Below are 55,411 nucleotides of genomic sequence, written 5' to 3' on the forward strand. Positions count from 1 at the left end.
GCAGTTGTTGGTTGTTATTCGCAAGCAACTCGACTAGGCTGGAGAAGTTATCCTCTCGGCCGCCGTGGCAACTTGTATAACTTAGCACACCCGCTGGCCTTGTCAAATCCGGCCTTTCCGCCATGTCCTCGCGCTCTAAGGCGCTCCGACGTTGTCCCGTGAAGGACTGCCCGATCCGAGACCGTGGTCTCTCGCCGGGCGGCGAAGTGGCTGGACCCGAGGGGTCCTGCGATGGCTTTACATCCGTCGCGAGGACGTGCTCCGAGGAGCTGTCTTCGGTGGGATGGTCTCGATTGAGGCCGGGACGTAGGAACTGCACTCCGTGAGGAGGCCCGTTCTTCCGTTTCCCTGCGGCCTTTGTGACGACTCGGAATAAGTTACGCAGCGATCATCCCCGTGTCAAACGACGAGTCGGAATCGAGCATCCCGGGCGTGTCGCGGGGAGGTCCCCCTCCCCAGGCGCGGATCGCGCAGTCTCTCCACCGTTCACTCCTGCCGCCCCCTCCGCGTCCGACCGGATCGGGAGAATGAGCGCATGGATCCCGACTCCCCCGCCACCGGCTCCGCGCCTCCCGTTCTCCGCACCGTCGACCAGGCTGTCGCGCTCGTGGTCGACGCCGCGGTGGGCCATCGGCTGCTCGTCGTCGGCGTGACCGGTGCACCCGGTGCGGGCAAGTCGACTCTCGCCGCCGAGCTGCGAGGACGGATTCCGGGGGCGCTCGTCCTGGGACTCGACGGGTACCACCTGTCCCAGGCCCGCCTGCGCGAGCTGGGCCGGCGGGAGCGCATGGGGGCTCCCGACACCTTCGACACCGCGGGCTTCGTGGCCGCGCTCCGACGCCTCCGTCGCGCAGAGCGCGGAGACGTGCTGAGGGTCGCGTCGTTCGACCGGTCCATCGAGGAGGCGATCCCCGAGGGCGCGGTCCTCCCGATCTCCGACGCGACCGTCGTCCTCGTCGAGGGCAACTACCTGCTGCTCGAGGAGGAGGGCTGGGGAGAGGTCGCTCCTCTCCTCGACCTCGCGCTGCACCTGCGCATCGATCCCGAGGTCAGGCGTCGTCGCCTCGCCGCTCGGCACCTCCGCTTCGGCAAGACCCTCGACGATGCGCTGGCGTGGAGCGCCGGACCGGACGAGCGCAACGCCGAGCGGATCGAGGCGGCCGCCGACCGAGCCGACGCGATCCTCCACCCGGCACCGGAGAGGCCCCTGCGGGTGCTCCATCTCTCGGACACCCATCTGCTCGGGGATCCGAGTGCCCGGTACGACCGCGTGATCGACACCCGAGAGAGTCTCGCCGCCGTGCTCCGGGCCCACTCCGCGGTGCCCGACCTCGACGCCGTGATCGTCTCGGGTGATCTGAGCGACGACGGCTCCCCCGAGTCCTATGCGGCACTCCGCGCGATGCTCTCGGACTGGTGTGCCGACCGGGAGGCGACTCTCATCCTCGCGCTCGGCAATCACGACGTCCGCGAGGGGTTCGGATCGACCGGCGCTCTGAACACCGAGACCGAGGTGCGCGGCGTCCGGATCCTCGCACTCGACTCCTCCGTTCCGGGCGGACCGTCATGGGGGCTGCTGACCGAGGCGACCCTCGCCTGGCTGCGGGAGCGCCTCCGCGCGGACCCTCTCCGACCGACCGTGCTCGTCCTGCACCACCCGCCGATCGAGGCGGTCACTCCCCTGCACCGACGGATGGGGCTCGCGAACCCCCACGATCTCTGGGAGGCGGTCGCCGGCGCGCGGATCCTCGCCGTGCTATCGGGTCACTGGCACCACGCCTTCATCGACACGACGACTCCGGCGCCGGTCGTCGTCGCCCCCGGAGCCGCGAACCGCACCGACGTCCTCGCCGGGCCGGCGCACGAGAGGTCGGTGGCCGCCTCCGGAGCATCGATCGTCGAGGTGCTGTCGCACGGAGTCCGGGTGACGAGCACCGAGATCGACGCACCGCACCGGGGGACCGAGCTCTTCGACGTCAGCGGAGAGGTGCTGGCCGACTGGCGGCGACGGCTCGGCTTCCCCGGATGAGGGCGGTGCGGCATTATTAGTCAGTAGGCTGACTAATTCCACGCCCCGCCCCGAGGAGAACCATGTCCCCCCTCGCACTGCTCGTCCGCTCCCGGCGTCGCGCCTGGATCACCGTCCTCGCAGCGGTCGTCGCCGTCGGAGCCCTCTTCGCCCTGCTGCCCTCCGGTGGCGAGTCCGGCTTCCCGCAGTCGGGGCTGCCCGACTCGGCTCCGTCGGCGAAGGTCGCCGCGCTCCTCGAGGAGTTCCCCTCGGCCGATGCGACGGCGGGGGTCGTCCTCTGGAACCGCGACAGCGGCCTCACCGACGACGACACCGCGGCCATCGGCGAGCGCGCGGCCGAGCTCGCGACGCTGTCGACGACTCCGGAGGCGGTCCGACCGCAGTTCAGCGACGACGGTCGGGCCGCACTCGTCGCCGTCCCTCTGTCGGCGTCCGACGTCGAGGCCGACGTCGAGGCCGACGTCGAGTCGATCGCCGACCGGCTGCGAGCGGCGGGCTCCGCCGACCTCCCGGCCGGCCTCGACAGCTACCTGACCGGAGCGGTCGGGTTCCAGGCCGACATCTCGAACGCCTTCGCGGGCGCCGACGTCCGCCTGCTGCTCGTCACCGTGATCGTCGTGGCGGTCCTGCTCATCGCGACCTACCGCAGCCCGATCCTCTGGATCGTCCCCCTCGCGGTGGTCGGCGTCGCCGACGGACTCGCCCGGATCGTCGTCTCCGCCCTGGCCGAGGCGGTCGGCGTGTCGATCGACGCGTCCGTGAGCGGCATCCTCTCGGTGCTCGTCTTCGGCGCAGGGACGAACTACGCCCTGCTGCTGGTCGCCCGCTACCGGGAGGAGCTGCTCCACGAGGAGGACCGGCACCGCGCGATGGCGACCGCCGTCCGCAGCGCCGGCCCGGCGATCGCGGCAAGCGGAGGGACGGTCGCGCTCAGCCTGCTCACCCTGCTGCTCGCCGAGCTCGCCGGCAACCGCGCACTCGGCTTCGCGTGCGCCGTCGGCGTGGTGATCGCGATCGTGTTCGCGCTCGTCGTGCTCCCCAGTGCCCTGGTGCTCTGCGGGCGCGGACTCTTCTGGCCGTTCGTGCCGAGACCGCAGGGCGACGCCTCCGTCGGACGCACTCGGGAGGACGGGCTGTGGACCCGGCTCGGCCGGGCGGTGGCACGACGTCCGGGTCGCGTGGCGATCGTCGCCACCCTCGGTGTCGCACTGCTCTCGCTCGGACTCGTCGGCGCGAAGGTCGGGCTCTCGCAGACCGACCAGCTGCTCGGCGACCCCGAGTCGGTGCGCGCCCAGGTCGTGATCGACGAGTCCTTCGATGCCGGCCTCACCGCGCAGACCACTGTGCTGGCACCCGACGACGCCGTCGCCGAGGCGACCGCCCTCGCCGAGGACACCCCCGGGGTCGAGTCGGTCCGGCCCGGCGAGAGCGCGAACGGACTGACCTCGGTGAGCCTCGTCCTCGCCTCCGAACCCGAGAGCGCCGAGAGCTTCGCGACCATCACCGCCCTGCGGGCGGCCTACGCCGACGCGACCGGCCCGGTCTCGGAGACCCTCGTCGGCGGCAGCGACGCCACGGCGCTCGACACGCAGTCGGCGTCGGAGCGCGACCAGGGCCTGATCATCCCGATCATCCTGGCGATCGTGTTCCTGATCCTCGCGCTGCTGCTGCGCTCGCTCGTCGCACCGGTGCTGCTCATCGCGAGCGTGCTGGCGACGTTCTTCGCGAGTCTCGGAGCCGCGAACCTGCTCTTCCGCGGGCTGCTCGGATTCCCCGCGTTCGACGCGAACGTGGTGCTGTTCGCCTTCCTGTTCCTGGTGGCGCTGGGAGTCGACTACAACATCTTCCTCGTGACCCGGGCCCGCGAGGAGCGCTCCGCGCACGGCACCCGCGAGGGGATGGTGCGCGCGCTGTCGTCGACCGGCGGGGTCATCACGAGCGCGGGCATCCTGCTCGCGGCGGTGTTCGCCGTGCTCGGCGTGCTGCCGGTCGTGGCTCTCACGCAGATCGGCGTGATCGTCTGCATCGGCGTGCTGCTCGACACGCTGGTCGTGCGCACGGTCCTGGTGCCGGCACTCGTCTTCCTCACCGGCGACGCGTTCTGGTGGCCGAGCGCGCGAAGGGCCTCTCGGCACGCGGCGAGCGCCTGACCGGCCCACCGCCGCGAGGGCGGAGGGAAGCGGACGGTGCGGGGCCGCACGCGACAGCCCGCACCGTCCGCTGATCGTGGTCCGCGGACGCGGAGGTCAGGTCGAGGGCAGCGCCACCGCGCCGGTCGCCACCGCGTGCTCGCGCGACACCCGCGGGCGGGCGGGCTGCGCGTCGGTGTAGCGGCCGACCCGGTTCGGGATCACCGCGGTCGTCGTGACGTAGGAGCCCCACATCGGGGAGGGGACGTACTCTGAGGGTCGTTCGATGGACATGTCTCTTCTTTCACGGGAGGGGTTCGTCGGACTCGCGCGGTGCCGGGGTCCAGCCCGGCACCGCGCACTCTGTGCGTCGGTCGACGACTCGCGGTCGGCGACCCGAGGTCATCGGCTCGGGATCAGGCCCCGATGCCGACCTCTTCGGGCGAGACGTCGGCGCCGGGAGCGGACGGCTCGAGTGCCTCGGCGACGCGCTGCGCCAGCGAGCTGTCGACGTTCGCCCAGTACTGGAGCACGCGCTGACGCAGCTCGGGACGGGTCACCTTCGAGACGTGACCGGCGATGTTCGAGACCAGACGGGCCTTCGCGGCGTCGTCGAGGACCTCGCGGTAGAGGGTCCCGGCCTGACCGAAGTCGTCGTCCTCGGGGTGGAGGGTCGCCGCGGCGCGCGTGAGCTCGCCGTCGCTCTCCCAGCCCGTCGACTCCGCGGCGCGCGCGGGATCGGCGTGCGCGCCTCCGGTGGTGTTGGGCGCGTAGACCGGGAGCTCGGCCTTCTGGAAGTCGAACCGCATGGGCCCGTCCTTCGAGTAGGAGTGCACCGGCGACTTCGGCGCGTTGACCGGCAGCTGGGCGTGGTTCGCCCCCACGCGGTAGCGGTGCGCGTCGGCGTAGCTGAAGATGCGGGCGAGCAGCATCTTGTCGGGGCTCGCCGCGATGCCGGGCACGAAGTTCGACGGCGCGAACGCGGCCTGCTCGATCTGCGCGAAGTAGTTCTCGGGGTTGCGGTCGAGGATCATCGAGCCGACCTCGATCAGCGGGTAGTCCGCGTGCGGCCAGACCTTGGTGAGGTCGAACGGGTTGAACCGGTAGCTCTTCGCGTCCTCGTACGGCATGACCTGGACGGAGAGGGTCCACGAGGGGAAGTCGCCGCGGTCGATCGCCGAGGACAGGTCGCGGATGTGGAAGTCGGCATCCTCTCCGGCGATCTGGTCGGCCTGCTCCTGGCTGAGGATCTCGATGCCCTGGTCGGTCTTGAAGTGGTACTTGACCCAGAAGCGCTCACCGGCCGCGTTGATCCACTGGTAGGTGTGCGAGCCGAAGCCGTCCATGTGGCGCCACGAGCTCGGGAGACCGCGGTCGCCCATGAGCCAGGTGACCTGGTGGGCCGACTCGGGCGAGAGGGTCCAGAAGTCCCACTGCATGTCGTGGTCGCGCAGGTGCGAGCCGGGGAGGCGCTTCTGCGAGCGGATGAAGTCGGGGAACTTGATGCCGTCGCGGAGGAAGAAGACGGGGGTGTTGTTGCCGACGAGGTCGTAGTTTCCCTCGCTCGTGTAGAACTTCAGCGCGAAGCCGCGCGGGTCGCGCCAGGTGTCGGGCGAGCCCTGCTCGCCGGCGACGGTGGAGAAGCGCGCGAGCATCTCGGTCTCGACCCCGGGCTGGAAGAGCGCGGCGCGGGTGTACGCGCTGACGTCGCCGGTGGTGACGAAGCGACCGAACGCTCCGCCGCCCTTGGCGTGGACGACCCGCTCGGGGATGCGCTCGCGGTTGAACTGCGCGAGCTTCTCGAGGAGGTAGTGGTCGTGGAGCGCGAGGGGGCCGTCGGCTCCGACGCTCAGCGAGTGCTCGTCGCTGGCGACCGGTGCTCCGGAGTTGGTCGTCGTGAATCGTTCCTCGGTCATGGTCCTCCTGTCGGCGGCGGGCCGGGGCCCGTCGCTGCGGTGTTGGGCGATCGGTGTCAGTTCTGCGCTGCCGCGAGGCAGTCGGGGCAGGTGCCCCAGAACGTGACGTCGGCGGTGTCGATGGCGAAGCCGTTCGAGGACGCCGGGTGCAGGCACGGAGCCTGACCGACGACGCAGTCGACGTCGCCCACGGCGCCGCAGACGCGGCAGACGACGTGGTGGTGGTTGTCGCCGACGCGCAGCTCGAACCGGCGGGGGTGACCCTCCGGCTCGATCCGGCGGGTGAGGCCGGCCTCGGTGAAGGCCGAGAGGACCCCGTACACCGCCTGGGCGGAGGTGTCGCGGAGCTCGACGCGCACTCGGGCGAGGACGCCGTCGACGTCGGAGTGCGGGTGCCCCTCGAGGGCCCGCAGGACGGCCCGCCGGGTGGCGGTGGCCTTGAGCCCTGAGGCTCGGAGGCGCTCGTCCTGTGTCGTCATACCGGTCACGCTAGCGGAGTTGTGTTGATTGAGTCAAAACAACTGCGGCGTTTCTCAGAGGACGCGGGGCGGAGTGCCGGGGCGGGTGCGGTCCGCGGGAGGGGGGCGCGATCAGGCGACGGGGCCCTCGACCAGGGTGACCTGGGCCGAGTGCGAGGCGCCGGCGGAGTCGGTCCAGGTGAGGGTCACCGACTCGCCGGGCTCGCGCTGAGCGAGGTCGGCCGAGAGCGCGTCGGCCGAGGCGATCGCCGTGCCGTCCACCGCGGTGATGACGTCGCCCGCTGCGAGTCCCGCCCGGGCTGCGGGGCCGTCGGTGACGACTCCCGAGACCACGGCACCGGCGGCAGCCGAGACCGCCGAGCGGTAGGGCGAGGTCGAGGCGGTCGACGAGAGCGCGACTCCGAGGAAAGCGGGGTAGCCGATCTCTACCGTGGCGGTGTCGGCCCCGGCCTCGATCGTGGCGACGATGTCGAGCGCCGTCGAGATCGGGATGGCGAAGCCGGTGATGTCGGCGGATCCGCTCGAGGCGGCGGTGCTGATCCCGACCACTTCGCCCTCGGAGTCGACGAGCGGCCCGCCCGAGTCGCCCGAGACGATGTCGGCGTCGACCTGGATCAGCCCGGAGAGGGTCTCGCCCGAGATCCCGGCCTCGGACTGCGTGGTGATGGTCTGCGCGAGCGCCGTCACGGCACCGGACGCGGCGACCAGGTTGCCGGTCCCCTCCGCGTTGCCGACCGCGGTGACCGCGTCGCCGACGGCGACCCCGTCGGTGTCGAGCGTGGCGGGAGTGAGACCGGAGGCGTCCTCGAGCTGGAGGACGGCGATGTCGTCGGTCTTGTCGGTCCCGACGACGCGGGCCGTGTAGGTCTCGCCGGTCGACTCGACGGTGACCTGGATGCTGGTCGCGCCCTCGACGACGTGGTTGTTGGTGAGGATCGTGCCGTCGGAGGTGAGGATGATGCCGGTTCCTGCCGAGGTCGCGCTCTCGTAGGTGAGGTCGGAGGTGATCGTGACGACGCCGGCGGTCTGGGCAGCGGTCGCGGCGACGGCGTCGGTCGCGGTGCCGGAGCTCCCGGTGGCGGAGCCCGTGCCGCCGGAGTAGGGCGAGAGCGTCGTGCCGCCGGAGTAGGGCGAGAGCGTGGTCCCGCCGCCGAACCCGCCGCGCGAGCCGCCGGGGTAGACAGTGGTGCTCGCGCTGGAGGTGGAGGAGGCGGCGACCTCGGTGCTGCCGGCGTACGAGACGCCGCCCGCGGTGAGGCCGATCAGGACCGCGAGACCGGCTCCGCCGGCGATGAGTGCGCGGCGGCGTCGGCGGCGGTCGTCGGTGCGCAGGGCCAGGCGCTCGTCGAGGGCGGTCTGTTCGGCTGCGGTGTGGTCGGAGTGGGCGGTGGGCTCGTCGCCCTGGTGCTGCTCGTTCATGATGTCGTCCTCGTGGCCGGGGCCGCCCCGTTCGGCGACCTGGGTCCATTCGACGACCGCGCGCATCGCGGCGGCTGGACGAATCCTATGGGCGGCTTATGAAGGTGGGGGAGGCGTTGACCGGGCGTGGCCGCCCCCGTTGATCGAGTAGCCCGCGAAGCGGGCGTATCGAGATCCACCAGCGTCGGACGGGCGGATCTGAGGAACGGTCTGCTGAAGCTGGTGGGTCTCGATACGCCCCTGCGGGGCTACTCGACCAGCAGGCGGGGGAGGGGATCGATCGATCAGCAGGAGTCGGCAGGAAATAGTTGTGGCTACAACTGAGTTGGGTCTAGCGTGAACGAGATGACCGCCACCGCACCCGACCTGCTCGCGCCCGACACCACGATGGGCGCGGTCACCCTCCGCGTCGCCGACCTCGACGGGATGATCGCCTACTACCGCGACGCCGTCACCCTCGACCTGCTCTCGCACGACGGACCGGTCGCGGTGCTCGGTCGCGGCGGTGTCGCCTCCGTGATCCTGCAGCACGCACCGGAGCTCCGGCACGCCGGGCCGCGCAGCGCGGGGCTGTTCCACACGGCGATCCTCTTCGAGTCGGAGGCGGCGCTCGCCGCAGCGGTCTACAGCGTCGCGACCCGGCACCCCGGCTCGTTCACCGGCAGCTCCGACCACCTCGTGAGCAAGGCCTTCTACTTCGACGACCCGGAGCACAACGGCGTCGAGCTGTACTGGGACCGCGACCGCACGCAGTGGTCGTGGACCCACGGCCGGATCGAGATGTCGACGCTGTTCCTCGACCCGAACGAGTTCCTCCGGGAGCACCTGATGGACGAGACGATCGTGCAGCCGCGGCTGGGCGGCGCCTCCGTCGGGCACGTGCACCTGAGCGTGGGCGACGTCGCGACCGCGAAGGAGTTCTACGTCGACCGGCTCGGCTTCGAGACGACGATCGCCCACGGCGGGCAGGCGCTCTTCGTGTCGGCGGGCGGCTACCACCACCACATGGCCATGAACACCTGGAACTCGCTCGGCGCCGGTCGACGCCAGCTCGCGCTCGGCCTCGGGCAGGTGGAGATCGTGGTGCCGGGGGCCGACGATCTCGGCGCCCTCGGCGAGCGACTCCGTCACGCGCGGGTCGCGACGCAGGACGACGGGCGGACGCTGGCGTTCGAGGACCCGTGGTCGAACGCGATCCGGGTGACGCCGGCGAGCTGAGGCGCGCGCCCGCTCCGCGGGATTCCGCGGCGGGTACGATGGGGGCGCGGAATTCGCACTCCCCCGAGACTCCGGAGTACACGGTGCCCACGATCGTCGTTGAAGTCATGCCCAAGGCCGAGCTGCTCGATCCGCAGGGGAAGGCCGTCGCCGGAGCGCTCTCGCGGCTCGGGCACTCGGCGGTGACGGGCGTGCGCGTGGGCAAGCGCTTCGAGATCACGGTCGACGAGGTCACCGACGAGGTGCGCGCGACGGTCGAGGCGATCGCCGACGACATGCTGTCGAACTCGGTCATCGAGGACGTCGTCGGCATCCACTACCCGGCGGCCGTCTGATGCGCATCGGCGTCATCACGTTCCCGGGCTCGCTCGACGACCGCGACGCCCAGCGCGCGGTCCGCTTCGCGGGGGCCGAGGCCGTCGCCCTCTGGCACGGCGACCACGACCTCGACGGGGTCGACGCGATCGTGCTGCCCGGCGGCTTCTCGTACGGCGACTACCTGCGCTGCGGAGCCATCGCCTCCCACTCCCCGATCATGCGCGAGGTCATCGACGCGGCGAACGCCGGGATGCCGGTGCTCGGCATCTGCAACGGCTTCCAGATGCTGACCGAGGCGCACCTGCTGCCCGGCGGCCTGATCCGCAACGACGTCGGCTCGTTCGTCTGCCGCGACCAGCGCCTCCGCGTCGAGAACGCGTCGACGGTGTGGACCGGCGAGTTCGAGGCCGGCCAGGAGATCACGATCCCGCTGAAGAACGGCGAGGGCGGCTACATCGCGTCGGCCGAGACGATCGCCGAGCTCGAGGGCGAGGGTCGCGTGGTGTTCCGCTACCTCGGCAAGAACCCCAACGGCTCGATGAACGACATCGCCGGGATCAGCAGCGCCCGCGGCAACGTCGTCGGCCTGATGCCGCACCCCGAGCACGCGGTCGAGGCGGGCTTCGGCCCCGACACTCCCGCCGCGATGCGCTCGGGCGTGGACGGCCTGGCGTTCTTCACGTCGGCCGTGAACGCGCTGCTGCAGACGGCGTAGACGCGGTTGGGGCGCATCACCGTCGCCGGCCCGCTGGTCGAGTAGCCGCCGCAGGCGGCGTATCGAGACCCACCACGTCAGAACGGGTGCCTGCACACCTCGGCTTCTGACGCTGATGGATCGCGATACGCCCGCTGCGCGGGCTACTCGATCAGCAGGCGGACGGACGCGCCTCCAGGTCGAACCGCGGTCGAGGCCTACGGGCCCGTCATCACCTCGGGCTCCGCGGCCATCGTGATCGTGGGGATCGAGGCGGTGATCACGGTGCCGTCGGAGCGGCGGGTGCCCTCGATGTCGGACGTGGTCGGCGCGCCGATCAGGCGCGGGCCCTGGTGGCCGAGTCCGACGCGGACCGGGTTGCCGGCCTCGACGTGCACGCGCTCGTCGCGGACGGTGATCGAGGCGGCGTCGCCGGTCTCGACGGTCAGGAGCACCGACTCCTGCGTCACCTCGACCCGTACGCGGGTGCCGTGCAGCGTGATGCGGAAGGTCAGGCGGTCCCAGTCGTCGGGGAGGCGCGGGTCGAGCGTGATGCGCCCGCCGTGGTCGCGCATCCCGCCGAAGCCGTAGACCAGCGCGCTCCACACGCCGCCGGTCGACGCGACGTGGATGCCGTCGGCCGTGTTGCGGTGGAGGTCGGCGAGGTCGACGAACAGCGCCGACAGGAAGTAGTGCCGCGACAGCTCGTTGTAGCCGACCTCGGCCGCGATGATCGACTGCACGACCGCCGAGAGGGTCGAGTCGCCCGTGGTCAGCGCGTCGTAGTACTCGAAGTCGGCGCGCTTCTGCTCGGCGGTGAACTCGTTGCCCTGCAGCAGCAGCGCGAGCACGACGTCGGCCTGCTTGAGCACCTGGAAGCGGTAGATCACCAGCGGGTGGAAGTGCAGCAGCAGCGGGCGCTTGCTCGCGGGCGTGTTCTCGAGGTCCCAGAGCTCCTTCTCGAGGAACGCGGCGTCCTGCGGGTGGATGCCGGCCCGGTCGTCGAAGGGGATGTGCATCTTGTCGGCCGCGCGGGCCCACTCGATGACCTCGTCCTCGACGACGTGGAGGCGCGCGACCATCCGCTCGTAGGCGGCCGGCTCGACCGCCTTCAGCAGCTCGACGGCGCGCGCCGCGGCACGGAGGTTCGAGCGGGCCATCACGTTCGTGTAGAGGTTGTCGTTGACGACGGTCGTGTACTCGTCGGGGCCGGTCACCCCGTGGATGTGGAAGTGGTCGTCGCCGTTGCTGCGCCAGAAGCCCAGGTCGGCCCACATCCGCGCGGTCTCGACGAGGATGTCGATCGCTCCGCGGGCGAGGAAGTCGTCGTCGCCGGTCGCCGCCACGTACTGCATCAGCGCATACGAGATGTCGGCGTCGATGTGGTACTGCGCGGTCCCGGCGGCGTAGTACGCCGACGACTCCTGACCGTTGATCGTGCGCCAGGGGAACAGCGCGCCGCGCTGGTTGAGCTCGGCCGCGCGGGAGCGGGCGGAGTCGAGCATGTTCTGCCGGAAGCGCAGCGCGTTCCGAGCGACGAGCGGCGCGGTGTAGCTGAGGAACGGGAGGACGTAGACCTCGGTGTCCCAGAAGTAGTGCCCGCCGTATCCGGAGCCCGAGACGCCCTTCGCCGCGACGCCGCCGCCGTCGGTCCGCGCGGTCGACTGCGCGAGCTGGAAGAGGTTCCAGCGGGTGGCCTGCTGGATCGCGGGCTGGCCGTCGATCTGCACGTCGGAGCGCTGCCAGAAGTCGTCGAGCCACTCGCGCTGCTTCGCGAACTGCTCCTCCACCGGCGTCTCGCGGGCGCGGTCGAGGGTGCGGTCGCAGCGGTCGGCGAGCTCGCGCACGGGCACGCCGCGGGAGGTGTGATAGGTCAGCGTCTTGACGAGCCGGACCGGCACTCCAGCCTTCGCCTTGACGCGGTAGACGTGCTTGGCGAGGTCGTCGTCGATCTGGGAGGTCTGGTCCCACTCGTTCTCGGTCTCGAGCACGTGCTCGGCACCGCAGGCGATGGTCATCCCGGAGTTGGTGGTGCGGTAGCCGAGCAGGTAGCGGGTGCCGTTGACCCGCTTGAGGCGCGGCTGGAGCACGCGCTCCTCGAAGGACTCGGCCTTGCGCGGGTCGAAGCCGGCGCCCTCGCTGCCGGAGGGCGCGTGGTACTCGTCGATGCCGTCCTGGCGGTTGAGGATCTGGCTCGAGATGAGGACGGACGCGTCGTCGTCGATCATCTCGACCTCGTAGTCGAGGATCGCGAGGTGCCGGTCGGTGAACGACACGAGGCGGCGCGCGCGGATGAGCACCCGCTTGCCCGACGGAGTCCGCCACTCGATCTCGCGGGTGAGGACGCCGTTCGCGAAGTCGAGGCGGCGCGTGTAGGCGAGGACGTCGGCCTCGCTCAGCACGAACGGCTCGTCGTCGACGTAGAGGCGGAGGATCTTGGCGTCGGGGACGTTCACGATGGTCTGGCCGACGCGGGCGAAGCCGAACGCCTCCTCGGCGTGCCGGATGGGCCAGGTCTCGTGGAACCCGTTGATGAAGGTGCCGTAGGCGTAGCCGTCGCGACCCTCCTCGACATTGCCGCGGAGGCCGAGGTAGCCGTTGCCGGTGGCGAAGAGCGTCTCGGTGCGGCCTTGGAGCTCGGTCGCGAACTCGGTCTCGACGAGGGCCCACTCGTCGACCGGGAAGCGGTTGCGGTCGAGCGGGTCGGAGGTGATGGGGTTCATGCGGCGTCCTCGGGGGCGGGGGCAGAGGGGAGGAAGGGGAGCAGCTCGGCGAGGTCGTCGACGACGATGTCGGCGCCGTGGGCGAGCAGGGTCTCGCGACCGACGCCGCGGTCGACTCCGACGACGAGGCCGAAGGCGCCCGCGCGGCCTGCGGCGACTCCGGAGTGGGCGTCCTCGACGACGACGCACTCGGCGGCGGTGAGCCCGAGGAGCTCGGCGGCGTAGAGGTAGGTGTCGGGGGCGGGCTTGCCCGCGATCCCCCGGTCGGCGGCGAGCAGGCCGTCGACGACCACCTCGAAGCGGTCGCGGAGGCCGGCGGCCTCGAGCACGGGCACGCCGTTGCGGGAGGAGGTGACCACGGCCACCTCGACGCCCGCGGCGATCGCGGCGTCGAGGAACGCGAGCGAGCCGGGGTACGGGGAGACGCCCTCCTCGTCGAGCGTGGCGTTGAACGCCGCGTTCTTGCGGTTGCCGAGACCGCAGACCGTCTCGAGTGCGGGGTCGTCGCTGGGCGAGCCCTCGGGCAGGGTGATCCCTCGGGAGGCGAGCAGCGCGCGGACGCCGTCGTAGCGCGGACGCCCGTCGATGTACTGGAAGTAGTCGGCGTCGCTGTAGCCGCGCTCGATGCCCTTCGACTCGAGGTACGGCGTGAACAGGCGCGCCCAAGCGTGCATGTGCACATCGGCGGTCGGGGTGAGAACGCCGTCGAGATCGAACAGGAGCGCCTTCAACCCGCGCAGGGCGGAGGCGTCGGGGCGCGGCGGGGAAGCAGTCACGGCGGGGAGGCTCTCGGATCGGGGCTCGATGCGGCGGGATCCGCCGGTGACGGCCGTCCGCCGAGGACTGGAAGGTATCGTATCGGCCCCGCGGGCGCCTCCTGGAACCGTTTACACGTCTGACATCTGCGCGCCGTCGAGGGCGGCATCGCGCGCCATGGGCGGCGACGGAGCCGCAGCGGCGTCAGGCGCTCTTCGTGTACTCGAGCGAGCCGTCCGAACCGGCCTCTGACGCGAGCTGCGAGACGCGGGCGGGACTGATGTGCAGGGCGGCCGCGGCGGCCTCGACGGTGTAGCCGCCGCCGCGGAGGGCCCGAACGGCCTCGCGACGGAGGTCGCCGGCGTGCCGGAGCGCGGCGCGAGCCTCCTCTTCGGCGCGGGCGCCCTCGTTCCACTTCGCGAGGATCTCGGCGGGTGCCTCGATGGTGACCCGCACATCCACCTCGTCGACTCCGACGTCGAGGAACACCGCCGCCAGTTCGCGCGCCGCTGCCGGTATGCCTCTGGTCGAGACCGCACCCCCTGTCGCGACCAGGTCGACTCCGTTGGGCGCCGTCGACCTGAGCTCGGGGATCTCGATCGTCCACCACCCGCCGCTGTCCCGGTAGGCGCGCGCAGTGAGGACGCGGGGCTCGCTCGTCATGCTCGATTCCATTCGCTCGGGGTGTCGTCGAAGACCGACTGCAGCTGCCGGACCACGCCCGGCGAGACCTGGCCCCTGTGCTGCACGAGGGTGAAGGTCGTACCGCCTCCGGCCGGGCTCCATGTCTCGTGGCTGCCCCTCTGGCGAGTGCGCTCCCAGCCACGGGAGCGGAGGAACCTCGTGACGTCGCGGTACTTCTGCGGCCTGGTCATCAGGCTATTCCAGCCCTCCCTTCACCTCAAGTGTCAGGGTGGGCTTCAATCTGGTGAGGATCCGGCTGTTCCACTCCTGGGGAGGAGACTCTGCGCTCTGAGGGCGATGCAGCGATACCGCGGCGCGCGACCGAGGACCGCGGTCACCGGCGTCCGTGGCTCACAACTGAGGCTGAGGCAGGGGAAACGCTGGATTCTCGAGGATCTCGGCCGTTCAGCCTTGCTTGCGAGGGTCCGGAGCCAGCCGGTGGCGGCCGAGGGGCAGCATCAGCGGCGTGCCGGAGGTGGGGTCGGTGATGATGCGGCTGTCGAGGCCGAAGACGGCGAGCACGGTCTCCTCTGTGAGCACCTCGGCCGGAGTTCCGGAGGCGTGCACCGCGCCGCCCGCGAGCGCCACGAGGTGGTCGGCGTAGCGGGCCGCGAGGTTGAGGTCGTGCAGGACCATCACGATGGTCGTGCCGCGGGTGCGGTTGAGGTCGACGAGGAGGTCGAGCACCTCGATCTGGTGGCTGACGTCGAGGAACGTCGTCGGCTCGTCGAGCAGCAGCAGATCGGTCTCCTGGGCGAGGGCCATCGCGATCCACACGCGCTGGCGCTGGCCGCCCGAGAGCTCGTCGACCGCGCGGTCGGCGAGGGAGGCGGTGTCGGTCGCGTCGAGCGCGGTGGCGACGGCCTCGTCGTCGTGGGCGCTCCAGCGGCTGAGCAGGCCCTGGTGCGGGTGGCGGCCTCGACCGACGAGGTCGGCGACGGTGATCCCCTCCGGCGCGATCGGCGACTGCGGCAGGAGGCCGAGGGTGCGGGCGAGCTGCTTCGCAGGCGTCCGGTGCACAGCTCTGCCGTCGAGCAGCACGGTTCCGGCGCGCGGGGCCAGCAGCCGCGACATCGAGCGGAGGAGGGTCGACTTGCCGCAGGCGTTCGCGCCGACGATCGCGGTGATGCGGCCGGGCGGCACGACCAGGTCGAGGCCGGTGACGACGGTGCGATCGCCGTAGCCGAGGGACAGGTCCTCGACGACGAGGGTGTGGTCTGCGGTCACAGTGAGCCTCCCGACCGGTTGCTCCGGACGATCAAGTAGATGAGGTAGGGGGCGCCGAGGACGCCGGTGACGACTCCGACGGGATAGCGGATGTCGAGGGCGAACTGCCCGACGAAGTCGGCGACGAGGACCAGCAGCGCGCCGACCAGGGCCGAGGGGACGAGGAGGGAGGCGCCGGGGCCGACGAGGCGCGCGGCGATCGGACCGGCGAGGAAGGCCACGAAGGCGATCGGCCCGGCGGCGGCGGTCGCGAAGGCGATCAGGCCGACGGCGGCGACGATCACGACCAGGCGGGTCGCGTTCACGCGGATCCCCAGGGCGGAGGCGGTGTCGTCGCCGAGCTGCGTCGCGACCAGGTCGCGCGAGCGCGAGAGCAGCACCGGAGTGAGGACGACCACCGCGATCAGAACCGGCACGACCTGGCCCCAGCTCGCTCCGTTGAGGCTGCCGGTGAGCCAGCGGGTGGCCTCCTGCAGATCCCACGCGGCGGCCTGGGTGAGGACGTAGGCGGTGAGGCTGTCGAGCATCGCGGCGACGCCGATGCCGATCAGGATGAGCCGGGTGCCGGCGACCCCGCTGCGGTAGGCGAGGGCGTAGACGATCAGGGCGACGACGAGGCCCGCGGTGATGGCGAGGATCGAGACCTGCGTGGACCCGAGCGACAGGGTGACGATGGCGAAGGCCGCCGCCGCGCTCGCTCCCGCGCTGATGCCGATGATGTCGGGGCTCGCGAGCGGGTTCCGGAGCATGGTCTGGAAGCTCACGCCGCCGAGCCCGAAGCAGAGGCCGACGAGGACGGCGAGGACCGCGCGCGGGAGGCGGAGGCGGCCGACGGTGAAGGTCGCGCCGGGCACCTGCTCTCCGGCGATCACGCGGAGGACCTCGGCCGGCGTGTAGACGGTCTGGCCGACGAGCAGCGAGACGGCGAACGCGGCGACGATCAGGAGCGCGAGGACGAGCACGACGACGCGGCGGCGGGCGCCCCGGCGACGGCGGCCGGCCGCGACGGCCAGGGCGGTCGGGCCGGGGACGGGTGCCGTCACAGCTCGCGCACCTTCTGCCGGCGGACGATCGCGATGAAGACCGGCGCCCCGATGAGCGCGGTGATGATGCCGACGTCGATCTCGCTCGGCCGCGCGACGAGGCGGCCGATGATGTCGGCGCCGACGAGCAGCACTGCACCGGTGACCGCCGAGAACGGCAGCAGCCAGCGGTGGTCGACCCCGACGAGGAGGCGGCACGCGTGCGGCACGACGAGTCCGACGAAGCCGATCGGTCCGGTGACCGCAGTGGTCGCTCCGCAGAGGACGACGGCGCCGAGGGCCGCGGCACCGCGCGCCACCGCCACGCGCTCGCCGAGGCCCGCGGCGAGCTCGTCGCCCAGAGCGAGGGTGTTCAGGCTCTTGGCCGAGAGGACGCAGAGCGCGAGGCCGGCGACCAGGAACGGCAGGACCTGGCCGATGCTCGCGTAGCTGCCGCCGCCGACTCCGCCGATCTGCCACGAGCGGATGCCGCCGGCGAGATCGGCGCGCGGCAGGACGATCGCGCTGATCAGCGAGACGAGGGCGGCCGAGGTGGCGGCTCCGGCGAGCGCGAGCTTGAGCGGAGTCGCTCCCCCGCGGCCCAGCGAGCCGACGGTGTAGACGAACAGCGCGGCGAGCGCGGCCCCCGTGATGGCGACCCAGATGTAGCCGGTCGCGGTGTCCAGCCCGAAGAAGACGATGCCGGTGACGACCGCGAGCGAGGCGCCCGTGTTGACGCCCAGGATCCCGGGGTCGGCGAGCGGATTGCGGGTGACGCCCTGCATGAGGACGCCGGCGACCCCGAGCGCCGCGCCGGCGATCGCGGCGAGGAGAGTGCGCGGGAGGCGCTTGGCGACCGCGGCCTGCTCGAATCCGTCGGTGGAGCCTCCGAGAGCCGCGACCACGTCGCTCCACGACACCTCGCGCGAGCCGACCGTCACCGACAGCACCGCGACGGCCGCCAGCACGACGAGCGCGACGAGCAGCCAGAGGGCGCGCCGACGTCGCGGACGTCGCACGGCGGCGACGCCCGCGGCGGGCGGGGCGGTGACGGTCACGCGGAGACTGGCGCTACTCCGCCTTGTCCGCGGCCTCGGCGAGGAGCTCGAGGTAGTCGTCGAGCACCCACGAGATCGACAGCGGAGTCGGGTTGGCGGCGGTGCCGAGCGGGGTGGAGGGCAGGCGCACGATCGCGTCGTCCGCCACGGCCGGGATCTGCGAGAGCAGCGGGTCGCCCTTCAGCGCGTTCACGAGCTCGTCGTCGCCGTAGGTGACGATCACGTCGACGTCGCTGAACGCGTCGGCCTGCTCGGCGCTCTGGGTGAGCGAGAACTTGTCGGTGGCGTCGGATGCGGTCGCGATGCTCTCGGGAGTGGTCAGGCCGAGGTCGGCGAAGAACGCCGGGCGGGTGTCGTGGGTCGTGTAGAAGCTGACCTGGCTGAGGTCGGTCGGGTCGACGTGGGTGAGGAACATCGCGGAGGTGTCGGCGAGCTGCGGGTACGCGGCGACCTTCTCCTCGATCTCGGTCTCGAGGTCGGAGATGAGCGCGGCGCCCTCGTCGGCCTTGCCCATCGCCTCGCTGTTCAGCGTGATCATGTCGCGCCAGGAGGTGCCCCAGGCGGTCTCGGGGTAGGCCACGACGGGAGCGATCTCGCTCAGGGTGTCGTAGTCCTCCTGGGTCAGGCCGGAGTAGGCGGCGAGGATGACGTCGGGCTGCGTGTCGGCGACGGCCTCGAAGTCGATGCCGTCGGTCTCGTCGAAGAGGACGGGGGTCTCGCCGCCGAGCTCGTCGAGCTTCTCGGTGACCCACGGGAGGAGCCCGTCGCCGTCGTCGTCGCCGAAGTTGGCGGCGGCCATGCCGACCGGGACCACTCCCAGCGCGAGGGGGACCTCGTGATTGGCCCAGTTGACGGTCGCGACCCGCTCGGGCTCGGCCTCGATGGTCGTCGTGCCGAGCGCGTGCTCGATCGTGATCGGGGTGAAGCCGCTCGAGGCCTCCTCCGACCCGGTCGCGGCGGAGGAGCAGCCGGCGAGGCCGACGGTGAGCAGAGCAGTGGCGAGCAGCGCGAGCGGCTTCGTGGCGCGGGGCATCGTTCCCTTTCGGAAGGCGGTTCGTGGGGTGCCCGCGACCCTTGGGAGGGGTGAGCACTAAGGACAGCCTAACCAAAGAATGTGCGGGTTCTCAGCCGGGGTCGGTCGTTGCGAGCGGATCTGCGTGCACAACCGAGGTTCAATCCGGGCCTGGGGCGTCCCTGGCAGGAGACGCGGCCTCTCCGCCTCGGTTGCGCACATCGGCGCCTCGGGCTCAGGTTGAGACGAGCTTCTCGACGGTGCGGAGGTTGCGCGTCGTCGTCGTCGAGCGGTACGCCGCGCGGGCGAGCACCTTCGCGGCGGGGGTGTCGGTCGAGGAGCCGCGGGGGCAGCGCCAGTAGACGACTCCGTCGCCGCGGGCGAGCAGCTCGATCGCGGGGTCGGTCTCGCCGATCGCGGCCTCGAGCGCATCGAGGGCCGCGTCGTCGGAGCCGAAGACGACGTAGGGGTGCGCCTCGTCGTCGATGCGCGGGAACGGGTAGGCGCGCGCGGCCGCGGCGAGCGCCTCCTGAGTGAGGAGCACGATCCAGGCGTCGTAGCCGAAGCGCTCGCCGAGGGCCGCCTCGAGCACGGGCTTGAGGTCGTCGCGGTCGGAGTCGAACGCGACGTTGCCGCTCGCGAGGACCGTGCGGACCCGCTCCACCCCGAGCGCGGCGACGGTCTCGGCGAGCTCCGCGCTCCGGACGGTGCGTCCGTTGACGTTCACTCCGCGCAGCAGTGCGACGAATCGGGTCATGCGGCCGACGGTAGCGTGGCCGCATGGCGCACGGAAGACGACGGAGCGACGGGCTCGAGGACGACATCCTGCGCGCGAGCACGCGGGGACCGGGGGCGCGCACCCGGGCCGAGGTCGCGCCCGCGTCGGGGCGGCACCTGGTGCTGCCGGCCCACTCGGGGACGGTGCTCGACGTCGACGTCGAGGCGCTGATCCGGATCGCCGCCGCTGCCGATCTGGTCATCGCGCTGGAGCGGCGACCGGGCGACTTCGCCGTGGCCGCGACTCCGCTGCTCTCGTGGTGGTCGTCGATCGAGACGATCCCGACCGAGGAGGAGGAGCGGCGGCTCGACGCGGAGATGCTGACGGCGGTCGCGCTCGGCCCGGGCCCTGGGACCGACGTGGACTCGCAGCTGCGGGCACTGGCGGCCGGCGGCGGCCTCGATGCGCTCGCCTCCGCGCTGGCCCTGCTCGCGCGGGTGCCGGATCCGCCGGCGGCGTTCCAGGACGCGGACGGGTTCCTGCGGGTGATGACGCCCGAGGAGCCGTTCGAGCGGCGGCTGGCGGCGGTGCCGCTCGAGACGCTGCCGGTGGAGCGGGCGCTGCTGCTGCTCCGGGACTGCGCGTTCACGGCGACGCTGCCGCGGCGGCGCGCGGCGGTGGCGGAGGCGTCGGCGCGGGTGGTCGCGGCGGCTCCCGAGGCGACGGCGCGGGTGGGCGAGCTGGCGGACGCGGTGGAGGCGGCGCTCGATCGGCGGTGGTCGGCGGTCTGACGGACCTCGGGCTCGTGGGAAGGCGTTGGGCTCGTGGGAACCGGCGGATTCGACGAGCCGAACCGGGATCTTCGAGCCGGAGGCGATCGGGGCTGCCGGGCGGTCGGGGCGGGCGGCCGATTCCGGCGCGGAACGGCGACCGGCGCGCCCGGTCAATAGGCTGGACGGATGTCCCTCCCCGGTCTCGACTTCCGACGCTTCCCCGCCGCCCTCTCCGCCGACGGCGGTCCCGACACCGCCACGGCGTCCTGGGGCGTCGCGATCAACGCGGGGTTCCACGAGAAGGAGTACACGCCGGAGCAGTGGCGCGACTGGGCCGAGCACATGGTCGCCGACCGCCGCGTGCTGACCGCGGTGCTCGACTCCGCCGCCCCCGAGGGACTCGACGGCGCGGGCGTCCCCGTCGCGACGTACGCCGGCTTCCCCGGCTCGCTGCAGGTCGGGCGCGGGCGCGAGATCGCCGCGCACCTCGTCTCGCAGGTGACGGTGCGGGCGACGCACCGACGCCGCGGCATCCTCCGCGCGATGATCACGGAGGATCTCCAGCTCGCCCAGGAGAGCGGCGCCGCCGTCGCCGTGCTCACCGCCAGCGAGGCCTCGATCTACCGCCGCTTCGGCTTCGGCCGCTCGGCGTTCACCCGCTCGGTGCGCGTCGACACCGGACCTCGGTTCGGCCTGCAGGTCGAGCCCGCCGGCCGCGTCGAGGTCGTCGCGACGACCTGGCTGCAGTCGCGGGTCGAGGAGGTGTTCACCCGGTTCCACGCGCGGACGCCCGGGTCGCTCACCCGCCAGTCGCGCTACGCCGCGAACGCCGTCGGCACCGAGCCGGGCGCGACCGATCCGGCACGCGACGTCCGCTCGGCCGTGCACCTCGCCGCCGACGGGACCCTCGACGGCTACGTCACCTACCGCGCCACCGGTCCGGACGAGGACGACCGCGTCCTCGAGATCGTGGACTTCGTCGCGGGCGGCGACGACGCCTACCTCGGACTCTGGGGCTTCCTCGGAGCTGTCGACCTCGCCTCCTCCGTCACCTGGGACATGGCGCCCGGCGACGACCCGCTCGCGTGGGCGCTGCGCGACCCGCGCGTGGTGTCGGTGACCGGGGTCTCCGACCTCATCTGGACGCGGGTGCTCGACGTCGCCGCCGCGTTCGGCGCGCGCCCGTGGACGACCGACGGCACTCTGGTCGTCGCGGTGCGCGACGCGCTCGGACTGGTCGAGGGCTCCTACCGGATCGCGGTCGAGAACGGCGAGGGTCGCATCGAGCGCACCGACGAGAGCGCGACCGTCGAGCTCGACGTCGCCGACCTCGGGTCGCTGCTGCTCGGGTCGGTGCGGCCGTCGACGCTGGCGCGCGCGGGCACGGTCGACATCGCCGACGGGGAGCGCGAGCGAGTCGACCGCTTCTTCGCGCCGATCGCGGAGCCGTACTGCATCTCGTTCTTCTGAGCCGGTTCGCGGCCGCGACTCGCAGGCTCCTCCGGGCCTCCCCGCATCCGTCGTCGGTCATGCTGGAGGACCCCCGCCCGCCGAGACCGTGAGGAGCCCCGCATGGGTGCATCCGTGATCGTCGACGTCCTCGTCGTGCTCAGCCTGGTCGGCGCGCTCGTCGACGGACTCCGCCGCGGGCTGTTGCGCACGGTCGGCGGGCTCGCGGGCATCGTCGCCGGCGCCGTCGCCGCCTCCTTCGCCGTGCCGGCCGTCTCGTCGTGGGCCGCGGGCAGCGAGTGGCGCCTCCTCGCCGTCATCGGCACGGCGGTCCTGTGCCTGGGCGTCGGCTACGCGATCGGAGCGGCGCTCGGCGCGGTGATCGGGCGCGGCGCCGACAAGGTGAAGCTCGGGCTGCTCGACCGCCTGGCGGGAGGCGTCGCGGGCGTCGCGATCACCGGCCTCGTCTGGATCGCGATCACCTCCGCCGTCTCGCTCCTCGGGATCCCGTTCGTCACCACCTCCGTCGCCGGGTCCACCGTCATCCGGACGATCGACGACCTGACCCCGGATCCGGTCCGCGGGTTCCTCGCCCAGCTGCAGTCGACCGTGGTCGACCAGGGCACGTCGTGGATCGTCGAGGCGATCGACGCACCGACGCAGGCGCCGAGCATCCCCGACGTCGCGACCGACGACGCGGAGGTGGCGACCGCCGTCGCGTCCGTCGTGCGCGTCTCCGGCACGGCCTGGGCGTGCGACGTGGGAGTGACGGGCAGCGGATTCGTGGTGGCCGACGACCGCGTCGTCACCAACGCGCACGTGGTCGCCGGGGTGTCGGAGCCCGTGGTCGAGGCGCCCGGGGAGCCGCCGCGGACCGGCCGGGTGGTCTACGTCGACGCGGTCGCCGACCTCGCGGTCATCGCGGTCGACCGCCTCGACGCGACTCCGCTCGCCCTCGACGACGCGGTCGCGGCGGGCGACGACGCGGTCGTGGCCGGCTACCCGTTCGGCGGGCCGCTGACGCTCGGCTCCGCCGAGATCTCCTCCGACGCGATCGTCTCGCTGATGGTCGACGGCACGCCGACCCTCCGCGAGGTGCTGACGCTGGCCGCAGTGGTGAACCAGGGCAACTCGGGCGGACCGCTGCTCTCGCTCGACGGCACGGTGTCGGGAGTGGTGTTCGGCAAGGCGGCGTCGGTCGACAACGTCGGCTACGCGATCCCGCTCTCGGTGCTCGCGCCGGTCGCGTCGCAGGCCGCGGGACTGTCGGCGTCGGTCGATCCCGGAGCGTGCACCTCGTCCTGAGGGCCGAGGCGTCAGGGCGCGCCGAGCACGAGCGTCAGCCGGTCGAGCTGCACCACCACCGGATCGGTCTCCAGGTAGGCCTCGACCTCCGGGACGACGGGGAACCGCGCCGACCGCTGGATCGCGATCGCGACGATCCCCTCCGCCTCCGGATCGGTCGTGACGCGGTCGAGGATGTACGGCGCGTAGACGCCCGACGACATCCCCTGCACCAGGATCAGCCCCTCGTCGAGCCCGCGCTCGCGCAGCGCGTCGGAGACCCGCGCGATCCCGGTCGGCCGCTCATGGGCGATCCCGGCCGACGTCGCCGCGGCGATCACGACGGAGGCGGCGAGCAGCAGGGCGCCGAGCGGTCGCGCGAAGGGCACGACCAGCCCGCCGCGCAGCGCCTCCGCGATGCCGACGCCCGCCAGCGCGCAGAGCAGCCACGCCCACGCCTCGTAGTAGTGCGGGAGGGCGACCGAGCTGATCAGCAGGTGGAAGACCAGGAGGAGCGCGGTGGCGCCGCCGAGGTAGAGGACGAGGGCGCGCTGTCGCGGCGCGAACAGGGCGAGGAGGCAGCCGATCACCAGGACGGCGAGCGCGAACGGTCCGATGCCCGCAGCCGTGAACCACAGGTTCGCCCACCACGGCGGGAACTGGTACGCCCGGCCCGCGACGTCGATCAGGTGCCCTCCGGCGTTGTGCTCCGACTGGAAGTCGAGCAGGTAGCGGATCGCCTCGACAGGATGCACGGGCAGGTAGAGGAGCAGCCCCGCGACCAGGAAGGCGGCGGAGAACGCGACGAACCCGCGCACCGCGCGGCGGCGACTCCCGACCATGATCAGCGGCAGGAGGAAGACCGGCGCCAGCACGACGGTCGTCAGCTTCGACGTCGCCGAGAGCGCGAAGAGCACGCCGGCGAGGGCGATCAGCCAGCCCCGGTCGCGCTCCTCCGATGTGCCGCGCCGCGCCCAGGCCCACGCGGCCGCCATCGCCGCCACCGCGAACAGCACCATGAACGGCTCGAGCAGGGCGAGCCGGTCGATGCGGGTCGTGCCGTCGGGCGTGGTCCGCGGGAAGAGGAGGAACAGGCCGGCGGGGACCAGCGCGAGGACGGAGCCCAGCTCGCGCTTCAGCCAGGACCAGAGGATCACGCCGGTGAGGAACGCGGCGGCGCCCGCGGCGATCCGTCCGGCGAGGAGCCCCTCGCCCAGGAGGAGCTGCGCGGCGCCGAGCAGGTACTTGGCGGTCGGCGGGTGCTCGAGGTTCGCGCTCACGTCGCCGTGCAGGTAGTCCCAGCCGGCGGTGAGGTAGACGGGCTCGTCCGAGGAGACGTTCGCGGCGCCGAGGCTGCCGAAGCACTGGTAGAGACCCCAGACGAGGATGCCGATCAGCGCCACCCGCCTCGATGCCACCCGTCCCGCTGCCGCCCGCTCCACCCGCCCGAGCCTAGGCGGGCGGCACCCTCGGGGGCGCCTCCGACGGCCGGTAGGATCGTCGGGCATCCCGCCCCCCTCTCCTGGAGCTCTCGAGCCATGGCACACAGCGTCCCCGACACCACTGCGAACGCCGAGGCGACGCCCGAGCGCGAGCAGCCGTACGCCGCCCTGGGGCTGAAGCCCGACGAGTACGCGAGCATCCGCGAGATCCTCGGCCGGCGCCCCACGAGCGGCGAGCTGGCGATGTACTCGGTGATGTGGAGCGAGCACTGCTCGTACAAGTCGTCGAAGATGTACCTCCGCCAGTTCGGGCAGAAGGTCTCGCCCGCCATGAAGAAGAACCTCATGGTCGGCATGGGCGAGAACGCCGGAGTCGTCGACGTCGGCGAGGGCTGGGCCGTCACCTTCAAGATCGAGAGCCACAACCACCCGAGCTACATCGAGCCGTTCCAGGGCGCGGCGACCGGAGTGGGCGGCATCGTCCGCGACATCATCTCGATGGGCGCGCGGCCCGTCGCCGTCATGGACGCGCTGCGCTTCGGCCACATCGACGACCCCGACACGGCCCGCGTCGTGCACGGCGTGGTCGCCGGCATCTCGTTCTACGCCAACTGCCTCGGCCTGCCCAACATCGGCGGCGAGACCTACTTCGACTCCGTCTACCAGGGCAACCCGCTCGTCAACGCGCTCGCGGTCGGCGTCCTCCGCCACGAGGACCTGCACCTCGCGAACGCCCGCGGCGTCGGCAACAAGGTCGTGCTCTTCGGGGCGCGCACCGGGGGCGACGGGATCGGCGGCGCGTCGATCCTCGCCTCCGACAGCTTCGCCGACGGCGGCCCGACCAAGCGCCCGGCCGTCCAGGTCGGCGACCCGTTCGCCGAGAAGGTGCTCATCGAGTGCTGCCTCGAGCTCTTCGCGAAGGACCTGGTCGAGGGCATCCAGGACCTGGGCGCCGCGGGCATCTCGTGCGCCACCTCCGAGCTGGCCTCGAACGGCGACGGCGGCATGTTCGTCGAGCTCGACTCGGTGCTGCTGCGCGACCCCTCGCTCACCGCCGAGGAGATCCTGATGTCGGAGTCGCAGGAGCGGATGATGGCGGTCGTCCGCCCCGACAAGCTCGACGCGTTCCTCGAGGTCGTCGGCAAGTGGGACGTCGAGACCAGCGTGCTCGGCGAGGTCACCGACTCCGGCCGCCTGATCATCCACTGGCACGGCGAGGAGATCGTCAACGTCGACCCGCGCACCGTCGCGGTCGACGGCCCGGTCTACGAGCGCCCCCTCGAGTACCCGGCGTGGCTCGACGCGCTGCAGGCCGACTCCTCCTCGCGTCTGCCCCGCTCGAGCGACGGCGAGGCCCTGCGCGCAGAGACCCTCGCACTGCTCGGCTCGGCGAACCTCGCCGACAAGAGCTGGATCACCTCGCAGTACGACCGCTACGTGCTCGGCAACACGGCGCTGAGCTACCCCGACGACGGAGGCATGGTCCGCGTCGACGAGGAGTCGGGGCTCGGCTTCGCGGTCGCCACCGACGCGAACGGGCGCTGGTGCCAGCTCGACCCGGCGCAGGGCGCTCGCCTGGCTCTCGCGGAGGCGTTCCGCAACGTCGCCGTGACCGGGGCGACCCCAGTCGCCGTGTCGGACTGCCTCAACTTCGGCAGCCCCGAGAACCCCGAGGTGATGTGGCAGTTCCGCGAGGCCGTGGGCGCTCTCGCCGACGCGTGCCTCGAGCTCGAGATCCCCGTCACCGGCGGCAACGTCTCGTTCTACAACCAGACCGGCGACGTGCCGATCTTCCCGACGCCGGTCGTGGGCGTGCTCGGCGTGATCGACGACGTCGCGCGCCGCATCCCCTCGGGCTGGCAGGACGAGGGCGACAACGTCTACCTGCTCGGCGTCACCCGCGACGAGCTCGACGGCTCCGCGTGGGCCGGCACCGTGCACGACCACCTGGGCGGCCTGCCTCCGCAGCTCGACCTCGGCGACGAGAAGGCCCTGGCCGAGCTGATCTCGGCGGGCGCGCGGGAGTCGCTGATCGCCTCCGCCCACGACCTCGCCGACGGCGGACTCGTCGTCGCCCTGGCCGAGTCCGCGCTGCGCTTCGGCGTGGGCGTGCGCATCTGGCTCGACGAGCTGATGGAGCGCGACGGCGTCGACGCGACCGCCGCCCTCTTCTCGGAGTCGACCGGCCGCGTGCTCGTGTCGGTGCCGCGCGAGGACGACGTGAAGTTCCGCGGACTCTGCGAGGGCCGGGGCTACCCGGTGCTCCGGATCGGCGTGACCGACGCGGAGAGCCCCGTGGTCGAGGTGCAGGGCCTGTTCACGCTCCCCCTCGACGAGCTGCGCGCCGTGAACGGCGCCGTGCTGCCCGCGCACTTCGCCTAGGCGGCCGCCTGGAGCGTTCCATCCGCCAGGAGTTGTCGTACTCGGCCTCCCAGCACGACAACTCCTGGAGTCTCGATCGACCCCGGCCCGCGGCGCTCCTCCGCGTGCCCGCTCGCATGCACGCTGGTCTGAATCGTTCCACCCTCCAGAAGTTGCGGTAGTCGCGCTCGACTACCGCAACTTCTGGCGAGTGGGCGGGACTCGGTTTCCGTTATTACGGAATGTTTGCAATAGTCGAGGCGTGACCGAACCTCCGCGTGACCTCGCCGCCGAGCTCGACGAGCTCCGGGAGCGGATCGACCGACTCGAGAGCGCGGGTGCCGTCGCCGCACAGCGCGACGCCTCCGCGGAGAGCACCGACCCCCTGTGGGCCCTCACCGCCCTCAAGCAGCGGCTGCCCTCCCCCGGCGGCGTCGTCTTCGCCGGCGCGGTCGGCACCCCCGAGGGCCCGGTCGAATGGCAGTACGGCCTCACGACCGACGCCTTCTTCGAGCGCGACTGGGGATCGAGCCCCGGCCCGACGGCGCTGGCCGCGCTCGGCAGCCCGGTGCGCCTGCGCTTCCTGCAGGCGATCGCCGGCGGAGTCGAGACCGTCGCCCAGCTCGCCGAGAGCGAGGGCGCCGGCACCACCGGTCAGATCTACCACCACGTCAACCAGCTCGTCGCGGCCGGCTGGCTCCAGGCGCGCGGGCGGGGCCGCTACGGCATCCCGCCCGAGCGCCTCGTGCCGCTGCTCGTGATCCTGCTCGCCTCGGGAGGCCCTCGATGAACCGTCTGAAGATCGCCGCCGGCGCCGCCGCACTCGCCGTCCTCGCCGCCGGCTTGCTGCTGCGCCCGACCGTTCCGGCCCTCTCGGCCGAGCGCACCGGCGATGCCGAGATCGCCGACTGGCTGCACGAGAACGTCGAGCGCGGCGCCCGCGACCAGCTCGTCGCCGCCGTCGTCACCCCCGACGGCGTCCGCTTCGCCGGTCTCGGCGCCGACGAGAGCACCGAGGTCGAGATCGGATCCGTGACCAAGACCATGACGGCCCTCCTGCTCGCGCAGAGCGCCGCGAACGGCACCGTCTCGCTCGAGGACCCGGCCGCGGACCACGCCGAGCTCGGCGGCTTCCCCGGCACCCTCGAGGAGCTCGCGAGCCACCGCTCCGGGCTCCCCCGGCTCTCGTCCGACCTGCGCGACACCGCCGTGACCCTGCTCGCCCAGCTGCGCGGCAGCGATCCGTACGCCTCGTACTCGGCCGAGGACGCCCTGCGCCACGCGGCCGCGGCTCCGCTCGGCGAGCCCGAGGTCGCCTACTCCAACCTCGGCGCCGCCGTCCTCGGGCAGGCCGTCGCCCGAGCGGAGGGGGTCGAGTACGCCGACCTGCTGCGCGAGCGCGTGTTCACGCCGCTCGGGATGGACGCCAGCTCGATCCCGACGACCGCCGACGCCCTGGCGCCCGACGCGCCGACCGGCTACTCCGAGTCGGGCCGCCCGGTCGACGCGTGGACCCTCGAGGGGTACGCGCCGGCGGGAGGCGTGCGCTCGACCGCCGCGGACATGGCGCGGTACGCCGAGGCGCTGCTGACCGACGACCCGGCGCTCGGAGTCCCGGCCGCCGAGGTGCTCGATCCGCGGTTCGACGCGGGTGGGAGCGGCCGGGTCGGGCTCGCCTGGTTCACCTCCGACGCGGTCGGCGGCGGCTCGGCGACCTGGCACAACGGAGGCACGGCCGGCTACTCGACGATGCTCGCGATGGACCGCGAGCGCGGAGTCGCCGTCTTCGTCAACGGCAACACCGCGAGCTCGGTCGACGGGCTCGGGATGCGACTGCTCGACCACGTCCTGGAGGAGGACTCGTGATCACCATCGCCAGCGTCATCGCCCTGATCATCGCGGCGTACACGGCCGTCCGCTTCGCGCTGGGGGTCGTCCCCCTCCGCGCGAAGCTCCTCGACCGCGACCGGCTCCGGGTGCTGACCCGCGGCGTCGAGGCGGTCGTGGTCCTGCTGCTCGTGCGCGTGTTCGCCGACTGGACGCTCCTGAGCATCGTCCCCTGGCTCGCGCTGGTGCTCGTGACGGCAGTGGGCGCGGCCGGCGCGGTCCTGCGCTGGGGGTCGCTGCCCTGGCTCGAGGACCCGGCCCGGCGCCGCAGTCGCGCGATCGGCTTCGCCGGCACGCTCGCCCTGTCGGCCGCGTTCGTCGGCGTCGTCGGCCTCTGAGCGCCGGCTCCGCGCCGCTGGACCGTTCCACTCCGCAGAAGTTGCGGTAGTCGAGCTCGACTACCGCAACTTTCGAGGAGTGGGAGGCGATCGAAGCGGCCGGCGAGGTCGAGACGAGACGGGCGAGCCCGAACGCCGGTCAGTCCTGGGCGGGCAGCGGCTCGGGCTCGGGGTTCTCGAGCACGCGCCCGTTCTGCGTGCCGACGCTCGTCACGGTCGACGGGCTGAGGTTGAGGGTGTCGCCGCCGTACAGGCTGTCGATCGAGACGCCGTCGCGGCGCACCGAGTTGAGCGCGTCGAGGTACTCGGGGCTGACGCAGAACCGGTCGGCGATGCTCTCGCTGATGTCGCCGGCGGCGACCAGGTAGGAGGCGGGCGTGCCGTCGGCCGCCGTCGTCACCTCTCCGGTCGCGCCGGTGCGCGGGCCGCGGTCGCGGACCAGCTCGATGTCGAGGCCGCCGACCGTGCCCGCCTCGGCGGCGTCGACGTAGCCGACCTCGCACTCGCCGGTGGCGGGGACCGGCTGGGTCGTGCTGACGACCGGCTCGGGCGTGGCGGTGACGCTCGGGACCGGCCGCGGGCCCGCCTCCGCCTCGCCCGACCCCGTCTCTGCGGGGGCGGCGGGCGCCGCCTCGGACGACGACGGGGTCGCCGCGTCCGACGTCGCCGCGGTCTCGGGCGCCGAGGTGCAGCCCGCCAGCAGCAGCACCGACGCGAGGGCGATCACGGCGCGCGGGGGGAACGTCCTGGTGGTCACCCCGCGACTCTAGCCCGGGGCGGAGGCGCCGATCGGGCACCCCGCCGCGCGCCCATTCACCTCCGCCGCCGCTGAATCCCATCGCGCCTCCGTGTTGGACACCCGCCACGCGGAGGCGTTGGCTGGGGTCATGCAGTACACCCACCTCGGCCGCACCGGCCTGTCCGTCTCCCGCGCCGTCCTCGGCACCATGAACTTCGGCCCCGAGACCACCGAGCCCGACTCGTTCGCGATCATGGACCGCGCGCACGAGCTCGGCGTCAACTTCTTCGACACGGCGAACGTCTACGGCGGCGAGGGCGCGCGCGGCGCGACAGAGGAGATCGTCGGCCGCTGGTTCGCGCAGGGCGGCGAGCGCCGCGAGCGCACGGTGCTGGCGACCAAGTTCTTCGGCGACATGGAGCAGTACGCGGCGCCCGGATCCGAGCGCGGCCGCGACTCCTGGCCCAACGGCGGCCGCCTCTCGGCTCTGAACCTCCGCCGCGCCCTCGACGACAGCCTCCGCCGCCTGCAGACCGACCACATCGACCTGTACCAGTTCCACCACGTCGACCGCTCGACCCCGTGGGACGAGATCTGGCAGGCGATGGAGGTCGCCGTGCAGCAGGGCAAGGTCCTCTACGTCGGCTCGAGCAACTTCGCCGGCTGGCACATCGCCCAGGCGCAGGAGGCGGCGAAGGCCCGCCACTTCACCGGCCTCGCCTCGGAGCAGTCGATCTACAACCTCACCGTGCGCGACATCGAGCGCGAGGTTCTGCCCGCGGCGCTGCACTACGGCCTCGGCGTCATCCCCTGGTCGCCGCTGCAGGGCGGCCTGCTCGGCGGCGTGCTCGAGAAGACGGAGGCGGGCGGGCGGCGCACCTCGGCCCGCGGACTCGAGGCGATCGAGAAGCACCGCCCCGCCCTCGAGCAGTACGAGGCCTTCGCCCGCGAGCGCGGCATCGCGCCCGGTGAGCTCGCGCTCGCCTGGCTGCTGCACCAGCCCGGCGTCACCGGACCGATCACGGGTCCGCGCACGATGGCGCAGCTCGAGAGCGCGGTCGCCGCGGTCGACATCACCCTCGACTCCGACGACCTCGCCCGCCTCGACGAGATCTTCCCCGGGCACCGCACGGCGCCCGAGGACTACGCGTGGTGACGGGCTCCGCCTTCGTCTCTCGCTGATCGGTCAGCTCGTAGCGGCCCCCTTCTCGCTGATCGAGCCCGCAGCCCGCGCAGCGGGCGTATCGAGATCCACGTCCGTCAGAAGGCCGGGTCGGAAGGCCTCTCTGCTGACGGACGCGGGTCTCGATACGCCGCCTCCGGCGGCTGCGGGCTCGACCAGCGAGCCTGTCCCCCACTCCTCCCCCACACGAAGGACCACACCCATGAAGCAGCGCACCCTCGGCGACCTCCAGGTCGGCGCCATCGGACTCGGCGGCATGCCCCTCTCGATCGAGGGCCGCCCCGACCGCGAGCGCGGGATCGCCACGATCCACGCCGCCCTCGACTCCGGCGTCACCCTGATCGACACGGCCGACGCCTACCACCAGCCCGTCGAGGGCGACCTCGGCCACAACGAGCTCCTCATCGCGGAGGCGCTGCGCAGCTACGGCGGCGACACCTCCGCCGTGCTCGTGGCGACGAAGGGCGGGCACCTCCGTCCCCCGGGCGAGAACTGGACCCAGGACGGCCGCCCCGAGCACCTGAAGGAGGCGGCACGCGCCTCCGCCCAGCGCCTCGGCGTCGAGGCGATCGGCCTCTACCAGTACCACCGGCCGGACTCGCGGGTGCCCTACGCCGACTCGATCGGCGCGCTCGCCGAGCTGCTCGACGAGGGTGTCATCGTGCGGGCCGGCATCTCGAACGCCGACCCCGACCAGATCCGCGAGGCGCACGGGATCCTCGGCTCTCGGCTCGTGTCGGTGCAGAACCAGTTCTCGCCGTCGTTCCGCTCGAGCGAGCCGGAGCTCGAGCTGTGCGCCGAGCTGGGGCTCGCGTTCCTGCCGTGGAGCCCGCTCGGAGGCATCGGCGGAGCCGCCGAGGTCGGCACGCGCAACGCCGCGTTCGGCACCGTCGCCGAGGCCCACGGAGTCTCGCCCCAGGTCGTCTGCCTCGCCTGGGAGCTGGCGAAGGCTCCCGTCGTACTGCCGATCCCCGGCGCGTCCCGGCCCGAGAGCATCCGCGACTCGGCGACCGCGGCCGAGCTGACGCTCACCGCGGAGGAGCTGGCCTCGCTCGGCTGAGGTCGCCACCCATGCTGATCGAGCGACTCGCGGGGCGGGCGGATCTTCTCCCGCTGATCGAGCCCGCAGCCCGCGCAGCGGGCGCATCGAGATCCACGTCCTTCAGAACGCCGGGGCAGAAGCCTGATCTGCTGACGCTCGTGGGTCTCGGTACGCCCCTGCGGGGCTACTCGACCAGCATGCACCGGCCACTCCTTGATTGCGTTGCTCAGCCAGCAGGCAAGGAAGCGCCAGGGTCGGGCGGCTCGACCAGCAGGGGCAGAGCCGCTCGTCAGTCCTGCTCGGCGCCCGGCAGGGCCGCGACGAACGCTCGCGCCGCCGCGCTCGGCCGCTCCGGGACGGCCACCATCGTCCGCCAGACCAGCAGCGGCTCGTCCAGCGGCACCGCCGTCAGCACTCCGGGCCGCTTCTCGGCGAAGTGCGCCGGAACCACCGCGATCCCCATCCCGTACTCGACCAGGTCGAGCAGCGTGTGCACGTCGTTGACCTCGAGCTCGACCTCGAAGGGCACGCCCTGCTCGGCGAACGCCTGCGCCGCCAGGTGCCGCGCGCCCCAGTGCTCCTGCAGCCCCACGACGGTCTCGCCCTCGAGGTCCGGGATGCGGCAGACGTCGCGATCGGCGAGCGGATGATCGGGGTGCAGGAGCACCGCGAAGCCCTCGCCGGCCAGCGGTCGCGTCCGCACCCCCGACGGCGTCGCGCCGATGTCGGCGACGAGCGCGAGATCGAGCCGGCCGGCGGCGACCGAGTCGAGCAGAGTGCCCGACCCGTCGTGCGTGAGCCGCAGGGCGATGGCCGGGTGCTGGCGGCGGAACGTCGCCAGCTCGCGCGGCAGGTGCACGCCGCCGAGGCACTCCTCGGTGCCGACGGAGAGGCTGCCGCGCAGCACTCCCTGCACCGCGAGCACCGCGTCGCGGGCGGCGACCGCGCTGGCGACCGAGCGCTCCGACTCCTCGAGCATCGCGCGGCCGGCCGGGGTCAGCTCGACCCGGCGGGTGCTGCGGGTGAAGAGCGGGCTGCCCAGCTCGCTCTCGAGCGCGCGGATCGACGCCGACAGCCCCGACTGCGAGATCTGCAGGGCGCTCGCCGCGCGGGTGAAGTGCTGCTCCTTCGCCACGGCGAGGAAGTGTTCGAGCTGACGCAGTTCCATGGGTCCATCCTCGTCGGGCGGAAGCGCCGTCGGGGACGCGGTGGTCAGCCGGTAGTGCGAGAGATCGCCAGCACGACGGCGGTGAGGGTGCTGCGCAGGCGCTCGAGCGCGGCCGCGTCGGAGTCGGCCTCGAGGATCGACTGCTTCACCGCGTCGTCGTAGCTCGCGATGAGGAGGCGGACGGCGGTCGTCGGCTCGAGCGCGAACTCGCGCTGCACCTGGGCCAGAGCGTCGTCGACGATCTGCACGAGCGACGCGTCGAATCCAGCGCGGAAGTCGCGGTACTGCGGAGCGATCGCCGCATCGCGCAGCGCCAGCAGCTCGAACTCGGACTGCACGACGCACCAGCGCCGGTTGTCGTTGAACGGGCCCTGGAGGAAGTCGAGGATGACGACGGCGAGCGTCACGGCCGTCAGCGGTTCGTCGGCCACCTTCGGGAGGGTCCGCCCCATCTGCTCGACGAGCGTGGCGATCCGGGCATCGTTCTCGCGCTCCATCAGGGCGAAGAACAGCTCCTCCTTGCTCGAGAAGTTCGAGTAGAAGGCGCCGCGCGTGAACCCGGCGGCCTCGCTGATCTGCTCGACCGAGGCGGTGTGCACGCCGGTGTCCGCGAAGACCTCGTAGGCCGCGTCGAGCAGGCGCTCGCGGGTGCGACTGCGGCGTGCGGTCTCCGGGACGTCGGAGGTCATCCTGTGTCTCCTCCCGGAGCATCGGAACGGCGTTGAGATACATCACTGTATCGGATACATTCACGTATCGGATACGTTCTTGTATCGGGTACGAAGACGTATCGCCTCCCTCCCCCCATCGTCAGGAGACCTGCGTGTCGTCGCTGCTGTACCGACTCGGACGCTGGGTGCATCGCGCCCACCGTCTCGTCGCCGTCCTCTGGCTCGCCGTCGTCGTCCTCGCGGGCGGAGGCGCGCTGCTGCTGAACCAGGGCACCGACAACGCCTTCGCCATCCCGGGCACGGAGTCGCAGACCGCGCTCGACCAGCTCGAGCGCACGTTCCCGCAGGTCAGCGGCACCTCCGCCCGCTACGTGGTGGTCACCGCCGACGGCGGCAGCGTCGAGGACGCCTCGATCTCGGGACCGGTCGGCGAGGCCGTGACGGAGCTCGAGGGCATCGACGAGGTCGCCGCCGTCACCGACCCGTACTCCGACACCGTCGAGGGCACGATCTCCGAGAAGGGCGACGCCCTGGTCATCACCGTCCAGATGGACGGATCGGCCACCACCACCTCGACCGAGTCGCGCGACGCCCTGAAGGCCGAGGCCACCACGCTCGAGGAGTCCCTCCCCGCTGGCACCACCGTCTCGCTCGGCGGCGACCTCTTCTCGCAGAGCCTGCCGGGCGTCACGATCACCGAGGCGATCGGCCTCGTCGTCGCCCTCGTGGTCCTGGTGCTCACCTTCGGCTCGTTCCTCGCCGCCGGCATGCCGCTGGTCACCGCGCTGCTCGGCGTCGCGCTCTCGATGTCGGCCATCTTCATCGCCACCCGCTTCGCGTCGATCTCGTCGACGACTCCGCTGCTCGCCCTGATGCTCGGCCTCGCGGTCGGCATCGACTACGCGCTCTTCATCATCAGCCGCCACCAGGACCAGCTGCGCGAGGGCATGGACCCCGAGGAGTCGACCGCGCGCGCGACGGCGACCGCCGGCTCCGCCGTGGTGTTCGCCGGCCTGACCGTCATCATCGCCCTCGTCGGGCTGTCGGTCGCGGGCATCCCGTTCCTCACCACGATGGGCATCGCGGCGGCGGGCGGAGTCGCGATCGCCGTGGTCATCGCGCTCACGCTCACACCCGCGCTGCTCGGCTTCGCCGGCGAGCGCCTCCGCCCCAAGCCGCGCAAGAAGAAGGGGGCGAAGGCCGCGCACGCCGACCCCGAGACCGCCGTCACCGCCGACCCGCACGCTCCCGCCGAGGTCCCCGCCGGCTTCTTCCGCGGCTGGGTGCGCGTCGTCACCCGCTTCCCGCTCGTCACGATCATCGCCGTCGTGGGCCTCCTCGGCGTCGCCACGATCCCGACGCTGAGCCTGCGCCTCGCGCTGCCCGACGCCGGCTACCAGGCCGAGGGGACGCCCGCGCGCGACACCTACGACCTGCTCGCCGAGAACTTCGGCCCCGGCTACAACGGCCCGCTCATCGTCACCGGCACGATCATCGGCTCGACCGATCCGCTGGGCCTGATGGCCGACCTCAAGACCGAGATCGAGGGGCTCGACGGAGTCGCCTCCGTGCCCCTCGCGACCCCGAACGAGGACGCCGACACCGGCATCATCCAGGTGATCCCCGAGGGCAGCCCCGACTCCGAGGCGACCAAGGCGCTCGTCGCCGAGATCCGCGACAAGCACGACTACTTCCAGGAGGAGTACGGGGTCGATCTCGCGGTTACCGGTCAGTCCGCGGTCGGCATCGACATCTCCGACCGGCTCGCCCAGGCCCTGGTGCCGTTCGGCCTGCTCGTCGTCGGGCTCTCGCTCGTGCTGCTGACCATGGTCTTCCGCTCGCTCTGGGTGCCGCTGAAGGCGACGCTCGGCTACCTCCTGTCGGTCGGCGCCTCCTTCGGCGCCGTCGCGGCGGTCTTCGAGTGGGGATGGTTCGCCGACGCCCTGCACGTCGACAAGACCGGCCCCATCATCAGCTTCATGCCGATCATCCTGATGGGCGTGCTGTTCGGGCTCGCGATGGACTACGAGGTGTTCCTCGTCTCGCGGATGCGCGAGGACTACGTGCACGGGCGCTCGGCGCGCGCGGCGGTCGAGTCGGGCTTCGTCGGCTCGGCGAAGGTCGTCACCGCGGCCGCGATCATCATGTTCTCGGTCTTCGCCGCGTTCGTGCCGGAGGGGGACACCAGCATCAAGCCGATCGCCCTCGGCCTCGCGGTCGGCGTGTTCGTCGACGCGTTCATCGTGCGGATGACGCTCGTGCCGGCCGTGCTGCACCTGCTCGGTGACCGCGCGTGGCACATGCCGCGCTGGCTCGACCGCATCCTGCCGTCGTTCGACGTCGAGGGCGAGGGGCTCACCAAGGAGCTCGCGCTGCGCGACTGGCCCGAGCCGGGTGCGACCGACGCGGTCGCGGCCGAGGGCCTGACGCTGAGCGGGCCCGACGGCCCCCTCTACAGCGATGTCGCCGTACGCGTCCCCGCCGGCGGATCGCTCGTCGTGCACGGGCCGCACCGGTCGGGCCGCACCGCCCTGCTGCTGACCATCGCGGGCCGGCTGGCGCCCGACTCCGGCCGCCTGAAGGTCGCCGGACTCGTCGTGCCGATCCGCGCCTCCGCCGTCCGCGGCCGGGTAGGGCTCGTCCGGCTGGCCGGCGAGGCCGATCCGCTCGGCGAGGTCCGCTCGGCGCTGGGCACCTCCCCGGCGGTCCTGGTGCTCGACGACCTCGACACGGTCACCGATCCGCAGCTGCGCAAGCAGATCAGGCGCGAGCTCGACTCGATGCGCGAGCACGCACCCCGTGACGGACGCACCTTCACGGTGATCGCCTCCTCCGTCGACGCCGACGCGCTCGACGACCTCCTCCCCTCCGATCACTCGGTGCTCTCCTCCGCGGCCGAGCGCCGCGACATCGCAAAGGTCCTCTGACATGGCTCTGCTCTCCCTCGAACGCCCGCGCGGCGTCAAGAAGGTGTCCTGGCTGACCCTTCTCGGCATCGTCCTGGTGCCCCTCGCGATCGGCGGCCTGCTCGTCTGGGCGCTGTGGAACCCGACCGACCGCCTCGACCAGATCACGGCCGCGGTCGTGAACGAGGACACCCCCGTCGAGATCAACGGCCAGACCGTGCCGCTCGGCCGCCAGCTCGCGGCAGGGCTCGTGACGGGAGGCACCGAGAGCACCGCCACGGCGTCGCCGACCCCGGTGCCCAACGTCTCGGGCTCCGACTCGTCGGGCAACTTCACCTGGGTCCTCACCGACAAGGACGACGCCGCGCAGGGGCTCGCCGACGGCACGTACGCGACCGTCGTCACGATCCCCTCCGAGTTCTCCGCCGCCGCCACCTCCTACTCCGGAGACGCGGCCGAGGCCACCAAGGCGACCATCGACATCGCGACGAGCGACAAGGCCAAGCTCGTCGACGACGCCATCTCGGCGACGGTGACCAGCACGGCCACGTCGCTGCTCAACACGCAGCTGACCACCGCCTACCTCGAGAACGTCTACGTCGGCTTCAACACGCTGAACGAGCAGATCGGCCAGGCGGCCGACGGCGCCGGCACCCTCGCCGACGGCGCCGACGAGCTGGGCACGGGCGCCTCCTCGCTCGCCGACGGCACCTCGTCGCTCGCAACGGGCATCGACGACCTCGCGACCGGCGCCTCCGCGCTCTCGGACGGAGTCGCGCAGGTCGGCACGGGCGCCTCGTCGCTCGCCGACGGAGTCGCCCAGGTCGGCACCGGCGCGTCCTCGCTCGCCGACGGAGTCGCGCAGCTCGGCACCGGCGCCTCCGACCTCTCGGGCGGCGTCTCGCAGCTCGCGACCGGCACGCAGCAGTCGGCCGACGGGGCGACCGGCCTCGCCGACGGGCTCGACGGGCTCGCAGCGGGAGTCGCGGCGCTCGGGCAGACCGCGTCCACCGCCTCCGGAGTCGCCGCCCAGTCGGCGACCACCACCGGCACCTCGCTCGGCACGATCGCCGCGCTGGCGGAATCGTGCGCGGCGACCGACCCGGTCTGCGCGGCGATCCTCGCCGAGGCCGGCACCCAGCTCGACACCACCAACCAGAACGGCGCGCTCTACCAGGCGGGCGCGACGGCGCAGTACACGGCGGGGATCGCATCGGGCATCAACGACGGCACCGACGGGCAGCCCTCGCTCGTCGCGGGCACCCAGCAGTCGGCCGCCGGCGCGCGCAGCCTGGCCGGCGGGCTCTCGCAGCTCGCCACCGGAGCCGCCACCGCCGCTCAGGGTGCCGCCGCGCTGTCGACCGGCGCCGCGTCGGCCTCCGATGGAGCCGCGCAGCTGGCGACAGGAGCCGCCTCGGCCTCGACCGGAGCCGCCCAGCTCGCGACCGGAGCCGCCTCCGCGGCCGACGGAGCCGCGCAGCTCGCCACGGGAGCCGCCTCCGCCGCCGACGGAGCCGACCAGCTGGCCGACGGAGCGACCGGCGTCTCGGACGGCGCCGTGCAGCTCGCCGACGGCACCCGCACTCTCGCCACCGGCCTCGACGCGGCCGTGGCGCAGCTGCCGACCTACACCGACGCGGAGTCGACGAACCTCGCCGACGTCGTCGCCGATCCGGTCGAGAACGCGAGCTCGTCGACCACCCTGTTCGGAGCCTCGAGCGTGCCGTTCTTCACGACGATCGCACTGTGGCTCGGAGCGCTCGCCAGCTTCCTCGTGCTCGCCGCGTTCTCGCACCGCGCGCTCTCGTCGACCCGCTCGTCCGCGGCGCTCGCCCTCTCCTCCTACGTGCCGGCGCTCGTGATCGGCCTCGTGCAGGGACTGGCGGTGGCGATCGTCATGCAGTTCGTCGCCGACCTCGAGCCGTGGACGTTCGTCGGCTTCACCCTGCTGTCGATGCTCGTCGGCGCCTCGTTCGCCGCCGTCAACCAGGGCCTGGTCGCCCTGCTCGGAGGCACGGGCCGCTTCATCGCGATGCTCGCGGCGGTCATCGGGCTCGGCGCCGGCATCATCTCGACGGTGCCGGGCGTGTTCGACGACGCCCTCGGGTTCCTGCCGCTGTCGGCCGCGCAGACCGCGCTGTCGGGCGTGGTCGAGGGCTCGGGAGGTGTCGGCGGCTCGGTCGTCGGCCTCGTGATCTGGCTGCTCTTCGGCCTGCTGCTGACCGTCGCCGCGATCGCCCGCCGCCGCGTCGTGTCGGTCCGCGCCCTCCGCCGCCCCGCGGAGGCGTAGGCCCGGCGAGCATGCTGGTCGAGTAGCCCCGCAGGGGCGTATCGAGACCCACCATCGTCAGCAGATCGGTCCTCAGATCCGGCCTTCTGACGGACGTCGATCTCGATACGCCAGCTGCGCGGGCTACTCGATCAGCAAGGGGCGCAGCGCGGAGTAGCGGTCCGTGACGCGGGATGGAACAGCGCTCCGCGAAGTCGACGCCCGTCGCCATGCATGCTGGTCGAGTAGCCCCGCAGGGGCGTATCGAGGCCCACCAGCGTCAGCAGATCGGTCCTCAGATCCGGGCTTCTGACGGACGTGGATCTCGATACGCCCGCTGCGCGGGCTACTCGATCAGCAAGGGGGCGCAGCGCGGAGAAGGGGTCCGTGACGCGGGATGGAACAGCGCTCCGCGAAGTCGACGCCCGTCGCCATGCATGCTGGTCGAGTAGCCCCGCAGGGGCGTATCGAGGCCCACCAGCGTCAGCAGATCGGTCCTCAGATCCGGCCTTCTGAAGGACGTCGTCTCGATACGCCCGCTGCGCGGGCTACTCGATCAGCAAGGGGGCGCAGCGCGGAGAAGGGGTCCGTGACGCGGGATGGAACAGCGCTCCGCGAAGTCGACGCCCGTCGCCATGCATGCTGGTCGAGTAGCCCCGCAGGGGCGTATCGAGACCCACCAGCGTCAGCAGACCGGTCCTCAGATCCGGCCTTCTGACGGACGTGGATCTCGATACGCCCGCTGCGCGGGCTACTCGATCAGCAAGGGGGCGCAGCGCGGCCGCGGAGCAGGTCAGTCGGCCGCGCCGCTCGCGATGCGCTCGTGGTGGTGGATGACCTCGGCGACGATGAAGCCGAGGAACTTCTCCGCGAACGCGGGGTCGAGGTGCGACTCCTCCGCGAGCGCCCGCAGCCGGGCGATCTGACGCGCCTCGCGGTCGAGATCGGCGGCCGGCAGCCCGTGCGCCGCCTTCAGCCGCCCGACCTTCTGCGTGAACTTGAAGCGCTCCGCGAGCAGGTGGATGAGGGCCGCATCGATGTTGTCGATGCTCTGCCGGATCTGCTCGAGCTCGGCCCGTGCCTCGGCCTCGTCGCGCGCCACGTCGTCGGTCATGCTCTCGACCCTAACCGACGACGAAGGCCCCCTCCCGGAAGCGAGAGGGGGCCTTCGTGAGAGTCGCGTCAGTCGACGATGCTGAGCGTGACCGGGACGTTGCCGCGCGTGGCGTTCGAGTACGGGCACAGCGTGTGCGCCTTCTCGGCGACCTTGTGGGCGTCCTCGGGACTCGCCTTGGGCACGTAGATGTCGAGCTCGACCGCGAGGCCGAAGCCCTCGTCGTTCTTGCCGATCGAGACGCTCGCCGAGACAGCCGCATCGGTGGTGTCGATCTTCAGCTCGCGGCCGGCGCCGTGCAGGGCGCTGAGGAAGCAGGCCGAGAACCCGGCGGCGAAGAGCTGCTCGGGGTTGGTCCCGTCTCCGGAGCCTCCGAGCTCCTTCGGCGGGCGGGTGTCGAGGTCGAGGCGGTCGTCCTCGGTGCGGACGTGGCCGTCGCGTCCTCCACCGGAGGCGTGGGCGATAGCGGTGTAGATGGCATCCATGCCCCCATCCCACCACTGATCACCCGAGTGCGAGGTGAACGCCCGGTGCACGCCGCATCGGAGCCGAGCATCCGCTGCGAGACCCGCGCCGACAGCCGTCAACCCCCTGCCTCCTCCGGCGCGCGGGGTGTGGCGTGGAGGGGAACGTCCGGCGTCGGCCGGACAGAACGGAGCAGCAATGCGCGCACTCACCTGGCAGGGCGTCGAGAAGGTCTCGGTCGAGACCGTTCCCGACCCCCGCATCCAGCAGCCCACCGACGCGATCGTCCGCATCACCTCGACGGCGATCTGCGGCTCGGACCTGCACCTGTACCGGATCCTCGGCCCCTACCTCGACAAGGGCGACGTGCTCGGCCACGAGCCGATGGGCATCGTCGAGGAGGTCGGCAGCGCCATCACGAAGCTCAAGGTCGGCGACCGCGTCGTCGTCCCCTTCAACATCTCCTGCGGCGAGTGCTTCATGTGCCGGAACGGTCTGCAGTCGCAGTGCGAGACGACGCAGGTCACCGAGTACGGCTCCGGCGCCTCGCTGTTCGGCTTCACCAAGATGTACGGCCAGGTCCCCGGCGGTCAGGCGGAGCTGCTCCGCGTGCCGCTCGCCGACTACAACACCGTGGTCGTCGGAACCGATCTGCCCGACGAGCGCTACCTCTTCCTCAGCGACATCGTGCCGACCGCCTGGCAGGGCGTCGACTACGCGCAGGTCCCCGACGGAGGCTCGCTCGTCGTCTTCGGCCTCGGACCGGTCGGCCAGCTCGCCGCCCGCATCGGGCTGCACCGCGGCTACCGCGTGATGGCGATCGACCCGGTCGCCGAGCGCCGCGCCATGGCCGCGCGCCACGGCGTCGAGGTGTTCGACCTCGCGGACGACGTGCTCGCCGAGCTGCGCGACCTCACCGACGGCCGGGGCCCCGACTCCGTCATCGACGCGGTCGGCATGGAGGCGCACGGCTCGCCCGTCGAGTCGTTCGCGCAGTCGATGGCCGGGCTGCTGCCCGACCCGATCGCGCGCAAGGCGATGGACACCGTCGGCGTCGACCGGATGGCGGCGGTGCACGCCTCGCTCGACCTGGTGCGCCGCGGCGGCACCGTCTCGCTGAGCGGGGTCTACGGAGGCGAGGCCGATCCGATGCCGCTGAAGTCGATGTTCGACAAGCAGGTCACCATGAAGATGGGCCAGTGCAACGTGAAGCACTGGATCGACGACGTGCTGCCGCTGGTCGAGGACTCGAGCGATCCGCTCGGCGTCATGGACCTCGTCACCCACCGCGCACCCCTCGAGGACGCGCCGGGCCTCTACGAGACGTTCCAGAAGAAGGAGGACGGCTGCATCAAGGTCGTGCTGCAGCCGTAGGGCTCCCCTCGCTGGTCGAGTAGCCCGCGGAGCGGGCGTATCGAGACCCACCTCCGTCCGGAGAGGAGATCTGCACTCCCTCCCTTCTGACGCTGGTGGGTCTCGATACGCCCCTGCGGGGCTACTCGACCAGCACGGGGCGTCGCCCCTGTGGGCCTGCGGGCTCGATCAGCACGGGCGTTGATGCTCCGGGAACGACGAAGGCGGCGCCCCCGTGGGGACGCCGCCTTCGTGTGGTGAGACCTACTTGAAGACGTCCTTGACGTCCTCGCCGACCTTCTTGGTCGACGCTGCGGCCTGGTCCTTCTGGCCTTCGGCCTTCAGGCTGTCGTCGTTCTTGTGCTCGCCCAGTGCTTCCTTCGCCTTGCCGGCGATGTCCTGAGCAGCGTTCTTGATCTTGTCATCGAGCCCCATTGCGGTGCCTCCTTCGTGATCGGTCGTGCGTGGTACGTGATGACCCGACCGTAGGAGTGGAGGCTGCCTGTCCCCTGTGCGCGGGGAGGGGCTTGCCCGGGCACCACTCGAGTGCCACGATTCACCCCCGCGATCAGGTCGCGGGCGTAGCCGTCTCGGAGGGGACCGTCTGCGACGGCTCGTTGGTCGGCGTCTGGCTCGACCCGTCGTCGGCGCTCGTCGGTACCACGATGCCCGACTGCACCGGAGTCTGCGCGTCGCCCGTGCAGCCCGCTAGCAGTCCGACCAGCAGGGCGGAGGCGCCGAGCGCTCCCAGAACGCGGCCGACGGTTCGAGCGGGCGGATCGAGCCGGAGGGAAGTCATACGGGCGACGCTAGGCGGGCCTTCCGCGCGACAGCAGGGGCTTGACTTCTCCTCCCCCCGCCCGCGGACGCCCCGCATCGGAGGGGCGCGCGATGGTAGCCCCGTCCGGGGCCCGAGCGCTACCGCCTGTCCCTGCTGGCGGGCGCCTCGCAGACTGGCGACGCCGGCACGCATCCATCCCCCACTCGATCCTGGAAGGGAACGACGATGTCTACCATCGATCCCGCTACACCTCCGTTCGGAGACGGCGCCGCGAACTTCGCCGCGACCGACACGACCTTCGACGAGACCACCACCGCGACGTCCCACTCCACGGGCTCCGGCGCGTCCGGCAAGGTCGACGCCGCCAAGGAGCAGGTCGGTGCCGCCAAGGACCAGGCCGCCTCGGTCGCCGGCGACGCCAAGCAGGCCGCGGGCGACGTCCTCGCCACCGGCAAGGAGGAGGCGGCCAACGTCGCCCAGGAGGCCAAGACCCAGGTCAAGGACCTCCTCGACCAGAGCCGCGGCCAGCTCACCGAGCAGGCCCACGCCCAGAAGGAGAACGCCGCCAAGGGCGCCCGCGCCTTCAGCGACGACCTGACCTCGCTCGCGAACGGCGAGGGCGGCCAGGACAACATGGCCGCGAACCTCGTCTCGAACCTCGCCGGCCGCGCCCAGGGCGTCGCCACCTGGCTCGAGGACCGCGAGCCGGCCGAGCTGCTGGAGGACGTGAAGTCGTTCGCCCGCCGCCGCCCGGGAGCGTTCATCCTGCTCGCCGCCGCGACCGGCCTCGTCGCCGGCCGCCTGGTCCGCGCCCTCACCGCCGAGGCCAAGGATGAGAAGGAGGCCGCGACCGACACGTCCGGCCCCGAGTTCGCCGCTCCGGCCGCCTCGACCTACGGCACGTCGAGCACCGATCACCTCCCCACCGAGCCGATCGCCGACCCGCTGAGCGTGCCGACGACCTCGGCCGGCTACGACTCCTTCCCGACGGGACTCCGACCGTGACCGACTCCTCCGGAGCGCATCGCGCCGGACTGGGCGAGCCGACCCCCGACCAGCGCGCGGGCAGCACGTCGCTCGGCGACCTGCTCGGCGAGGTCTCGCGCGACCTCTCGACCCTGATCCGCCAGGAGATGGCGCTCGCCAAGGCCGAGCTCAAGGAGTCCGCCGGCAAGGCGGGCAAGGGCGCAGGCCTCCTGGGCGGCGCCGGCTACGCGGCGATCATGGCCGTGCTGTTCCTCTCGATCGCCCTCTGGTGGGCGCTCGGCACTCTGATCGGCAACGGCTGGTCCGGAGTCGTCGTCGCCGTGATCTGGGGCATCGTCGCCGCGATCCTGTACTCCGTCGGGCGCAAGAGCCTGAAGACCGTCGAGGGCGCACCCGAGACGGTCGACTCCCTCAAGAAGATTCCCGAAACCCTCAAGCCGAACGGGGCAGGACGATGACGTACGACTCTGCAAGCACTGACTACTCGAACAAGACGCCGGAGGAGATCCGGGCCGAGATCGAGCGCACCCGCCTCGAGCTCGGCGGCGACGTCGACGCCCTCGCCGAGAAGGTCAGCCCCAGCGCCATCGCGCAGCGGCAGACCGACAAGGTGAAGTCGGCCGTCGGCTCCGTCCGCGACCGCGTGATGGGCGCCGCGCACGACGCGGGCGACTCCGTCTCCGGAGGCGCGGACTCCGTCAAGGGCGCCGCCGGCTCGGTCAAGGGCAAGGCCGAGGGCAACCCGCTCGCGGTCGGCCTGATCGCGCTCGGCGCCGGCATGCTCGTGGCGTCGCTGATCCCGGCCTCCAGCGCCGAGAAGCAGGCCGCCTCGAAGGTCAAGGAGACGGCCCAGCCGGTCGTCGACAAGGTCACCGAGGCCGCGAAGGACGCCGCCGGCGAGCTCCGCGAGCCCGCCCAGCAGGCCTTCGCCTCGGTGAAGGAGACCGCGACCGACGCCGCGCAGAACGTCAAGGAGGCGGGGACCTCCGCCACCGACGACGTCAAGGACTCGGCCCGCGAGGCCAAGCACGCGGTGCAGGAGAACGGCCAGGCTTAGAGCCTGCACGACTCCCAGGGGCGCTCGATCTGCGGATCGGGCGCCCCTTCGTCGTCTCGGGAATACCTCCGAGCCCGCGGCTCTTGTCGCAAGCATGAGATCCATCGTCTACTCCCGCACCGGCGCCTCCTCCGTCCTCTCGCTCGTCGACCGCGGACCCGCCGCCCCCGGCGCCGGGGAGGTCCGGGTGCGCGTGGTCGCCTCCGGAGTGAACCCGACCGACTGGAAGGCCCGTGCGACGGGCGATCTCGCCTTCGACGAGGTCGTGCCGAATCAGGACGGCGCAGGAGTCGTCGACGCGGTCGGCGACGGAGTCGAGGGTCTGGCCCTCGGCGATCGCGTCTGGGTGCACCTGGCCGCCCACCGCCGCCCGACCGGCACGGCGCAGGAGTGGACCGTCCTCCCCGCGAACCGCGTCGTCCGCCTGCCCGACGGCATCGGCTTCGATCTCGGCGCGAGCCTCGGCGTCCCGGCGATGACGGCGCACCGCGCGCTGACCGTGCACGCGCACGGGCCCGCGCGGCTGTCTCCCGGTGCGCTCGCCGGTCGCACGGTCCTCGTGCAGGGCGGGGCCGGAGCGGTCGGCCACGCGGCGATCCAGCTCGCGGTCTGGGCCGGGGCGACGGTGATCGCCACCGTGAGCAGCGACGGCAAGGCCGCGCTCGCCACGGCGGCCGGCGCGCACCACGTGCTGCAGTATCCCGACGAGGCGCTCGCGGCGCGGATCCTCGAGATCGCCCCCGACGGAGTCGACCAGATCGTCGAGGTCGCGCCCGCCCAGAACGCCGACCTCGACGTCGAGGTGCTCGCCAACCACGGCAGCATCGGCTACTACGCGAACAACAACGGAGACGAGTTCTCGGTGCCGATCGTCGCGAGCTTCGCGAAGAACGCGCGCTGGCAGGGACTCCTGCTCTACACCGTCGGCGACGAGCCCCTGGCGGCCGCCGCCGAGGACATCACCGCCGCGCTCGAGGACGGCGCTCTGCCCGTCGGCGAGGCCGCAGGCCTGCCGATCACGTGGTTCCCCCTCGAGGAGACGGCCGCCGCCCACGACGCGGTCGAGCACGGTGTGACCGGCAAGGTGCTCATCCGCGTCTCCGACGAGGCCTGACGGCCGCGGCAGCGCGGGCACGCGCCCGCCCGTCCCAGCTGATCGAGTAGCCCGCGCAGCGGGCGTATCGAGATCCACGTCCGTCAGAAGGCCGGGGCAGGGAACTGCTCCACTGAAGCGCGTCGCCCCGTTCCTCGCTGATCGAGTAGCCCGCACCGCGGGCGTATCGAGATCCATGTCCGTCAGAAGGCGAGGGCAGAAGCCTCCACTGCTGACGCTGGTGGGTCTCGATACGCCCCTGCGGGGCTACTCGACCAGCATGGGATGCGACGGCCGCTGGCAGCACGCAGGCGAGCAAGCGCCTCCTGAATGCTCGAACCCGACCCGCAGGCTCAGCCGCGCAGCGGTGGCGAGCCCGCGACCGTGGCGCGGTCGGCGAGGCCGTCGAGCAGCTCGGCGAGCGCCTCCTCGGCGGTGCGCGTCGGCTCCCAGCCGAGCACCGACCGCGCCCTCTCGGTCGACATGATCGGCACGTTCGTCGCGATGTCGAGCCAGCCGGCGTCCGTGCGCTGGAGTCGCAGCCGCCAGGTCGCGCTCACGATCCCCCGGAGGAGACCCGCCGGCACCGTGACGAGGCGCGACCCGACGAGGTCGGCGATGCGCTGGGGCGTGAGCACCGGCTCCGCGGCGATGTTGAACGCCCCGCCGGCCCGGCGGTCGAGCGCCCGCCAGAACGCGTCCGCCACGTCGTCGGCGTGCACCCCCTGGAAGATCAGCGTGCGCGGCAGCGGCAGCACCGGCGGCCGGACGACCCGGAGCCACCGCGTCGGGTACCGCGGCCCGGCGAACAGCCCCGCGATCTCGGTCGCCGCACCGCGCTGGAACACGAGCCCCGGGCGCAGCCTGGTGACCACCACCTCCGGGTGCTTCGCCTCGAACGCATCGAGGGCGCGCTCGTTCGCCGCCTTGTGCCGACTGTAGGTCGAGGTGTGCAGCCCGCCCGTCGGCCAGCTCTCGTCGACGCGGGTCGTCTTCGACGCCGCGCTGTAGGCGCCGACCGACGAGGCGACGGCGATGTGTCCCACCCCCGCGGCCGCGGCAGCCTCGAGCACCGAGGCGGTGCCTCCGACGTCGACCAGCCGCTGGAACGGCTCGTCGTGGCTGGGCTGCAGCGCCCACGCGAGGTGCACGACCGCGTCCATTCCGGTGAAGGCCTCGCGGAGCAGCCGCGGCGCCTCGCTCGACGCGACGTCCACCTCGACCCAGCGCACATCGCGGTACTCCGGCGACTGGGGCCGCCCCTGCCGGCGGGCCACGCCGACGATCTCCTCCACCTCCGGCTCGTCCCGGAGCCGCCGCAGCAGCGCCGTGCCCAGGTTGCCCGTCGCTCCGACGATCGCGATGCGCATGTGATGGTCCCTCCGCGGCGGCGCGGATGCCGTCGTCCTCCGAGGCTAGGCAGCGCCGAGCGCGGCGCGGAGGCGGTTGACAGCCGAGCCCCTATCCCACGCGCGGGTCGCCGCGCATCCCCGCGCGGGTGCGGCGACCCGGTCCCTACCCTGGGGCCATGCCCCTCCCCCGACGCGATCCCTCCGTGCGCCACGTGATCGACGGTGTCGAGCTGCGCTCGTACACGACCGGCTCGTCCCGCTCGGAGCGCACCTTCGTCCTGATCCACGGGATCGGGATGTCGCACCACACGTTCTCCCGGCTCGCCGTCCACCTGCGCGAGCACGGCCGGGTGATCGCCGTCGACCTCGCCGGCTTCGGGTCGAACCGCACGCCGGAGCAGCGCGTCGGCATCGCCGATCACGCCCGCTTCGTCGCGCACGTGCTCGCCGACCGCGGCGTCGAGAGCGCGGTCGTCGTCGGCCACTCGATGGGCAGCCAGGTCGCGGTCGAGCTGACGGCGCGCTCGCCCGATCTCGTCGACGGCGTCGTGCTGATCGGCCCGGTCGTCGATCCGCAGCGCCCCACGGCGCTCCAGCAGGGCCTGGCCCTCGCCCGCGACACCCTCGGCGAGCCGGTGCCGGTCGACCTGCTCGTGTTCGCCGACTACGTGCGCGGAGGCCTGCGCTGGTACCTGCGGCAGCTCCCCGAGATGCTGCACTACCCGATCCAGCGCCGCCTCGAGGCCGTGACCCGGCCGGTGCTCGTCGTCCGCGGCCACGACGACCCCGTCGGCACCCGCGACTGGTGCGAGCGCCTCGTCGCGCACGCTTCCGACGGCCGACTGCTCGAGATGGGCTCCTCCCGCCATGTCGTGCCGAGGACGGAGGCGGAGCCGCTCGCCCGCGCCCTCGTCCGCTTCGCCGCGGGCCTCGGGGCGGCACGGTGAGGAACCTCGTCCGCGACGCCGTCTGGTGGGCGGAGGACTACGCCTACGCCGTCGCCTGGCAGGTGCGGGGCGTCCTCTCGCGCCGCGCCCCCGACGACTACCTCAGCGGCGACCTGCGGCCGATCCTGGTGCTGCCCGGGATCTGGGAGACGTGGTCCTTCCTCCGCCCGATCATCGACCCGCTGCACGCGCACGGGCATCCGCTGCACGTCCTGACGAGCCTGGGCCGCAACGGCCGCCCGGTGGTCAGGACCGCCGAGGACGTCGCCGCCTACCTCGCCGAGCACGACCTCCGCGGAGTCGTCGTCGTCGCGCACAGCAAGGGCGGGCTGATCGGCAAGTACGTGATGACCGAGCTCGACCCCGAGGGCCGCGTCGACCGCATGGTCGCGGTGTCGACGCCGTTCGGCGGATCGCGCTACGCCGCCTACCTGCCGCTGAAGAGCCTCCGCTCGTTCTCTCCCCGCGACGCCACGACGCTGCTGCTGTCGAGCCGGCCGGAGGCGAACGCCCGCATCACCTCGGTCTACGGGCTCTTCGACCCGCACATCCCCGAGGGGAGCAGGCTCGAGGGCGCGACCAACGTGCGGATCGAGACGGGCGGGCACTTCCGGATCCTCGGCGACCCGGGCACCCTCAAGGCGGTCGTGAAGGCGGTGTCGGCCTAGGCGGGCGGCGGAGTGATCACGGTCGCGTCGGCCGGGCAGTCGATCGTCCCGACCGCGCCGTCGCCGGAGTCGTCGCTCGCGACCGGACCTGCGGCGGCGAAGGCCACCTCGAAGCAGAACGCGTCGGTCCCGGCATCGGGGAACTCGGTCGGGTCGACCGGCGTGCGGAACGACAGCGTGCCGAACGCTCCCTCGGGCGTCTCGGCGGCGTAGGAGGCGATGCCGATCAGGTCGACGCCCTCCGCCTCCGCCGCGGCCGCCTCGCGCGCGAACCCGAACGTGTCGACCTGCGGACCGGTGAGCGAGTCGACGAGGGTGGCGACCCGGTCGCGCGACTCCTCGCGGGCCGCCGTCGCCGTGTCGGCGGGCTCCTCCGCTGCCGGAGCGGTGCAGCCGGCGAGCGCCAGCACCGCCAGGAGGACGGCGGCCGCTCGCGTCTGCTTCACGCCCCCGACCCTAGCGCGGCGGCGCCGGCCGGCGGCCCCGCCTCCGACCCGAACCGGATCGACCTTCGGCTCGCACGATCGCGCTCGGCTCGCAGAGGCCGCGGATTCCGACGAGCCGAACCGGATCCGACGAGCCCGGACACGACCCTCGCTCGCTCCCGCCCGGGCGACTAGCAAGCCACCACCGTCATGCGCAAACCCCTTTGCCGAGGAGGCGGCCCGGCGGAGCGTGGAGCCATGCCCACTTCGCGCACGACCGGACCGACCGAGCTCCTCCTGGTGCGCCACGGCGAGAGCACGGCGAACATCGCGGCGAGCGCCGCCGAGAAGGCGGGCGCGCTCGACATCGAGGTCGACCGCCGCGACGCCGACGTCACCCTCTCCCCGGCGGGCGAGGAGCAGGCGCGCGCGCTCGGTCGCTGGCTGGCGGCGGAGGCGGCGCCGGTCGCCGCGTGGACCTCGCCCTATCTGCGCGCCTCCTCGACCGCCCGGCTCGCCCTCGCCGAGGCCGGACTCGAGCTGCCGCTCGGCGCCGACGAGCGCCTGCGCGACCGCGACCTCGGCATCACCGACCGCCTGACCACCGCCGGAGTGCGCGCGCGGTTCCCGGAGGAGGCGGCGCGGCGGGAGTGGCTCGGCAAGTACTACTACCGTCCGCCGGGGGGCGAGTCGTGGACCGACCTCGCGCTCCGGGTCCGCGCGTTCCTCGACCATCTCGACGCCACCGCACCGACGGGGCCCGTCGCCCTCTTCTGCCACGACGCCGTCGTCCTGATCATCCGCTCGGTCTGCGAGGGGCTGACCGAGCGCGAGCTGCTCGACATCGGGGCGTCCACTCCGGTGGCGAACGCCTCCGTCACCCGGCTCCTCCGCGACGGAGACGGGTGGCGGCTCGAGCGCTTCAACCACACGGGGCACCTCGACCGGGCCGGCGCTCCGGTCACCGAGCACGACGACCGCGAGGCCGGAGAGGGTGACCCCCATGAGTGAGATCATCGACCGCGCGCTCCTCGAGCGCGACTGGCCCCTCCCCGCCGCCGAGGGCTCGAAGCACGCGCGCGGTGACGTCGTCATCATCGGAGGCGCGCGCAAGACGCCCGGCGCGGCGATCCTCGCGGGCATCGCCGCATTGCGCGTGGGTGCCGGTCGCATCACCCTCTGCGTGGCGGAGTCCGTCGCCTCCGCCACAGCGGTCGCGCTGCCGGAGTGCGGCGTGATCCCCCTGGAGGAGTCGCGGAGCGGTTCGATCACGGGCCGCGGCCTCGATGCGCTCTCAGGCGAGCTCGGCTCGGCCGACGTCGTCCTCGTCGGCCCGGGCCTCGACGATCCGAAGGCCACGGCGTCGACCCTCCGCGCTCTGGTGCCGCTCCTGCGCGACGTCCCCGCGGTGCACCTCGACGCCTTCCCGCTCGGCATCCTGCCCGGTCAACGACGAGTGGCCAGGGCACTCGCGGGGCGCCTGCTGCTCACGCCCAACAGCGAGGAGGGCGCGCGCCTGCTGGGCGGGGACGTGGACGACCTCGAGCAGGCCGCCCTCGCCATCGCCCGGCGCTACGACGCGGTCGTGAGCCTCTCGAACGTCATCGCCGACCCCGGGGGGACCGTCCTGCGCGTGATCGGGGAGCACTCGGGCCTCGCCACAGCGGGCAGCGGTGACGTCCTGGCGGGCGCGACCGCCGGGCTCCGCGCGCGCGGGGCCGGCGGAGTCGCCGCCGCGGCCTGGGGGACCCACCTGCACACGGAGGCTGACACGCGTCTGGCGGCCCGGCTGGGCCCCGCCGGCTACCTCGCCCGAGAGATCCCGGGCGAGTTCCCGGCGCTCCTGGCCTGAGGCCCCACCCTCGGGTCAGCGCGCGACGTCGGCGACCGCGAATGCCACTCCCGGAGTGATCAGGATCGACGTCTCCCGCGGCTCGCCCTCGCCCTGGTTCACCGCGAGCCAGCGCGACGCCGAGCCGTCGAGCGCCCGCTCGACGCTCTCGCGGACCTCGGCGGCCGAGGTGTCGTGCAGGCTGTACGGCTTCCCGCCGTAGGTGATCTCGACCCGCTTCACAGCGCACTCTCCTCGGTCTGACGGCTTGCGCCGTGCGGCTCCTCGCTGATCCGCAGCCCGTGCGCGGTGTGCGAGTCGGCGACCAGCTGGCGGATCCACTCCGGATTGATGGCGGGTGCACGGCCGCCGTGGTACTTGAAGCGCAGCGGGATCGCCGGGTGCAGCCAGATCGACGTGCGACCGTCGCCGACGGCCTGGGAGTCCTTCCACGAGAAGTAGAACGACTCGTTGCGCGCCAGCTTCGAGCCGATCACGATCTGCAGGTGAGCCAGCAGGCGGTCGTCGAAATCGGCCTCGAGCGTCGAGTCGTAGATGAGGCGGCCCATCAGATCGGTGTCCTTTCGAGTTCGCGCCGTTGCAGCAGGGTCAGGGCCGGAGACGGCATCGCGAGTGTATCGGTGCGCCTCAGCGGTCACCGTCGTCGTGGAAGCGGGGAATGTCGAAATCGGGAACGTGCAGTGCGTCCTCGTCCAGGTCGGTCTCGGTGATCGGATGCGAGACCCCGAGCCCGTCCGCCTCGCGCGTCAGGCGCGCCACCAGCTCGTCGTCGACCATCTCGTCGCCGTCCGAATCCTCGGACTCCGAGAACAGCTGACTGGCCGGCCCGATGAGCAGGGATGCGCGGCCGTCGCTCCCGGAGGAGCGGCGCACCGGGATCTCGACGGTCCTCGAGCCCTTGCGCAGGGCGAGCGCCTCGGCGTAGCGCACGAGAGCGCGCGCTATCGCACTGCCCGTGAGGAGGGAGCTGCCCGCGTAGTGGATGCGATCCATCCGACTGTCCTACCCCTCGGGAACGGGCAGGGCATCCCGTTGCGCGGCATCCCGGCTCTTGCTAGCGCAGCGCGTCGATCCGCCGGTCGAGCCCCTCGCGGACGGCGGGCCACTCCTCGACGAGGATCGAGTGCACCGCGGTGTCGCGCCAGGAGCCGTCGGCCCGCCGCTGGTCGTGGCGCAGCACGCCCTCGAACACCGCCCCCAGACGGAGGATCGCCGCCCGCGAGCGCGCGTTGGCGGCGTCGGCCTGCAGCTTCACCCGCGAGTACCCGCTGTCGAACGCGAGCCCGAGCAGCAGCCGCTTCGCATCGGGATTGACCGCGGTGGCCCAGACCTCGGGCGCATAGGCGGTCCAGCCGAGGTGCGCCGCCTCCTTCTTCTCGTCGAAGTCGGCGAGGGAGCTGGTGCCGACGACGCGGCCGTCGAGCAGCACGGCGTACGGGGTACCGGTCGCCCACGGGTAGTAGCGGCGGGTGAAGGCGCGGAACTCCTCGAGCGACTCCGGGAGACCGGCGGGGCCGCCGCCGTAGCCGCCGGCGAACACCTCGGGGCGGGCGATCGCGCGCAAGAGCGGCTCGACGTGCTCGTCGCCGAGCGGCTCGAGGACGACGACGCGTCCGGTGAGGACGGCGGGGGCGGGTCGGCGGATGCTCACTCCGACAGTCTGGAGTCTCGCCGCGCGACGGACGGGTCCAGTTCGCGTGCCAGCATGTGGTCCATGGACAGCGCCGCGATGTTCGAGAGCTCCGCCACCGCGTTCCTCCGCCTGCTGGAGAGGATCGGCGAGGACCAGTGGGCGCAGCCCGGTCTGGGCGAGTGGGACGTCCGCGGCCTCGCCGGGCACACCGCTCGCGCGATCCTCACCGTCGAGACCTACCTGCTCGCCGAGGCCCCCGGTCGCTGCACGATCGACGACGCTCCCGGCTACTACCGGGCCCTCGCTGCGACGGACCCGCTCCAGGTCGCCCGCCGCGGAGTCGAGGCGGGCGCGCGGCTCGGCGATGCGCCGGCCGAGGTGGTCGCGCACGACCTCGCGCGCGCCACGGTCCTCCTCGCCGCGCAGCCCCGCGACCGCCTCGTCGCGATCGGCTCCCACGCCCTCGAGCTGCGCGAGTACCTGCGCACCCGCGTGCTCGAGCTGGTGGTGCACACCCTCGACCTCTCACGGGCCACCGGCATCCCGCACGGCCTCCCCGCGGAGGCGGTCGAGGCGAGCTGCGCCCTCGCGGGCGCCCTGGCCGCGCGAGCCGGTCGGGCCGAGGAGCTCCTGATGGCGCTCAGCGGCCGCGAGCAGCTCGCCGCGGGCTTCTCGGTGGTCTGACCGTCAGGCGACGGCGAGCGCCTCGACCGGAGTCACCCGGGTCGCCCGGCGCGCCGGCACGACGGCCGAGACGACGGTGATCACGGTGCCGACGACGACCACGGCGACGAGGATCGGCACGGGGATGCTCGGCGGGATCACTCCGATGCCGGGCAGCGAGCCGAACACTGCGATCGCGCCGCTCCAGCCGTAGGCGATGCCGAGGAGCAGCCCGAGCAGGGTCGCCGCGACGATCATCTGGGCCGCCTCGAGCACGACCATCGAGCGCACCTGCGACGCCGTGAAGCCGAGCGCGCGGAGCAGCCCCAGCTCGCGTCGGCGCTGCAGCACGCTCAGCGACAGCGTGTTCACCATGCCGACCGCCGCGAGCACGACCGAGAACCCGAGCAGGACGCTCATGATCGCCGTGCTGGCCGAGATGAACTGCTGGAGGGCGGCGATCACCTCGGGGTTCGCGTCACTGGAGGCGCGCATGACGGTGCCGAACGTCTCCGCGGCGACGGCGAACATCGTCACCAGCGTCACTCCGATCACCAGGCCGATGACCGCTCGCGCACTGCGCGCGGGGTGGCGGATGGCGTTGGCCGAGGCGAGCCTCGCCACAGGGCCGCGGCCGAACGCCCGCCCGACGAGAGCGGTCAGCGGAGGCAGCAGCACCGGCGCGCCGAGGATGATCCCCGTGAACGAGACCATGCCGCCCACCAGGCCGATCAGCACGCCGACCGGCGAGACGAGACCCACCGCGACTCCTCCCGCGAGCAGCACGAACCCGACGACCACCAGCGTGATCGCGGCGGTGTTGCGCCCGCGGCGACCCCGCAGCTCGTCGTAGCGGGGCTCGGCGGAGGAGCCGGCGGCCTGCGCCGGAGCGACCTCGAGCACGCGGCGGGAGCCCGCCCACGAGGCGAGGACGGTCGAGGCGATCACGGCGAGCATCGGCAGCAGCAGTCCCGGCGAGGCGAGCGGGACGGCGAAGCGGGTGAGCGTGCCGGTCTGGAACGCGATCTCGGCGCCGGCGGCGACCAGCACGACGGCGACGACCGCGCCGATCACCGCGCCGAGGAGTCCCTGCACGAGTCCGCCGCGCACGATCTCGCCGCGGAGCGAGCGGCCGGAGGCGCCGAGCAGGCGCAGCAGGGCGATCTCGCGGGTCCGGCCGGCGATGACGGTCGAGACGGCGTTGGCCGTGACGATGCCTCCGACGAACACCGCGATGCCGAAGAAGACGCCGCCCACGACCGCGAGGGTGACGGCGATCTGGGCGATGCCGGTGAGGCCGGCCGCGTCGAACGCGACGGTGAGGTCGACGATGAGCTGGACGAGGATGCCGCCGAAGGTCGCGGAGAGCGCGGCGACGGTGACGACCGCGCCTCCGCCCTGCCGCGAGCCGGTCCTGATGCGGCTCACGCTGCACGCTCCATCTCGAGCATGGCGCGCGAGACCTCCTCGGCGCTCATCCCCCGGCGGTCGTCGACGACGACCCCGTCGCGGAGGAAGACGATGCGGTCGGCGTAGGACGCGGCGATCGGGTCGTGGGTCACCATCGCGATCGACTGCCCGTACTCGCGGGTCGAGGCGCGCAGCAGGGCCAGAACCTCCCGGCCGGTCCGGGAGTCGAGGTTGCCGGTGGGCTCGTCGGCGAAGACGAGCTGCGGACGGGTGGCCAGCGCCCGCGCGATGGCGACGCGCTGCTGCTGTCCGCCCGACAGCTCGTACGGGCGGTGGGTGAGGCGCTCGCGGAGCCCCAGCGACTCGATCAGGCGCCCGATCCACTCCTCCTCCTCGGCGGTGACCGCCCGGCCGTCGAGCTCGAACGGGAGGCGGATGTTGCCGCGCACGTCGAGGGTCGGGACGAGGTTGAACGCCTGGAAGACGAAGCCGACGCTGCGGCGGCGCAGCAGTGTGAGCTCGGCGTCGCCCATCGCGGTGATCTCGACGTCGCCGAGGAGCACGCGGCCCTCGGAGGCGGAGTCGAGCCCCGCGAGCACGTGCATCAGGGTCGACTTGCCGGAGCCGCTGGGCCCCATGATCGCGGTGAACTCTCCGCGCTCGATCGAGAGGGTGACGCCGTCGAGGGCGACGACGG

At 72.5% G+C, this 55,411-nt stretch carries 55 protein-coding genes (1 of these 55 cut by a window edge); 26 read left to right on the top strand and 29 right to left on the bottom strand.

Annotation, left to right across the window (positions count from 1 at the left end):
* The first annotated feature begins 535 nt into the window (after positions 1–535).
* Complete coding sequence (locus GRS92_RS09565; RefSeq protein ID WP_159855635.1) at positions 536–2,029, top strand: metallophosphoesterase; 1,494 nt, start codon at positions 536–538, stop codon at positions 2,027–2,029.
* Positions 2,030–2,091: 62 nt separating this feature from the next.
* Complete coding sequence (locus GRS92_RS09570; RefSeq protein ID WP_159855637.1) at positions 2,092–4,179, top strand: MMPL family transporter; 2,088 nt, start codon at positions 2,092–2,094, stop codon at positions 4,177–4,179.
* A gap of 96 nt (positions 4,180–4,275) precedes the next feature.
* Here the strand turns inward: GRS92_RS09570 and GRS92_RS09575 are convergent, their stop codons facing one another.
* The 4 genes from GRS92_RS09575 to GRS92_RS09590 all read right to left on the bottom strand — a co-directional run bounded on the left by GRS92_RS09575 (position 4,276) and on the right by GRS92_RS09590 (position 7,972).
* Complete coding sequence (locus GRS92_RS09575; RefSeq protein ID WP_159855639.1) at positions 4,276–4,452, bottom strand: hypothetical protein; 177 nt, start codon at positions 4,450–4,452, stop codon at positions 4,276–4,278.
* Between the two features lie 122 nt (positions 4,453–4,574).
* Positions 4,575–6,074: a catalase gene (locus GRS92_RS09580; protein WP_159855640.1), complete on the bottom strand. Its 1,500-nt coding sequence runs from the start codon at positions 6,072–6,074 to the stop codon at positions 4,575–4,577.
* Positions 6,075–6,130: 56 nt separating this feature from the next.
* Positions 6,131–6,553 carry a Fur family transcriptional regulator gene (locus GRS92_RS09585; RefSeq protein ID WP_159855642.1) on the bottom strand — a complete coding sequence of 141 codons (423 nt, stop codon included), beginning with the start codon at positions 6,551–6,553 and terminating at the stop codon, positions 6,131–6,133.
* A gap of 111 nt (positions 6,554–6,664) precedes the next feature.
* Positions 6,665–7,972 (bottom strand): S1C family serine protease, encoded by a 1,308-nt coding sequence (locus tag GRS92_RS09590; protein ID WP_159855644.1) that lies wholly within the window; start codon positions 7,970–7,972, stop codon positions 6,665–6,667.
* A gap of 345 nt (positions 7,973–8,317) precedes the next feature.
* Between GRS92_RS09590 and GRS92_RS09595 the strand changes: the two genes are divergently transcribed.
* The 3 genes from GRS92_RS09595 to purQ all read left to right on the top strand — a co-directional run bounded on the left by GRS92_RS09595 (position 8,318) and on the right by purQ (position 10,223).
* Positions 8,318–9,190 (top strand): VOC family protein, encoded by an 873-nt coding sequence (locus GRS92_RS09595; protein ID WP_159855646.1) that lies wholly within the window; start codon positions 8,318–8,320, stop codon positions 9,188–9,190.
* 83 nt (positions 9,191–9,273) lie between these two features.
* Positions 9,274–9,525, top strand: coding sequence for a phosphoribosylformylglycinamidine synthase subunit PurS (gene purS / locus GRS92_RS09600; protein ID WP_159856300.1), 252 nt, complete (start codon positions 9,274–9,276; stop codon positions 9,523–9,525).
* Positions 9,525–10,223 carry a phosphoribosylformylglycinamidine synthase subunit PurQ gene (gene purQ / locus GRS92_RS09605; protein ID WP_159855648.1) on the top strand — a complete coding sequence of 233 codons (699 nt, stop codon included), beginning with the start codon at positions 9,525–9,527 and terminating at the stop codon, positions 10,221–10,223. Before purS ends, purQ begins: the two co-directional genes overlap by 1 nt.
* 197 nt (positions 10,224–10,420) lie before the next feature.
* On the opposite strand, the gene GRS92_RS09610 is transcribed toward purQ, so the two are convergent.
* The 9 genes from GRS92_RS09610 to GRS92_RS09650 all read right to left on the bottom strand — a co-directional run bounded on the left by GRS92_RS09610 (position 10,421) and on the right by GRS92_RS09650 (position 19,441).
* On the bottom strand, positions 10,421–12,925 hold the full coding sequence (locus GRS92_RS09610) for a glycoside hydrolase family 65 protein (protein WP_159855650.1): 2,505 nt from the start codon (positions 12,923–12,925) through the stop codon (positions 10,421–10,423).
* Positions 12,922–13,701, bottom strand: coding sequence for an HAD family hydrolase (locus tag GRS92_RS09615; protein WP_268817143.1), 780 nt, complete (start codon positions 13,699–13,701; stop codon positions 12,922–12,924). The genes GRS92_RS09610 and GRS92_RS09615 overlap by 4 nt, the downstream gene beginning before the upstream one ends.
* 184 nt (positions 13,702–13,885) lie before the next feature.
* Positions 13,886–14,344 (bottom strand): hypothetical protein, encoded by a 459-nt coding sequence (locus tag GRS92_RS09620; protein ID WP_159855652.1) that lies wholly within the window; start codon positions 14,342–14,344, stop codon positions 13,886–13,888.
* Positions 14,341–14,556 (bottom strand): type II toxin-antitoxin system HicA family toxin, encoded by a 216-nt coding sequence (locus tag GRS92_RS09625; protein WP_159855654.1) that lies wholly within the window; start codon positions 14,554–14,556, stop codon positions 14,341–14,343. Before GRS92_RS09625 ends, GRS92_RS09620 begins: the two co-directional genes overlap by 4 nt.
* A 214-nt stretch (positions 14,557–14,770) precedes the next feature.
* A complete protein-coding gene (locus tag GRS92_RS09630; RefSeq protein WP_159855656.1) occupies positions 14,771–15,592 on the bottom strand; it encodes an ABC transporter ATP-binding protein in 822 nt (273 codons plus the stop codon).
* Complete coding sequence (locus GRS92_RS09635) at positions 15,589–16,635, bottom strand: FecCD family ABC transporter permease (protein ID WP_159855658.1); 1,047 nt, start codon at positions 16,633–16,635, stop codon at positions 15,589–15,591. Before GRS92_RS09635 ends, GRS92_RS09630 begins: the two co-directional genes overlap by 4 nt.
* Complete coding sequence (locus GRS92_RS09640; RefSeq protein WP_159855660.1) at positions 16,632–17,672, bottom strand: FecCD family ABC transporter permease; 1,041 nt, start codon at positions 17,670–17,672, stop codon at positions 16,632–16,634. Before GRS92_RS09640 ends, GRS92_RS09635 begins: the two co-directional genes overlap by 4 nt.
* A 13-nt stretch (positions 17,673–17,685) precedes the next feature.
* A complete protein-coding gene (locus GRS92_RS09645) occupies positions 17,686–18,705 on the bottom strand; it encodes an iron-siderophore ABC transporter substrate-binding protein (RefSeq protein ID WP_159855662.1) in 1,020 nt (339 codons plus the stop codon).
* Between the two features lie 214 nt (positions 18,706–18,919).
* Positions 18,920–19,441, bottom strand: a complete 522-nt coding sequence (locus GRS92_RS09650) for a DUF1697 domain-containing protein (protein WP_159855664.1) — start codon at positions 19,439–19,441, stop codon at positions 18,920–18,922.
* Between the two features lie 23 nt (positions 19,442–19,464).
* Between GRS92_RS09650 and GRS92_RS09655 the strand changes: the two genes are divergently transcribed.
* The 3 genes from GRS92_RS09655 to GRS92_RS09665 all read left to right on the top strand — a co-directional run bounded on the left by GRS92_RS09655 (position 19,465) and on the right by GRS92_RS09665 (position 22,929).
* Entirely contained in the window at positions 19,465–20,193 is a 729-nt protein-coding gene (locus GRS92_RS09655) for a DUF2254 family protein (RefSeq protein ID WP_159855666.1), read from the top strand.
* 168 nt (positions 20,194–20,361) lie between these two features.
* The gene (locus tag GRS92_RS09660) at positions 20,362–21,645 is read left to right on the top strand and encodes a GNAT family N-acetyltransferase (protein ID WP_159855668.1); all 1,284 of its coding nucleotides are present in this window, start codon (positions 20,362–20,364) and stop codon (positions 21,643–21,645) included.
* 102 nt (positions 21,646–21,747) lie between these two features.
* Positions 21,748–22,929, top strand: coding sequence for a MarP family serine protease (locus GRS92_RS09665; RefSeq protein ID WP_159855679.1), 1,182 nt, complete (start codon positions 21,748–21,750; stop codon positions 22,927–22,929).
* A gap of 11 nt (positions 22,930–22,940) precedes the next feature.
* Here the strand turns inward: GRS92_RS09665 and GRS92_RS09670 are convergent, their stop codons facing one another.
* Positions 22,941–24,350 (bottom strand): glycosyltransferase family 39 protein, encoded by a 1,410-nt coding sequence (locus GRS92_RS09670; RefSeq protein ID WP_159855681.1) that lies wholly within the window; start codon positions 24,348–24,350, stop codon positions 22,941–22,943.
* Between the two features lie 96 nt (positions 24,351–24,446).
* Here GRS92_RS09670 and purL point away from each other — a divergent pair, with 96 nt between their 5' ends.
* The 4 genes from purL (at position 24,447) to GRS92_RS09690 (ending at position 28,936) form a co-directional block, all read left to right on the top strand.
* Positions 24,447–26,732: a phosphoribosylformylglycinamidine synthase subunit PurL gene (gene purL, locus GRS92_RS09675; RefSeq protein WP_159855683.1), complete on the top strand. Its 2,286-nt coding sequence runs from the start codon at positions 24,447–24,449 to the stop codon at positions 26,730–26,732.
* Between the two features lie 241 nt (positions 26,733–26,973).
* Positions 26,974–27,501 (top strand): ArsR/SmtB family transcription factor, encoded by a 528-nt coding sequence (locus GRS92_RS09680; protein ID WP_159855685.1) that lies wholly within the window; start codon positions 26,974–26,976, stop codon positions 27,499–27,501.
* Positions 27,498–28,577 carry a serine hydrolase domain-containing protein gene (locus tag GRS92_RS09685; RefSeq protein WP_159855687.1) on the top strand — a complete coding sequence of 360 codons (1,080 nt, stop codon included), beginning with the start codon at positions 27,498–27,500 and terminating at the stop codon, positions 28,575–28,577. Before GRS92_RS09680 ends, GRS92_RS09685 begins: the two co-directional genes overlap by 4 nt.
* A complete protein-coding gene (locus GRS92_RS09690; RefSeq protein ID WP_159855689.1) occupies positions 28,574–28,936 on the top strand; it encodes a hypothetical protein in 363 nt (120 codons plus the stop codon). Before GRS92_RS09685 ends, GRS92_RS09690 begins: the two co-directional genes overlap by 4 nt.
* Positions 28,937–29,075: 139 nt before the next feature.
* Here GRS92_RS09690 and GRS92_RS09695 read toward each other — a convergent pair whose 3' ends face one another.
* Positions 29,076–29,693: a hypothetical protein gene (locus tag GRS92_RS09695; protein ID WP_159855691.1), complete on the bottom strand. Its 618-nt coding sequence runs from the start codon at positions 29,691–29,693 to the stop codon at positions 29,076–29,078.
* Positions 29,694–29,823: 130 nt separating this feature from the next.
* Here GRS92_RS09695 and GRS92_RS09700 point away from each other — a divergent pair, with 130 nt between their 5' ends.
* Together GRS92_RS09700 and GRS92_RS09705 are read left to right on the top strand one after the other, a co-directional pair.
* Positions 29,824–30,831, top strand: coding sequence for an aldo/keto reductase (locus tag GRS92_RS09700; protein WP_159855693.1), 1,008 nt, complete (start codon positions 29,824–29,826; stop codon positions 30,829–30,831).
* Between the two features lie 229 nt (positions 30,832–31,060).
* The gene (locus GRS92_RS09705) at positions 31,061–31,918 is read left to right on the top strand and encodes an aldo/keto reductase (RefSeq protein ID WP_159855695.1); all 858 of its coding nucleotides are present in this window, start codon (positions 31,061–31,063) and stop codon (positions 31,916–31,918) included.
* Between the two features lie 271 nt (positions 31,919–32,189).
* On the opposite strand, the gene GRS92_RS09710 is transcribed toward GRS92_RS09705, so the two are convergent.
* Positions 32,190–33,068, bottom strand: coding sequence for a LysR family transcriptional regulator (locus GRS92_RS09710; protein ID WP_159855697.1), 879 nt, complete (start codon positions 33,066–33,068; stop codon positions 32,190–32,192).
* Positions 33,069–33,112: 44 nt separating this feature from the next.
* Entirely contained in the window at positions 33,113–33,757 is a 645-nt protein-coding gene (locus tag GRS92_RS09715; RefSeq protein ID WP_159855699.1) for a TetR/AcrR family transcriptional regulator, read from the bottom strand.
* A gap of 134 nt (positions 33,758–33,891) precedes the next feature.
* On the opposite strand from GRS92_RS09715, the gene GRS92_RS09720 reads away from it, so the two are divergent.
* Positions 33,892–36,666 (top strand): efflux RND transporter permease subunit, encoded by a 2,775-nt coding sequence (locus tag GRS92_RS09720; protein ID WP_159855701.1) that lies wholly within the window; start codon positions 33,892–33,894, stop codon positions 36,664–36,666.
* A gap of 1 nt (position 36,667) precedes the next feature.
* Complete coding sequence (locus GRS92_RS09725) at positions 36,668–38,935, top strand: YhgE/Pip domain-containing protein (protein ID WP_159855703.1); 2,268 nt, start codon at positions 36,668–36,670, stop codon at positions 38,933–38,935.
* Between the two features lie 772 nt (positions 38,936–39,707).
* Here the strand turns inward: GRS92_RS09725 and GRS92_RS09730 are convergent.
* Together GRS92_RS09730 and GRS92_RS09735 are read right to left on the bottom strand one after the other, a co-directional pair.
* Positions 39,708–40,028, bottom strand: a complete 321-nt coding sequence (locus GRS92_RS09730; RefSeq protein WP_159855705.1) for a chorismate mutase — start codon at positions 40,026–40,028, stop codon at positions 39,708–39,710.
* A 68-nt stretch (positions 40,029–40,096) separates the two neighbouring features.
* The gene (locus tag GRS92_RS09735) at positions 40,097–40,513 is read right to left on the bottom strand and encodes an organic hydroperoxide resistance protein (protein ID WP_159855707.1); all 417 of its coding nucleotides are present in this window, start codon (positions 40,511–40,513) and stop codon (positions 40,097–40,099) included.
* A 178-nt stretch (positions 40,514–40,691) separates the two neighbouring features.
* Here GRS92_RS09735 and GRS92_RS09740 point away from each other — a divergent pair, with 178 nt between their 5' ends.
* A complete protein-coding gene (locus GRS92_RS09740) occupies positions 40,692–41,867 on the top strand; it encodes a zinc-dependent alcohol dehydrogenase (protein ID WP_159855709.1) in 1,176 nt (391 codons plus the stop codon).
* Between the two features lie 243 nt (positions 41,868–42,110).
* On the opposite strand, the gene GRS92_RS09745 is transcribed toward GRS92_RS09740, so the two are convergent.
* Positions 42,111–42,281: a CsbD family protein gene (locus GRS92_RS09745; RefSeq protein ID WP_159855711.1), complete on the bottom strand. Its 171-nt coding sequence runs from the start codon at positions 42,279–42,281 to the stop codon at positions 42,111–42,113.
* A gap of 133 nt (positions 42,282–42,414) precedes the next feature.
* Positions 42,415–42,645: a hypothetical protein gene (locus tag GRS92_RS09750; protein ID WP_159855713.1), complete on the bottom strand. Its 231-nt coding sequence runs from the start codon at positions 42,643–42,645 to the stop codon at positions 42,415–42,417.
* A 207-nt stretch (positions 42,646–42,852) separates the two neighbouring features.
* Between GRS92_RS09750 and GRS92_RS09755 the strand changes: the two genes are divergently transcribed.
* The 4 genes from GRS92_RS09755 (at position 42,853) to GRS92_RS09770 (ending at position 45,785) form a co-directional block, all read left to right on the top strand.
* Positions 42,853–43,632: a hypothetical protein gene (locus tag GRS92_RS09755; RefSeq protein ID WP_159855715.1), complete on the top strand. Its 780-nt coding sequence runs from the start codon at positions 42,853–42,855 to the stop codon at positions 43,630–43,632.
* Positions 43,629–44,072 (top strand): phage holin family protein, encoded by a 444-nt coding sequence (locus GRS92_RS09760; RefSeq protein ID WP_235021917.1) that lies wholly within the window; start codon positions 43,629–43,631, stop codon positions 44,070–44,072. The genes GRS92_RS09755 and GRS92_RS09760 overlap by 4 nt, the downstream gene beginning before the upstream one ends.
* Positions 44,069–44,671: a DUF3618 domain-containing protein gene (locus GRS92_RS09765; protein WP_159855717.1), complete on the top strand. Its 603-nt coding sequence runs from the start codon at positions 44,069–44,071 to the stop codon at positions 44,669–44,671. The genes GRS92_RS09760 and GRS92_RS09765 overlap by 4 nt, the downstream gene beginning before the upstream one ends.
* Before the next feature lie 94 nt (positions 44,672–44,765).
* Positions 44,766–45,785, top strand: coding sequence for an NADPH:quinone reductase (locus GRS92_RS09770; RefSeq protein WP_159855719.1), 1,020 nt, complete (start codon positions 44,766–44,768; stop codon positions 45,783–45,785).
* 332 nt (positions 45,786–46,117) lie between these two features.
* Here the strand turns inward: GRS92_RS09770 and GRS92_RS09775 are convergent, their stop codons facing one another.
* A complete protein-coding gene (locus GRS92_RS09775; protein ID WP_159855721.1) occupies positions 46,118–47,134 on the bottom strand; it encodes an NAD-dependent epimerase/dehydratase family protein in 1,017 nt (338 codons plus the stop codon).
* Between the two features lie 158 nt (positions 47,135–47,292).
* On the opposite strand from GRS92_RS09775, the gene GRS92_RS09780 reads away from it, so the two are divergent.
* Positions 47,293–48,063 carry an alpha/beta fold hydrolase gene (locus tag GRS92_RS09780; protein WP_159855723.1) on the top strand — a complete coding sequence of 257 codons (771 nt, stop codon included), beginning with the start codon at positions 47,293–47,295 and terminating at the stop codon, positions 48,061–48,063.
* The gene (locus tag GRS92_RS09785) at positions 48,060–48,731 is read left to right on the top strand and encodes an esterase/lipase family protein (protein ID WP_159855725.1); all 672 of its coding nucleotides are present in this window, start codon (positions 48,060–48,062) and stop codon (positions 48,729–48,731) included. Before GRS92_RS09780 ends, GRS92_RS09785 begins: the two co-directional genes overlap by 4 nt.
* Here the strand turns inward: GRS92_RS09785 and GRS92_RS09790 are convergent.
* Positions 48,728–49,177, bottom strand: coding sequence for a hypothetical protein (locus GRS92_RS09790; RefSeq protein WP_159855727.1), 450 nt, complete (start codon positions 49,175–49,177; stop codon positions 48,728–48,730). The genes GRS92_RS09785 and GRS92_RS09790 overlap by 4 nt on opposite strands.
* A gap of 237 nt (positions 49,178–49,414) precedes the next feature.
* On the opposite strand from GRS92_RS09790, the gene GRS92_RS09795 reads away from it, so the two are divergent.
* Positions 49,415–50,167 carry a histidine phosphatase family protein gene (locus tag GRS92_RS09795; RefSeq protein WP_159855729.1) on the top strand — a complete coding sequence of 251 codons (753 nt, stop codon included), beginning with the start codon at positions 49,415–49,417 and terminating at the stop codon, positions 50,165–50,167.
* A complete protein-coding gene (locus GRS92_RS09800) occupies positions 50,160–51,008 on the top strand; it encodes an ADP-dependent NAD(P)H-hydrate dehydratase (protein WP_159855731.1) in 849 nt (282 codons plus the stop codon). Before GRS92_RS09795 ends, GRS92_RS09800 begins: the two co-directional genes overlap by 8 nt.
* A gap of 15 nt (positions 51,009–51,023) precedes the next feature.
* Here the strand turns inward: GRS92_RS09800 and GRS92_RS09805 are convergent, their stop codons facing one another.
* The 4 genes from GRS92_RS09805 to GRS92_RS09820 all read right to left on the bottom strand — a co-directional run bounded on the left by GRS92_RS09805 (position 51,024) and on the right by GRS92_RS09820 (position 52,659).
* Positions 51,024–51,230 (bottom strand): hypothetical protein, encoded by a 207-nt coding sequence (locus GRS92_RS09805; protein ID WP_159855733.1) that lies wholly within the window; start codon positions 51,228–51,230, stop codon positions 51,024–51,026.
* Positions 51,227–51,556, bottom strand: a complete 330-nt coding sequence (locus GRS92_RS09810) for a DUF7882 family protein (RefSeq protein ID WP_159855735.1) — start codon at positions 51,554–51,556, stop codon at positions 51,227–51,229. The genes GRS92_RS09805 and GRS92_RS09810 overlap by 4 nt, the downstream gene beginning before the upstream one ends.
* A 79-nt stretch (positions 51,557–51,635) precedes the next feature.
* Entirely contained in the window at positions 51,636–52,001 is a 366-nt protein-coding gene (locus GRS92_RS09815) for a hypothetical protein (protein ID WP_159855737.1), read from the bottom strand.
* Positions 52,002–52,062: 61 nt separating this feature from the next.
* Entirely contained in the window at positions 52,063–52,659 is a 597-nt protein-coding gene (locus GRS92_RS09820; RefSeq protein WP_159855739.1) for a GNAT family N-acetyltransferase, read from the bottom strand.
* A gap of 63 nt (positions 52,660–52,722) precedes the next feature.
* Here GRS92_RS09820 and GRS92_RS09825 point away from each other — a divergent pair, with 63 nt between their 5' ends.
* Positions 52,723–53,325, top strand: coding sequence for a maleylpyruvate isomerase N-terminal domain-containing protein (locus GRS92_RS09825; RefSeq protein WP_159855741.1), 603 nt, complete (start codon positions 52,723–52,725; stop codon positions 53,323–53,325).
* A gap of 3 nt (positions 53,326–53,328) precedes the next feature.
* Here GRS92_RS09825 and GRS92_RS09830 read toward each other — a convergent pair whose 3' ends face one another.
* Together GRS92_RS09830 and GRS92_RS09835 are read right to left on the bottom strand one after the other, a co-directional pair.
* Positions 53,329–54,732 carry an ABC transporter permease gene (locus tag GRS92_RS09830; RefSeq protein WP_159855743.1) on the bottom strand — a complete coding sequence of 468 codons (1,404 nt, stop codon included), beginning with the start codon at positions 54,730–54,732 and terminating at the stop codon, positions 53,329–53,331.
* Positions 54,729–55,411, bottom strand: partial view of an ABC transporter ATP-binding protein gene (locus GRS92_RS09835; protein WP_159855745.1) — the 3' portion only. Its footprint extends 70 nt past the window's final position; only the last 683 of its 753 coding nucleotides appear in the window; its start codon lies off the right edge, out of view; its stop codon occupies positions 54,729–54,731. The genes GRS92_RS09830 and GRS92_RS09835 overlap by 4 nt, the downstream gene beginning before the upstream one ends.

The sequence above is a fragment of the Rathayibacter sp. VKM Ac-2754 genome (assembly GCF_009807095.1).
GTDB lineage: Bacteria > Actinomycetota > Actinomycetes > Actinomycetales > Microbacteriaceae > Rathayibacter.

Coding starts and splice junctions, on each gene's coding strand:
- GRS92_RS09780 (WP_159855723.1), top strand. CDS start 47,293: ATGCCCCTCCCCCGACGCGATCCCTCCGTGCGCCACGTGATCGACGGT.
- GRS92_RS09665 (WP_159855679.1), top strand. CDS start 21,748: ATGGGTGCATCCGTGATCGTCGACGTCCTCGTCGTGCTCAGCCTGGTC.
- GRS92_RS09740 (WP_159855709.1), top strand. CDS start 40,692: ATGCGCGCACTCACCTGGCAGGGCGTCGAGAAGGTCTCGGTCGAGACC.
- GRS92_RS09580 (WP_159855640.1), bottom strand. CDS start 6,074: ATGACCGAGGAACGATTCACGACGACCAACTCCGGAGCACCGGTCGCC.
- GRS92_RS09765 (WP_159855717.1), top strand. CDS start 44,069: ATGACGTACGACTCTGCAAGCACTGACTACTCGAACAAGACGCCGGAG.
- GRS92_RS09705 (WP_159855695.1), top strand. CDS start 31,061: ATGAAGCAGCGCACCCTCGGCGACCTCCAGGTCGGCGCCATCGGACTC.
- GRS92_RS09610 (WP_159855650.1), bottom strand. CDS start 12,925: ATGAACCCCATCACCTCCGACCCGCTCGACCGCAACCGCTTCCCGGTC.
- GRS92_RS09755 (WP_159855715.1), top strand. CDS start 42,853: ATGTCTACCATCGATCCCGCTACACCTCCGTTCGGAGACGGCGCCGCG.
- GRS92_RS09620 (WP_159855652.1), bottom strand. CDS start 14,344: ATGACGAGCGAGCCCCGCGTCCTCACTGCGCGCGCCTACCGGGACAGC.
- GRS92_RS09650 (WP_159855664.1), bottom strand. CDS start 19,441: ATGACCCGATTCGTCGCACTGCTGCGCGGAGTGAACGTCAACGGACGC.
- GRS92_RS09775 (WP_159855721.1), bottom strand. CDS start 47,134: ATGCGCATCGCGATCGTCGGAGCGACGGGCAACCTGGGCACGGCGCTG.
- GRS92_RS09725 (WP_159855703.1), top strand. CDS start 36,668: ATGGCTCTGCTCTCCCTCGAACGCCCGCGCGGCGTCAAGAAGGTGTCC.
- GRS92_RS09660 (WP_159855668.1), top strand. CDS start 20,362: ATGTCCCTCCCCGGTCTCGACTTCCGACGCTTCCCCGCCGCCCTCTCC.
- GRS92_RS09685 (WP_159855687.1), top strand. CDS start 27,498: ATGAACCGTCTGAAGATCGCCGCCGGCGCCGCCGCACTCGCCGTCCTC.
- GRS92_RS09570 (WP_159855637.1), top strand. CDS start 2,092: ATGTCCCCCCTCGCACTGCTCGTCCGCTCCCGGCGTCGCGCCTGGATC.
- GRS92_RS09795 (WP_159855729.1), top strand. CDS start 49,415: ATGCCCACTTCGCGCACGACCGGACCGACCGAGCTCCTCCTGGTGCGC.
- GRS92_RS09730 (WP_159855705.1), bottom strand. CDS start 40,028: ATGACCGACGACGTGGCGCGCGACGAGGCCGAGGCACGGGCCGAGCTC.
- GRS92_RS09700 (WP_159855693.1), top strand. CDS start 29,824: ATGCAGTACACCCACCTCGGCCGCACCGGCCTGTCCGTCTCCCGCGCC.
- GRS92_RS09595 (WP_159855646.1), top strand. CDS start 8,318: ATGACCGCCACCGCACCCGACCTGCTCGCGCCCGACACCACGATGGGC.
- GRS92_RS09715 (WP_159855699.1), bottom strand. CDS start 33,757: ATGACCTCCGACGTCCCGGAGACCGCACGCCGCAGTCGCACCCGCGAG.
- GRS92_RS09710 (WP_159855697.1), bottom strand. CDS start 33,068: ATGGAACTGCGTCAGCTCGAACACTTCCTCGCCGTGGCGAAGGAGCAG.
- GRS92_RS09825 (WP_159855741.1), top strand. CDS start 52,723: ATGGACAGCGCCGCGATGTTCGAGAGCTCCGCCACCGCGTTCCTCCGC.
- GRS92_RS09585 (WP_159855642.1), bottom strand. CDS start 6,553: ATGACGACACAGGACGAGCGCCTCCGAGCCTCAGGGCTCAAGGCCACC.
- GRS92_RS09655 (WP_159855666.1), top strand. CDS start 19,465: ATGGCGCACGGAAGACGACGGAGCGACGGGCTCGAGGACGACATCCTG.
- purL (WP_159855683.1), top strand. CDS start 24,447: ATGGCACACAGCGTCCCCGACACCACTGCGAACGCCGAGGCGACGCCC.
- GRS92_RS09770 (WP_159855719.1), top strand. CDS start 44,766: ATGAGATCCATCGTCTACTCCCGCACCGGCGCCTCCTCCGTCCTCTCG.
- GRS92_RS09565 (WP_159855635.1), top strand. CDS start 536: ATGGATCCCGACTCCCCCGCCACCGGCTCCGCGCCTCCCGTTCTCCGC.
- GRS92_RS09745 (WP_159855711.1), bottom strand. CDS start 42,281: ATGGGGCTCGATGACAAGATCAAGAACGCTGCTCAGGACATCGCCGGC.
- GRS92_RS09645 (WP_159855662.1), bottom strand. CDS start 18,705: ATGCCCCGCGCCACGAAGCCGCTCGCGCTGCTCGCCACTGCTCTGCTC.
- GRS92_RS09625 (WP_159855654.1), bottom strand. CDS start 14,556: ATGACCAGGCCGCAGAAGTACCGCGACGTCACGAGGTTCCTCCGCTCC.
- GRS92_RS09800 (WP_159855731.1), top strand. CDS start 50,160: ATGAGTGAGATCATCGACCGCGCGCTCCTCGAGCGCGACTGGCCCCTC.
- GRS92_RS09575 (WP_159855639.1), bottom strand. CDS start 4,452: ATGTCCATCGAACGACCCTCAGAGTACGTCCCCTCCCCGATGTGGGGC.
- GRS92_RS09810 (WP_159855735.1), bottom strand. CDS start 51,556: ATGGGCCGCCTCATCTACGACTCGACGCTCGAGGCCGATTTCGACGAC.
- GRS92_RS09815 (WP_159855737.1), bottom strand. CDS start 52,001: ATGGATCGCATCCACTACGCGGGCAGCTCCCTCCTCACGGGCAGTGCG.
- GRS92_RS09590 (WP_159855644.1), bottom strand. CDS start 7,972: ATGAACGAGCAGCACCAGGGCGACGAGCCCACCGCCCACTCCGACCAC.
- GRS92_RS09735 (WP_159855707.1), bottom strand. CDS start 40,513: ATGGATGCCATCTACACCGCTATCGCCCACGCCTCCGGTGGAGGACGC.
- purQ (WP_159855648.1), top strand. CDS start 9,525: ATGCGCATCGGCGTCATCACGTTCCCGGGCTCGCTCGACGACCGCGAC.
- GRS92_RS09750 (WP_159855713.1), bottom strand. CDS start 42,645: ATGACTTCCCTCCGGCTCGATCCGCCCGCTCGAACCGTCGGCCGCGTT.